Origin of the sequence: Aliivibrio kagoshimensis, from assembly GCF_050337105.1 — a bacterium.
Classification (GTDB): domain Bacteria; phylum Pseudomonadota; class Gammaproteobacteria; order Enterobacterales; family Vibrionaceae; genus Aliivibrio_A; species Aliivibrio_A kagoshimensis.
The window spans coordinates 1-57,671 of sequence record NZ_JAKJSQ010000019.1; the positions used below are offsets into that span (position 1 = coordinate 1).

Below are 57,671 nucleotides of genomic sequence, written 5' to 3' on the forward strand. Positions count from 1 at the left end.
TCTATAGAATGGAAATATACTCAAATATTGCGTATTTTATAGTGACTGGTAGCCCATCCTGGTTACAAGAACTCCGAGCTCTACTCGCTAAGTCCCTCAAGAATAGGTTGATAAGTCAATAGAGCCAGTGACGATGTTGTCACAAGGGTCCGTTTGGAAATGAACCGGCCTCCCGTGTTTGGAAAGGTGTTCCGTGATAAAACAATTCGAAGATAACTTTGATCGCAAATTTTACTACTTGCGACTGTCACTTACCGATGTCTGTAACTTTAAATGCACTTACTGCTTACCTGATGGTTATCATCGGGAAGAGAAGAAGCCGACATTCCTTAATATTCATGAAATCAAACGTATCGTTGGTGCGTTTGCTGCTTGTGGTACCTCAAAGATCCGCCTGACGGGTGGAGAACCAAGCCTACGACGAGATTTTGTTGAGATCATTAATGCGGTGGCTGAGCAAGATAACATCAAAAAAATTGCCACGACAACTAACGGTTATCGTATGCAAAAAGAGGTTGCTGCTTGGAAAGAGGCTGGACTGACTCATATTAATGTGAGTGTTGATAGCTTAAACCCAAAAATGTTTCATCAGATTACCGGTGAAAACAAATTTCATGAGGTGATGTCAGGTATTGATAGAGCTTTTGAAGTGGGTTATGAGCAGGTGAAAATCAATACTGTGCTTCTTAAAGATCTCAATTCACAAGAGTTGCCTCAATTTTTGAACTGGATTAAAACGCGTCCAATTCAACTTAGATTCATTGAGTTAATGCAAACGGGTGAAATGGACCACATGTTTGAAAAGCATCATAAGTCAGGTGTCAGCATTCGAAATCAACTGATTGCAAATGGATGGATCTTAAAGATTAAGAGCCAAAATGATGGCCCTGCACAAGTATTTGTTCATCCAGACTATTTGGGCGAAATTGGTTTGATCATGCCCTATGAGAAAGATTTTTGCCAAAGTTGCAATCGACTGCGAATTTCAGCCAAAGGCAAACTGCATATGTGTCTATTTGGTGATTACGGCACCGATCTACGTGACTTACTCCAACATGACAACCAGCAAGCTGAATTAATTTCAAGAATTTCAACTCAATTAGAAGGTAAAGCCAAAGGGCACTTTTTGCACGATGGTCATTCTGGCATGACCCCTCATTTGGCTTCTATTGGCGGTTAAGAATTAAGGTAAAGATGTAATGAATAATTTCACACACATCAACGCTTCAGGTGAAGCGAATATGGTTGATGTTTCTACCAAATCAGAAACAGTTCGAGAAGCTCGAGCTGAAGCATTTGTTCATATGGCACCAGAAACATTAGCGCTGATTGTGTCCGGGGATCATCACAAAGGAGATGTATTTGCTACTGCCAGGATTGCTGGTATTCAAGCAGCAAAGAGAACCTGGGAACTGATCCCACTGTGTCACCCATTACTACTGACAAAAGTCGAAGTGCAGTTAGAAGCGTTGCCTGAACTGAATAAGGTGAGAATTGAATCTTGTTGTAAGTTAACAGGTAAGACGGGCGTTGAGATGGAAGCATTAACCGCAGCGTCGGTGGCAGCACTAACGATTTATGACATGTGTAAAGCGGTTCAAAAAGATATGGTCATTGAACAGGTACGCCTGTTAGAAAAAACAGGTGGAAAGTCAGGTCACTTCAAGGTGGAAAAATGATAAAGGTTCTATTTTTTGCTCAAACTCGTGAGCTCGTCGGAACTGACAGTGTTGAGCTGACAGGGAACTATGAAAATGTTGAAGCCATTCGAAGTGAACTCATACTTAAGGGGGATAAATGGTCGCTTGCTTTAGAGGCTGGAAAGTTGCTAGTCGCGGTTAACCAGACGATCAGCTCTTTAGATTCCACAGTTAGCTCAGGTGATGAAGTTGCTTTCTTTCCCCCTGTAACCGGAGGTTAGATGATTTCAGTTCAAACAGAAGACTTTTCTCTTTCACATGAGTATGAACAATTAGCGCAAGGTTCAGAAGCGGGAGCTGTGGTCACGTTTATCGGTAAAGTGCGTGACTTCAACCAAGGAGACAGCGTTCAAGGGCTATCACTTGAGCACTACCCAGGAATGACAGAGAAAGCATTAGCCGACATTATTGAACAAGCGAGAAGTCGCTGGCCGCTGCTTAAGGTGCGAGTGATCCATCGAGTTGGGGATTTAGAATTAGGCGATCAGATTGTCTTCGTTGGTGTCTCAAGTGCACATAGGCAGGCTGCCTTTGAGTCATGCGAATTTATAATGGACTTTTTGAAAACAAAAGCTCCTTTTTGGAAGAAAGAACAAGTGAATGATAGTCGTCGTTGGGTAGATGCGAGAGAGGCAGATAACAAAGCGACTGAAAGGTGGCAGCAACAATCCTAGCTTCCTATGAGACATGTCACATATTAATAAAAAAGGTAGCCGAGGCTACCTTTTTTATTATCAATCGAAAAAATGAGATTTAAAGCATTGGATGTGAATAGATATGTTATAAAAAGGGGCGGGTGATGTTAAGAAGCGATGATTTACTCTATGGGATCGCTTCAAAATATGTCAGAGACTCAAATTAAGAGATTTGGACGGCAAGACAGCATAAAGCCAATTAACGTCTTCCCACCTTTCTAGGTAAGCACTTAAACAGTGGCTTTATGAATCTGGAAAGGCCGCAATATCTCACTAGGTTAGCTTGATGCCATGCAGCTTTCTTTTGGGTTTAAGCGTTACTCTACTCAAGAACTGCTTGATATAAATAGTACCGATCAAGAGATTGTTAATACACTGGCTGAACGAGTGAATATTCTTATTTATTAACGTTCATGGCCGGTGAAACTGATGCAAATAAATAGAGTATGGCCCATTGCTCTCATCTTAGTAAACCATGCAGATGACCTCTTTGCGACTATTCACCAGAGCCTTGAAGCACCTAACACTTTACTTGAAGGGCTGACTGCCTGTCTGGGCTCAACCATAATAACGAACCGCTTAAGAAGCTGCATCTATCTGAATGGTCACTTCTTCTTAATCTAAAAAAATGGAAAAAACAGGATAATACTCTGATGGGAGGGAGGGGGGAGAACCAATCCCATCACTTGTATTTGTTAACGATTTAACACCTTTTAGAAAAAGAGATAATAGGTGACTTATGGCATATTTATTAGATAGATAGTGATGCACTAATGAGCAAAAAGTGAGAGAGAATCAGTGTTAACTTTGTTGGTGTATATAAAGGAATAATAAAGATAATCGATATAGTGTGACTGAATATTCATTCACGAGCGTGTTAGCCAATCGTTGAATGCCCAAATCGTTACTATTTTGCGTAACATTTAAATTATGTGGCTATTGTGCGGGATAGCCTGATGTAGACAGGGTTTGTAACTGATAGTTTGTTACAAGCAGGTTAATTTAGTGTATAGTGCTGTCCAGTTGGTTTTGTGGTTTTAAAGCATCTGTTGCAGTATCATAATTCAGATGAATGTATGGATATTTGTGATAACATTAAAAATTATTACGCTTTATAACCGTAAATAGTGGAAAACACTGATAATGGCTGCTAGGGTTGGGTGCAACTCTTCAAAGGGTTCTAGTTGAATTATATCAATGAGCCCTGATAGCAAGTCGTTCTGCTATTGAAGACACATGGATGCAACAATAAAAAACAATGGAGTTTAAAGCATGCACAAAAATAAAATTACTCAAGCCCTACTTCTAGGTGCTGGGCTATCTTTTGCCGCGACATCATTTACAGCACTTTCTGCAAACGTACCTGCTGGTGTAAAACTGGCTGACAAGCAAGAGCTTGTCCGTGGTAACGGTACTGAAGTCGCTTCTCTTGACCCACATAAAACAGAAGGTGTTCCAGAGTCACACGTTATTCGTGACCTGCTAGAAGGCTTAGTAAACCAAGATGCAGACGGTAAAACTATCCCAGGCGTTGCTGAACGTTGGGAAACTGCTGACAATAAAACATTTACTTTCTACCTTCGTAAAGATGCAAAGTGGTCAAATGGCGATCCAGTCACGGCTCATGACTTTGTATACAGCTTCCAGCGCGCAGTTGATCCATTGACCGCCTCTCCGTACTCTTGGTACCTAGAGATGACAACAATGATCAATGCTTCAGATATCATCTCTGGCAAGAAAGATAAATCTACATTAGGTGTTAAAGCACTTGATGATTACACTTTTGAAGTGAAGTTAGAATCTGCAGTACCTTATTTCGTTATGATGACTGGACACACAACAGTGAAACCAGTACATAAAGCAACCGTAGAGAAGTTTGGTGATAAGTGGACTAAACCTGAAAACTTTGTAGGTAATGGTGCATTTGTTGTCAACAAGTGGGTAGTGAACGAGCGTCTTGAGCTTACTCGTAATGAAAACTACTGGGACAATGATAAAACCGTCCTAAACAAAGTAACATTCTTACCAATTGAAAACCAAGTAGCGGAAATGAACCGTTTCTTATCTGGTGAGTTAGATATCTCTTACGAAGTCCCTAATGAACACTTTAAGCGCTTGAAAAAAGAGCACGCTGATTCTTTAGCAATTAAAGGTAACTTATGTACGTACTACTACAACTTCAACACACATAAGCCACCATTTAATGATGTTCGTGTCCGTAAAGCGATCTCATACGCGATTGACCGTAACATCATCTCAAATGCGATTCTTGGTCAAGGCCAGAAACCCGCTTACTTCCTAACACCTGAAATCATTGCTGACTTCAGTCCTGAGCTTCCTGCTTACGGTAAAATGTCTCAAAAAGAGCGTAATGCCAAAGCGAAAGAGTTGCTAGCGGCTGCTGGTTACAACGAATCAAACCCACTTAAGTTCTCACTACTTTACAACACAAGTGAAAACCATAAGAAGATTGCGGTAGCCATTGGTTCAATGTGGAAGAAGACGCTAGGTGTTGAAGTCACCCTTGAAAACCAAGAGTGGAAAACGTACCTAGAAACTAAGAAGCAGGGTAACTTTGAAGCGGCTCGTGCTGGTTGGTGTGGAGATTATAACGAAGCATCTACGTTTACTTCTCTAATGGAAGGTAAAAACACGACGGGTGGTATCCACTATAAGAGTGCCGAATATGATGAGCTGACCCTGAAAGCGGTTCAAGCAACATCAGAAGCTGAGCGTCAAAAGTACTACTACGCTCAAGAAGCATTGCTAGCGAAAGACATGCCTCTTGCTCCTATCTATCAGTACGTTACAACGCGTCTAGTTAACCCACATGTTGGTGGCTACGCAGTAAACAATGCTGAAGATAAGCTCTACTCTAAAGATATGTACATCATTGCTAAATAAGTACACCATCTAATAATAATAAAAATACCTTAAGATACTGCATGCAGAAAACTGCATGTAGTATCTATTTCATTTCAATTGTCACAGACTGAGTGAGTTTATGCTTAAATTCATACTAAAAAGGATCCTAGAAGCAATCCCAACCATGTTGGTATTGATTACGGTCTCTTTCTTCTTAATGCGCTTTGCCCCTGGTAGCCCATTTTCAAGTGAACGTACGTTACCCCCACAGGTAATGGCGAACATTAATGCTAAATATGGGTTAGATAAACCTGTATTAGAGCAATACACCACTTATCTTACCAATGTCATTCAAGGTGACTTTGGACCTTCATTTAAATATAAAGACTTTACTGTTAACGAATTGGTTGGTGCAGCACTACCCGTTTCTGCAAAAGTAGGTGCGGTTGCATTCATCTTTGCGGTGGTATTCGGAGTCAGTGTCGGAACCATTGCGGCTCTGCGGCAAAACACCTGGATAGATTACGGAGTAATGTCCACTGCGATGTTAGGGATTGTTATGCCCTCCTTTGTATTAGCCCCGGTATTGATTTATATCTTCTCTATTAATCTTGGTTGGTTCCCCGCAGGTGGTTGGCACGACGGCGGTTGGAAGTTCATGACACTGCCTGTACTCGGTATGTCGATGCTTTACGTAGCAACGTTTGCTCGTATTACACGTGGTAGCATGATTGAAACCTTAAACAGTAACTTCATCCGTACTGCTCGCGCAAAAGGGTTAAGCTACTCATACATCGTTGTCAAACACGCACTAAAACCCGCTATGCTACCTGTTGTATCGTACATGGGACCAGCATTTGTCGGTATCATTACTGGCTCCGTAGTTATCGAAACTATTTTCGGACTGCCTGGCATTGGTAAGTTGTTTGTAAACGCCGCCTTTAACCGTGACTATTCGCTCGTAATGGGAATAACAATTCTGATTGGCTTCCTATTCATTATCTTCAATGCAATCGTTGATATTTTACTTGCTTATGTCGATCCAAAAATTCGCTATTAAAGGACGGATCCTATGTTAACTAAAAAAGAAAATTTAGACGCGATTGAAAAGTTCTCTGAGAACTTAGAGATTGAAGGCCGTAGCCTTTGGCAAGATGCAGCTATACGTTTTAAACGAAATAAAGCAGCAATGTTTAGCCTGTTTGTATTAATACTAATTACATTAGCGGTAATTATTGCGCCAATGTTGGCCGAATTTGCTTATGATGATACTGATTGGTATGCCCTGCATGAAGCACCGAGCGCCACGCATATATTTGGTACCGATAGCTTAGGTCGTGATCTCTATGTGAGAACCTTAATAGGTGGTCGAATCTCATTGATGGTTGGTGTAATGGGGGCCTTAGTTGCCGTTATTATCGGTACTGTATATGGTGCGACTTCAGGCTTTATTGGTGGAAAAACTGACCGTGCCATGATGCGTATCTTGGAAATTCTATATTCCATTCCATTCATGTTTTTGGTGATTGTATTAGTGACCTTTTTTGGTCGTAATATTTTCCTAATATTTGTCGCAATCGGTGCCATTGCTTGGCTGGATATGGCGCGAATTGTTCGTGGTCAAACATTAAGCCTACGTAGCAAAGAGTTCATTGAAGCTGCGCATGTATCTGGTGTGAGTAAGTGGAACATCATTAGACGTCATATCATTCCAAACGTACTAGGCATCGTGGCAGTATATTCAACACTACTCGTACCAAGCATGATTTTAACAGAGTCTTTCCTTAGCTTCTTAGGCTTAGGTGTACAGGAACCAATGACAAGTTGGGGTGCACTATTGCAAGAAGGTTCTCAAACGATGGAAGTGGCTATTTGGCAGTTAACATTCCCTGCAATCTTTATGGTTGTCACACTGTTCTGCTTTAACTACATCGGTGACGGTCTGCGTGATGCGCTTGACCCTAAAGACAGATAGAACTGTCTGCTATTAAATATATTAAGCAGGAAGCATTATGAGCTTATTAGATGTCAAAGATCTGCGCGTAGAATTCACCACACAAGATGGTAACGTGACAGCAGTAAACGATTTAAACTTCTCTCTACAACAAGGTGAAACTCTTGGAATTGTAGGGGAGTCAGGTTCGGGAAAATCCCAGACTGTATTTGCCCTGATGGGACTATTAGCAAAAAACGGTATTATCTCTGGTAGTGCAAAGTTTGAAGGCAATGAGATTCTAAACTTGCCTGAAAAAGAGCTTAATAAAGTTCGCGCTGAACAGATAGCGATGATATTTCAAGACCCAATGACATCACTTAATCCATACATGAAGGTGAGTGATCAGTTAATGGAAGTGTTGATGCTGCATAAAGGTATGGGCAAAGCAGAAGCATTTGAAGAGTCTGTTCGCATGCTTGAAGCGGTTAAAATTCCTGAAGCACGTGCACGTATTACGATGTATCCGCATGAATTTTCAGGCGGAATGCGTCAACGTGTCATGATTGCAATGGCGCTGTTATGTCGCCCGAAACTTTTGATTGCCGATGAACCAACCACGGCATTAGATGTAACGATTCAAGCTCAGATCATGGATCTGTTGAATGAGCTTAAAGATGAGTTCAATACCGCTATTATCATGATTACTCATGATTTAGGTGTGGTTGCTGGAAGCTGTGACAAAGTCCTTGTTATGTATGCTGGCCGTACCATGGAGTACGGTACCGTTAATGATATTTTCTATAAACCTAGTCACCCGTATGCAGAGGGGCTGTTGAAGGCGATTCCACGTCTTGATACAGAAGGTGAGGTATTGCCAACAATTCCTGGTAATCCACCTAATCTGCTTAACCTGCCTCCTGGTTGCCCTTATCAAGATCGCTGCCATCGTGTTACTGAGCGTTGCAGTAAAGAGTCTCCGATTTTGACACCATTTGGTGAAGGTCGTGCTCGTGCTTGTTTTTCTGAATGGGAGTCTTGGTAATGGAAGCTGAAAAGAAGTTAATTCTCGATATTACAGATTTAAAAGTGCACTTCAGCATTGCCTCTAAGTCTGCATGGCCTTGGTCTAAACCTGCTAACCTAAAAGCCGTTGATGGTGTTAACATCAAGCTTTATGAAGGTGAAACGTTAGGTGTTGTGGGCGAATCTGGTTGTGGTAAATCAACGCTTGCACGTGCCATCATCGGTTTAGTGCCAGCCACAGAGGGTAATGTTGTTTGGATGGGAGAAGACCTGACCAAACTTGAAGATGAAGCTCTGCGCCTTAAGCGTAAAGAGATCCAAATGATATTTCAGGATCCTCTTGCTTCATTGAACCCTCGAATGAGTGTCGGTGACATCATTGCAGAACCACTGCGTACTTTTTACCCAAATCTTTCTAAAGATGAAGTAAAAGAGCAGGTCAAAGAGATGATGGATAAAGTTGGGTTACTGCCTAACGTGATTAACCGTTATCCACATGAGTTTTCTGGCGGTCAGTGTCAGCGTATTGGAATTGCACGTGCGTTGATTCTTAAACCCAAAATGATTATTTGTGATGAACCGGTTTCAGCTCTTGATGTATCTATTCAAGCACAAGTTGTTAATTTGTTGAAAGAGTTGCAGAAAGAACTGGGTTTGAGCTTAGTGTTTATTGCACATGATTTATCAGTAGTTAAACACATTTCTGATCGAGTATTGGTCATGTATCTTGGTAATGCGGTTGAATTTGGAGAGTGTGCTCCTCTGTTTGCAGAGCCACAACATCCTTATACAAAAGCACTGATGTCTGCGGTACCGATCCCTGATCCGAAAATTGAACGTGCAAAAACCATTCAGATGCTTGAAGGTGATTTGCCATCACCGATTAACCCACCATCAGGTTGTGTGTTTAGAACGCGCTGCCCAGTGGCGACAGAAACATGTAGTCAAAACAGACCGCAATTAAAAGGTGATGAGATCCACTCAGTATCGTGTTTACTGGTACCTTAATCACTTAAAGTTCAGCCTGTGACAGGCTTATGCGCGGCAGTGAATATCATGCCGCGCTTTTTTTCACTTTAACCTTTTTTAATGAGTATTATTAATTAAATGGATGTTATAACCGATATGTAATTAAGTCGGGATGTATTAAGTTTTATGACAAGGAGAGCACAATGTCCACACTATCAGTCCAATGGAAGATAACTCTACTATCCGGTTGCTGTTTACTTCTGGTTGCTATTTCACTCATCAGTTTTTCGATTGTTTCGTCTTCCTCTAATCAAGCCGCTATTCAGCAACAAAGTACTGAATCAGTGGTTAACAAATCTCAACAACTCTTATTGAGCGAAGCGAACGCTCAAGCCTCCCAGGTACAGCAATACCTTGATGAAGCGATGTACCGTGCCGAGATGCTTGCAGAAAGCATTTCATTTCTTCAATTTAATGCGGAAGAGAACTACACCAATAGCTCCGAGTTAAGAACAACCGTTTCAGAGCTTCTAAAGCGCTCAGTGACAAACTTCGATAACATTCACGGTGCCTTTGCCGTTTTTGAACCGAATATGCTAGATGGAGAAGATGGTAACTATATTGATGCCGAATATGTGAGTGCGAATGAAACCGGACGATTTGCCCCTCATTGGTATAAAAGCCAAGAAAAGGGGGAGGCCACCATGTCGATTATTAGCGAAGCAGAGATTAACGACTCTGCAGCCGCAAGCAGTGGTCAAGCAAGAAATTACTGGTATAACTGTACTATTGGCAATAAACAGATGTGTGTGATGGATCCTTACCACATTGAACAAAATGGTCAGCAAAACTTGATCAGTACCATCACCGTACCATTAATCAAAGAGGGACAGGTTATTGGGGTGATGGGTATTGACCTGAAGGTGTCGAAGCTGCAAGAGTATGCCTTAGCAGCAGATCAAGCCTTATTTGGTGGTGCGGGCAGCGTGAGCATTATAAGCCACAGTGGTGTACTTGTTGGTTGGGATCAAGATAGATCATTGGTAGGCACACCGATTAGTACCGAGATAGGATTACCTTCAGAGCTTAATCAGTGGCTATCCCAAGGAGAGACTCAGTCATTATGGGATCGTGATGGTGCTTCATTGACTGTGTTTATGCCGATCAAACTCAGTCAGTCAAACTGGGGGGTAGTGATTACTATGCCAAGAGAGAGTGTGGTACATGACGCTCAGGCATTGACAGTATTGATCGAGAAACAAGCTTCAGAATCCATATTTATCCAAATTTCTACCGGAGGGGTCGTTACATTAATTGGTCTATTCATTATATGGGCTGCTTCTTTTAAGTTAGTGGCTCCGATTAAAGATGTGGTGAATCGTCTACAAGATATCGCCACAGGCGAAGGGGATCTCACTCAGCGTTTAGTCGTAAAATCTCAAGATGAAGTCGGCGAATTGGCAACCTGGTTTAATCGATTTTTAGAAAGGTTACAGGCCACTTTCTCAGAAGTCGTTGAGGCGACTAATGAGATGAGCAAAACGTCCATTGAGGCTCGTAAAATAGCGGCACACTCTAAAGAGGGCAGTGAGTCTCAATTTAAAGAGGTGGATATGGTTGCTACTGCTTCAGAAGAGATGACACAGACGGCAGGCTTAGTAGTTTCTAATGCGGATTCAGCAGTACAAGCGGCAACCCAAGCGGAAGAGTCAGCGGCAGAGGGACAAATAGTAGTTCAAGCCTCAGCAACCTCTATGCAGGAGTTAGTTGATCGTATGGCCATGGCGGTACCAGTAGCAACAGATCTTGAAAAAAATAGTAAGGACATTACTGAAATTCTTTCCGTGATAGAGGGGATTTCAGAGCAAACTAATTTACTGGCACTCAATGCAGCGATTGAGGCGGCGAGAGCAGGAGAACAGGGACGTGGTTTTGCGGTGGTTGCAGATGAAGTGAGGCAGCTAGCTAGGAGAACCAATGACTCTGTCGGTGAAGTAAAACAAGTGATAGATCAGTTGCAATCTGGTACTCGTAGCGTCGTGAATGCGATCTCAGAGGGAAACCATTTGGCGATTGGAACTGCGGAACAAGTTCAACAAGCGGTGACTAGCCTAAGTCATATTTCCGAACTAGTCGGTACGATTCAAGAGATGAACAGTAGTATTGTAAGAGCGGCTGAAGAGCAGCAATCAGTGTCAACGGAAGTGAACGGTAACGTCTCTAACATTCGTGACTTAAGTCAAAACATATTGGAACAATCAACGGCATCAGAACGGGTTGGACAGCGTGTCGCTGATCTATCTTCAAGACAACAAGAGCTAGTCGGTCAATTTAAGGTACAATAATCATCAAGTAACCAAACTGCAATGTGGTTTGGTTACTCTTTTCTACAAATCCACATACATTTTTTACTGCTTTATAAAGTCAGGTGTTAACTCTGACTTAATATCATAATTTGACACTATAACCTGTATAGATGTCACAAATGTAAATTATATRACTTATTATTGTCATTAGTTTGATTCATTATTCTGCTTATGTTGTTAATTGATAACTAGGTGAATAGTGTGAAGAAAATATCTGTACAATGGAAGGTAACCCTATTATCAGGTTGTTGTTTGTTATTAGTGGCAGCTTCGCTAATTGGGCAATCTATCTACTCCTCAATACAAAGTCAGAATGAAATTCAACTGCAAAGCACTGAATCAGTGGGAAGCAAATCTCTGCAACTGTTATTGAGTGAAGCTAATAATCAAGCATCGTTAGTCCAAAAATTTTTAGATGAAGCGGCAAGTTTGACTGCGATGATGAGAGAGAATATCTCCTATCTTCGCATTCACTCAAAGAGTCAGCAGGCAGACTCTGCATTTCTTCGAAGCTCAATAACAGGGATTTTAGAAAATACGGTTGAACAGTTTGATATCGTGTACGGTTCGTTTGCAATCTATGAAGATAATCAATTAGATGGTGTAGATGCACTGTTTATCGATGATGAAGGACTCAGTTCTAATGATAAGGGACGCTTTACTCCATATTGGTACCGAAACGCGAAAAACGCTCCTGAAGTCTACATCGTTCCAGACGATGAGATAAATGATACTTCGATAGTGGAAAATGGTGAGGCGCGAAACTACTGGTATTCATGTAGCGTGATAAAAAACGACATGTGCATCATGACCCCATATATACACACTGAAACACAAAGTTTATTAACCTCTCTAACATTACCACTGATTGATGGTAATGAAGTGATTGGTAGCATTGGGTTGGATTTAAAAATCGACAAATTGCAGTCGTATATTGAAAAAGCCGATAGCGAACTCTTTAATGGAGTCGGCCAAGTAAGTATTATCTCTGAAAGTGGTTTCTTAGTGGCTTGGGATGGCGATAAAACGAAGATTGCTCAAAAAATAACAGCGGACTTTGGTTTGCCGAGCGATCTACCTCAATGGACTCGTGATCGGAAAGATGTATCAGTCTGGAGTGATGATAAACAAGAGCTAACTGTATTCATGCCAGTGACACTGGGTAATATTACATGGGGTGTAGTGATCACGATGCCACGAGAAGCGGTAATGGCAGATTCGATTGCGCTTAATCAGATCATCGAGGAGCAGTCTTCATCTGCTATTCAGAGCCAAATGACTATTGGTGTTTTGGTGACAATATGTGGACTGCTCATCATGTGGTTTACGGCGATTAAATTAGTCGCACCAATTAAAGAGGTTGTGAGTCGCTTAAAAGATATTGCGACCGGTGAAGGAGATTTAACCCAGCGTTTAGAAGTGAAATCTGGTGACGAAATTGGTGAGCTGGCCACATGGTTTAATCGTTTTTTAGACAAGCTTCAGCAGACGATTAAAGAGGTTGTTACTGCGACGAATGAGATGAGTCAAACGTCAGTTCAGTCAAGCGCTATAGCGGCGGAATCTAAGCAGGGAAGTGAGTCACAATTTCGTGAAGTTGATATGGTAGCAACGGCCTCAGAAGAGATGACACAAACAGCAGGGCTAGTGGTTCAAAATGCTGATTCAGCTGTAACCGCTGCGAAGCAAGCAGAAGCGTCTTCTCGTTCAGGTCAAACCATTATTGAAAACTCGGCAATCTCTATGCAAGATCTGGTTGAGCGTATGGCCAGTGCAGTGCCAATTGCGACGGAGCTTGAAAGTAATAGTTCGAATATCACGGCCATCTTATCCGTCATAGAGGGGATCTCTGAGCAGACTAATTTACTGGCACTTAACGCTGCGATTGAAGCTGCGCGTGCTGGTGAGCAAGGCAGAGGTTTTGCGGTGGTTGCGGATGAGGTGAGGCAATTAGCAAGCCGAACGCATGACTCGGTTGGCGAGATTCGTGGGGTTATTGATAACCTACAAAGTGGTACTCGCAGTGTGGTTCATGCTATTTCAGAGGGTAACAGTTTAGCGGTAGAAACGGCTCAACAAGTTACGCTAGCAGTAGACAGTCTGAATGAGATCTCCGAATTGGTTACTGAAATTCAAAACATGAACAGTGAGATAGTAAGGGCAGCTGAAGAGCAGCAATCAGTGTCAACGGAAGTGAATGGCAATGTGTCGAATATTCGAAGTTTGAGTGAAAAACTATTGGAGCAATCAACCGCTTCGGAGAAAATTGGCCAGAATATCGCTAATTTATCTGAGAGGCAGCAGCAGTTGGTTGGGCAGTTTAAAGTAGAGTAAATGTAGTCGAACAAGAATGGAGACGGCGAGTAGTCATACTCGCCTTTTTTGTATTTATTCGTCGCAGTACCAATAACCCTTATTGACCAGTTGAGTAATGAGGGCGATGGCAGCAGGATTTTTTGCCTGCTCTCCTAAATTCTCTTTCGATAAAACTTCGTGGTTACATAACGCAAGAACGACATCAGTTTCATCTTCAGCAACGGTGAACACTTCTCCGTTTATAAAAACAGTTTGTTCTTCCCCTTGATTATAGAGGGCGCGTAATCCACCAATTCTAGCCAGCAGATCCCCAGACATGAGCAGGTTGTGAATATCGCTCGCTTCCCAATCCTCTTCAGGAATCGCAATATCCATGACATGGCGTGACTGACTTAACAAACACCCCATATAATCTTTTATGACGGTAGGGTTTTGTAGGGAACGGGTTAACATTTCCGTTAATTGTTGTAGATCTGAGGACAAGATTACGCCATGTTCTGTTTGAGTCTGTCGTGTTGGTTGGTGCATGTGGTGTTCACCAATCTCATTGGCAATGACGTAGTCAGCAAAGTTGCTTAGCAGTTCTTGCTCGGTAGGAGAGCGGAATCCAACGGAATAACTTAACGAAGGTTCAAGAGCATAGCCTTCGTGCGGGAAGCCCGGTGGGATATACAAAATATCACCAGGCTCTAAGATATCATCAATGATGGAGTCGAAGCCTTCAATTTGACGTAGAGCTGAGTGTCGACACGTTTCAGTATATTGTCCTTCATCTTTTGCCCCAACACGCCAGTGACGCTTACCGAGCCCTTGAGTGATGAATACATCATATTGATCGATATGTGGTCCAACACCACCGCCCTCTACCGCATAGCTGATCATTAGATCATCAAGTAGCCAGTTGGATAGTTTTCTAAAGGGAGTGATCAGTTGTGCAGATTCAGTATGCCAGTGGTTGGCAGCTTGGACGATCAGAGTCCAATTCTTTTCCGTTAGCGAATTGAATAACGTCTCATCAAATGGACCATGTTTGGCATCCCATTGATCATTTTCATTGGAAACAAAACGTGAGTCGATCTCCTCTTCCATGGATAAACCAGCAAGTTCATCAGCACTGATTGGGTCTTGAAAATTGTTAAATCCACCTTTGATTATGGTCGGTTTTTTTTGCCAAAATTCAGCTAGGAACTCTTCAAGTGAAAAGGATAATTGATACATGAGGTTTCTCGTTAGTCGAAAGATAATCAGTGATTAGGACGGGCGCTATTTTAATACCAAACGAATGAAATATCCATGTGGGAATCACAGAAGAGAGATGAAAAAAAACAGGCGATTACTCAGTAATCGCCTGTCATTAAATCTGATATGAGTTAAAAGCGTTTAAAGCTCGTCAGTTAACTTAACAGCTTCACCGATATAGTTGGCAGGAGTCATCTCCTTCATACGAGCTTTTTCATGCTCGGGAACCTCTAAGCTATCGATAAATTGACGCATACCTTCACCGTCGACACGTTTGCCGCGAGTTAGCTCTTTGAGTTTCTCGTAAGGCTTCTCAATACCGTAGCGGCGCATGATAGTTTGAACTGGCTCAGCAAGTACTTCCCAGTTTTTATCAAGCTCAGCTTCGAGTGCAGCTTGATTGACTTCAAGCTTACTGATGCCTTTCAGAGTTGACGTATAAGCGATGATTGCGTAACCACAACCCACGCCAAGATTACGAAGAACCGTTGAATCAGTAAGATCACGTTGCCAGCGAGAAACAGGAAGTTTAGTAGCTAAATGACCAAACATCGCATTGGCTAAGCCTAAGTTACCTTCGGAATTTTCAAAATCGATTGGGTTAACTTTATGCGGCATAGTGGAAGAACCAATTTCACCAGCAATGGTCTTTTGTTTAAAGTGACCTAAAGCAATATAACCCCAAACATCACGATCGAAGTCGATAAGAATGGTGTTGAAGCGTGCTAAGGCATCAAACATCTCAGCAATGTAGTCATGAGGTTCGATTTGCGTAGTGTATGGGTTCCAGTCAATACCTAAAGAGGTAACAAACTCTTCACTGTATTGGTGCCAATCAATCTCAGGATACGCAGAAAGGTGAGCATTGTAGTTACCTACTGCTCCGTTAATCTTGCCCAAAATCTCAACATTTTCGATCTGCTTATATTGACGTTCCATACGGTACGCCACATTTGCCATCTCTTTACCCATGGTAGACGGAGAAGCCGGCTGGCCGTGTGTGCGTGATAGCAATGGAATCGTGCGGTACTCTTGTGCAAGGTTTTTGATCGCATCAATCACATTGCGAATCTCAGGCAGCATAACCGTTTCACGAGCTTCTTTAAGCATCAATGCATGAGAGAGGTTATTAATGTCTTCTGAGGTACAAGCAAAGTGAATGAATTCATTAACAGCGTGCAGTTCAGCAACATCAGCTACTTTCTCTTTCAGGAAGTATTCAACCGCTTTAACATCATGATTGGTGGTACGTTCAATCTCTTTAATGCGCAGTGCATCTTTTTCACTGAACTCGGCGGCAATTTTATCTAGATATTGGTTCGCTTCAGCACTAAATGCAGGGACTTCTGCAATCGCAGAGGTCGCTGCAAGCTTCTGTAACCAACGTACTTCAACAACGGTACGGTACTTAAGGAGACCGTACTCACTGAAAATGCTGCGTAACGCAATCGTTTTACTTCCGTAGCGGCCGTCTACCGGCGAAACAGCAGTCAATGCTGACAGTTCCATTATCTCTCTCCTGATTTGAGTGTTAGTTTCGAGCTAGAATGATTTTTGCTTGTTCGACCATCTTTTTACGGCCGAAAATCAAGTGTCGTTTTTTACCACCAACCTGACGCCACAGTACAGAACAGCGAATGCCTGAAAGCAGCAGTGCTCGTACTTTATGTTGGCATAGGGTTTGTTGCAAAATTGAAGGGGTGCCTGTGACCTGTATTCTAGGTCCCATTGGGCTGACGATATCGAGGTAAATACTGGCGATGTTACTCAACATCTGTTCATCATTGATATCAAAATGATCGAGTTGGCGTTGAATGGTTTCAATGCGTTGACCTAGAGCGGTTAAGTTCTCATTTTTGGCAGACAGTTTATGTTCTAGAGACATAATGCTGATCAGATAGCGGGTCAATTCGCTGCCTGAAGGGGTATTTTCAAAATCACGAACGAGGCACTCAAGACCAATTCGTAATTGCTCTTCAGAGCCAAACACTCCTAGAGTATTGTTCGGGTTGGTTTCAATAATAGCATTAATGGAGGTATTAAAAGCTTGCTGATCACAGCTGCCCTCTGTCGCAACTTTTTGAACCAGAGAGACCGCTTGACATAATCCAGCAAAAGCTAAAGTGCGATCATAAATGCTATTGGCCAAAACAATACTCCTTAAATTCGTTCTTCAATAATACCGCCACCAAGACAGATATTCTCTTTATAGAAAACAGCAGACTGTCCAGGGGTCACGGCAATTTGAGGCTCATCAAAAATAACTTTAATGTTGTCGTCATCAATGGGGATTATGGTACACGGAAGATCGTCCTGACGATAGCGTGTTTTCACTGTACAGATCAGTGGTTCGGTGATTGCTTTTCTATCAACCCAATGCAGTTGAGAGGCAAGTAAACCATTTGATTTTAGTAACGGGTGATCTTTACCCTGAACGGCAATTAACACATTACGCTTCAGATCTTTTTCAGCAACAAACCAAGGGTCTTCATTGCCGCCACCGCCTTTTTGGCCACCAATGTGTAGCCCTTTACGTTGCCCTAGGGTGTGATACATCAAACCTTGGTGTTGGCCAATGACTTGGCCTTCAGGTGTTTCTATATTGCCCGGTTGAGCCGGTAGATATTTGGAGAGGAACTCAGTAAATTTGCGCTCACCAATGAAACAGATACCCGTAGAGTCTTTTTTCTTTGCCGTAATCAGACCTTGCTCTTCAGCAATGCGTCTTACTTCAGGTTTTTCAATTTGGCCAACAGGGAATAGGCTGCGAGCTATTTGCTCATGACTTAGGGTATAGAGGAAGTAGCTTTGATCTTTATTGCTATCCTTACCACGTAACATCTGAGGTAATTCAGAGCGAGAAGTAGGGAAGGTGCGATCGACATAGTGTCCCATCGCAATAAAATCGGCGTCCAAGACTTCATCAGCAAATTCTAGAAATGCTTTGAACTTTATCTCTTTATTACAAAGGATATCAGGGTTAGGTGTACGACCCGCTTTATATTCTTCCAGAAAATACTCAAAAACATTGTCCCAGTATTCTGAAGCAAAGTTGATGGTGTGTAGAGTGATCCCTAATTTGTCACACACGGATTGGGCATCAGCAAGATCTTCAGCGGCAGTGCAGTACTCTTCATTATCATCTTCTTCCCAGTTCTTCATGAATAGGCCTTCCACTTGGTAGCCCTGTTGTTGAAGAAGGTAAGCAGATACGGAAGAATCAACCCCGCCGGACATACCGACGATCACTTTTTTTTGACTGTTGTCTGACATTATAAAAACACCACTTTAATCTCTACACTAGTTCTGGGCGCTGATTCTATCAGAAACAATTTGCAGGGGACAGATCCGAGATTAAAATCACATTAACCTTTGCGAGTGGCTGTTAATGTGTTGACACCTGTTTCCATTTTCCATGCTCTACATCCTCAATACTCCAATCTCCCATTTTATAACGGATCAGACGTAGGGTAGGGAAGCCAATACAAGCCGTCATTCTGCGCACTTGGCGGTTACGACCTTCGATAATGGTGATTGATAGCCAAGTTGTAGGAATATTTGCTCTAAAACGAACAGGTGGAACACGTTCCCATACATCAGGTGGTGACATGATGGAGATATCTGCGGGCAGAGTCATACCGTCTTTTAGCTCAACTCCGATACGCAATTTTTCCAAATCTGATTCGCTAGGTTCACCTTCAACTTGTACCCAATAGGTTTTTGGCGATTTGGATGACGGCTGGGTGAGCCTAGCTTGCAGAACACCGTCGTTGGTGAGAATTAATAATCCTTCACTATCACGATCCAATCTTCCGGCAGGGTAAACATCTTTTACATCGATAAAGTCCGCTAAAGTTTGACGATGTTGATCGTCAGTAAATTGGCTCAGCGTGTCAAAAGGTTTATTAAAAATAAGGACTTTGCGATCTTTCAGCGCAGGCCGAACTTTTTGGCTTTTTTGCTCTTTTTGAACTTTACTTTTTTTCCAGTACGGAGTGCGCTTGAATGTCATGTTAACTGCCTTGCAAAAATGTGAACCGTTTGTGAGTCGCTGTTTAAAACACTGTGGAAATTAGGTATTATGCTCGCTTAAACAGAGATATTTTATCAAACGGTTATGTTCAAATATTTTGATTGTCAATTTATAGTAAATTGAAATGCTTTGAATATATTATACGTTTTTGTTGTAGGTATTGTTTATTTTAAATAGGGAAATTTCATGTCGACTGAACCATCAAAAATTATTTATACGATTACGGATGAAGCGCCTGCGTTAGCAACGCACTCTCTGCTTCCAATTATCCAAGCGTATACCGCCTCTTCTGCCATCAATGTTGAAACCCGAGACATCTCACTTGCGGGTCGTATCATTGCTAATTTCCCAAGCTATTTGACAGAAGAACAGCGTATCGGTGATGCGCTGGCTGAACTGGGCAAACTTGCTGTTGAGACGGAAGCCAATATTATTAAACTGCCAAACGTGAGTGCATCTCTGCCTCAAATGGAAGCGGTAATTAAAGAGCTACAGTCAAAAGGTTACAAGCTGCCAAACTACCCGGCAGATGCAAAAACGGATAAAGAGAAAGCCGTTAAAGCAACTTACGATAAGATTAAAGGAAGTGCTGTAAATCCCGTTTTACGTGAAGGCAACTCTGACCGTCGTGCTCCTGCTGCTGTGAAACAATATGTACGCAGTAATCCGCACTCGATGGGCGTATGGTCTTCAGAATCTAAGTCGCATGTAGCAAGTATGGAAGGTGGCGATTTTTACGAAAGTGAAAAGTCAGTAACCCTTGATAAAGCGACGGATGTCAATATTGAGTTTGTTGCTGCTGATGGCGCAGTGACGGTTCTTAAAGAGAAACTGTCACTTCTTGATAAAGAGATTATTGATGCTTCAGTGTTAAGCAAAGCGTCTTTAGTAGACTTTTTCACTAAAGAAACGGCAAAAGCGAAATCTGAAGATGTGCTTCTATCCCTTCATCTTAAAGCCACAATGATGAAAGTGTCTGACCCAATTATCTTTGGTCACGCAGTAAAAGTTTTTTATAAAGAGGTCTTCTCAAAGCACGCAGCAACTTTTGCTGAATTAGGTGTTGATGCCAACAACGGCATTGGGGATGTATACGCTAAAATTCAGGGGCTTCCTGCAGATAAGAAAGCAGAAATCGAAGCGGATTTAGCAGCGGTATATCTTACTCAGCCTGAACTGGCGATGGTTGATTCAGATAAAGGTATTACTAACCTTCATGTACCAAGTGACGTTATTGTTGATGCTTCTATGCCAGCAGCACTTCGTTCGTCTGGGCAGATGTGGGGACCTGATGGAAAATTGAAAGATACTAAGGCAATGATCCCTGATCGTAGCTATGCGGGTGTTTATCAGGCTGTTATTGATTTCTGTAAGAAAAATGGCGCGTTTGATCCAACAACAATGGGCAGTGTGCCTAACGTTGGTCTAATGGCTCAAAAGGCTGAAGAGTATGGCTCACACGATAAAACGTTCGAGATTGCTTCAAATGGTACTGTTCGTGTAGTAACAACATCGGGTGATGCATTGATCGAGCACTCAGTGGAAGCGGGTGATATTTGGCGTATGTGTCAGGTGAAAGATGCGCCTATTCAAGACTGGGTGAAACTGGCGGTTAACCGTGCTCGTGCTACTCAATCACCAGCAATCTTCTGGTTAGACGAAAATCGTAGCCATGATAGTGCATTGATCAAAAAGGTAAATGCTTATCTACCTACTCACGATACCGCGGGTTTAGACATTCAAATCCTTTCTCCAGTTGAAGCAACGAACTTCTCTTTGGATCGTATTGCTAAAGGCGAAGATACCATTTCGGTAACAGGTAATGTTTTACGTGATTACCTAACGGATCTTTTCCCAATTTTAGAGTTGGGCACCAGTGCAAAAATGCTTTCGATTGTTCCTCTAATGAATGGCGGTGGTCTGTTTGAAACTGGTGCGGGTGGTTCTGCACCTAAGCACGTTCAACAGTTTGAAAAAGAGAACCATCTACGCTGGGATTCATTAGGTGAGTTCCTTGCGCTAGCTGCTTCTTTAGAGCATTTAAGTGGTTTAACGGCTAACAACAAAGCGCAAGTACTTGCAGACGCTCTTGATAAAGCAACGGGTTCGTTATTAGAGAATAACAAATCACCACTTCGTAAAGTGGGTCAGCTGGATAACCGTGGTAGCCATTTCTATATTGCTCTTTACTGGGCTCAAGAACTTGCAGCACAGAGTGAAGACCAACAACTGAAGCAGCAATTTACTCCAATTGCGCAAACACTGGCTGATAATGAGCAGAAAATTGTTGAAGAGTTAAGTGTCGTGCAAGGTCAAGCAGCAGATATTGGTGGGTATTACTTCCCAGAAGTAGGCTTAGCATCAAATGCAATGCGTCCAAGCTCTACTCTGAATAGTATTATCTCTAAGATCTAATATTTTACTTTAGATGATACGAATAAAAAAGAGAGCAACTATTGCTCTCTTTTTTTGTATGTTAACCATGAAGAATACTCTATTTTGCAGCATCGACTTCCAAAGGTTTGATTTCGCTGGCATGAGATCCTTTAGGACCTTCGTGGATTTCATACGTTACAGGTTGTCCAGCTTTTAAAGTACGGTAGCCTTCCATCTGTATAGTTGAATAGTGAGCAAAAATATCTCCGTCTTCACCTTCTGGACAAATAAAGCCGAAACCCTTTGCGTTATTGAACCATTTTACTGTACCAGTTGCCATGCTATACATCCCTCTGCATATTAAATTTTTGTATCTAAATATTTACCCACAGCAATAATTTCCCTAACTCATTGATGTGAGAAATACGTTTGACTTATACACTCTAGTAAAACTGCACACTCAGTCAAGGCTTGAGAGTCATAAATTTTAACAATCACGCAAAGTATCACAAATGCGATTAACAATATTGATAGTAAGCGGTAGATGATAGTTTTAGTAAAATCAAGCTAAAGACGTTTATAACTGTGTTTTTTCAGCCTTGATTACGGATAAATGCCGCTCATTTTTTTATCAGAATTGACAAAACTCATATGAAAAAAATAAATGTGAAAAAATCGACTCGAATTGATAAATATGAAACTAAGCTAAAGAGTATGCAGATGATTTTTTTATATTTATACAGACTGTTCAAAAGAGGCGGAAAAGTGTATAAATAGATTAGGTACTTGTCTTCTAATTAACGATATAAAGTTGTCACGACCATGAGTAAAAGCTACGACTGGGGTTCTTTCGATACTGATTTATTAGAACGAGAGGAAACTGCTGTTAAACCACCGCCGATGTATAAAGTCATTCTTAATAATGACGATTACACCCCGATGGATTTTGTCATTGAAATATTAGATAAATTTTTCTCCATGGACTTAGAAAAAGCGACAGAGTTAATGCTAACAGTACATTATGAAGGTAAAGCAGTTTGCGGAACTTTCACTGCTGAAGTTTCTGAGACTAAGGTAGCTCAAGTCAATGCGTATGCACGAGAGCATGAACATCCACTGTTATGTACAATGGAACAAGCTTAGGTTTGTTCCTCTACGCTCTATTTTTGTGGATTAAGGGGAGAGCCTATGTTGAATAAAGAACTTGAAATAAGTCTAAATGGGGCCTTTGCAAGAGCGAGAGATAAACGTCATGAGTTCATGACTGTTGAACATCTACTTCTCGCGCTTTTAGAGAACAGTGCAGCTAATGAAGCACTGCTTGCATGCAGAGCGGACACTGAGATATTGGCTAAAGAGCTCGATGCCTTTATAGACCAAACCACGCCACTTCTTCCTATAGAAGATGAAAATCGCGAAACCCAACCAACACTAAGCTTTCAACGAGTACTCCAACGAGCTGTTTTCCACGTACAATCCTCTGGGCGAAATGAAGTATCCGGTGCTAATGTACTTGTCGCCATTTTTAGTGAGCAGGAATCTCATGCTGCTTATTTATTGAAAAAAAATGATATTAGCCGCTTAGACATTGTTAACTATATTTCACATGGTTCTACAAAAGAGGAGTCTGACGAGAGCATCTCTGACTCTGATGTTGGCGAAGAGATAAAAGTTGAAGTCTCTTCTGAAGATAAACTCGAAAATTTTGCAACCAATTTAAATCACCTGGCGCGCAATGGTGAAATTGATCCACTTATTGGTCGAGAGCAAGAGGTTGAACGTACGATTCAGGTGTTGTGCCGCCGTCGTAAAAATAATCCTTTATTGGTTGGTGAAGCCGGTGTTGGTAAAACGGCTATTGCGGAAGGACTCGCTTGGAGGATAGTAGAGGAGCAAGTTCCTGACGTAATAAAGAACTGTGTTATCTACTCTTTAGATATCGGTTCATTACTTGCTGGAACAAAGTATCGTGGCGACTTTGAAAAAAGATTTAAAGCGATCCTTAAGCAGCTAGAAAAAGAGGACAACGCGGTTCTCTTTATTGATGAAATTCATACCATCATTGGTGCTGGAGCGGCTTCGGGCGGGCAAGTTGATGCAGCGAATTTAATTAAACCATTGCTTAGTAGTGGCAAGTTACGCTGCATCGGTTCGACTACGTACCAAGAGCACAGCACCATATTTGAAAAAGAGCGTGCGTTGGCTCGCCGATTCCAAAAAATTGATGTGGTTGAGCCATCTATTGATGACACGACTAAGATATTGATTGGTTTAAAAAGTAAATATGAAGCCCACCATCAGATTCGATATACCAATAAAGCCCTGCGTGCTGCGGTAGAACTCTCTGCGAAATACATTAATGAACGTCATTTACCCGATAAAGCTATCGATGTCATTGATGAAGCTGGAGCTCGTTGTCGATTAACGCCAATTAGCCGCCGTAAAAAAACCATTAGCGTGGCAGATATTGAAGCGATGGTTGCAAAAATGGCTCGCATTCCTGAAAAATCAGTCTCCTCATCCGATCGTGATGTGCTGAAAAAGCTGGATGATAAGTTGAAGATGTTGGTGTTTGGTCAAGATCCTGCGATCAGTGTGTTGTGCGAAGCTATAAAGCTAAGCCGTGCAGGTCTTGGTGAAGATAATAAACCCGTAGGCTCTTTCTTATTCGCTGGGCCGACCGGAGTAGGTAAAACCGAAGTGACGGTTCAACTTGCCAAAGCCTTAGGGGTTGAGCTACTGCGTTTTGATATGTCTGAGTATGGTGAAAAACATACCGTCAGCCGCTTAATTGGTGCACCTCCTGGTTATGTCGGGTATGAGCAGGGTGGTCTATTAACGGATGCGGTTATTAAAAATCCACACTCAGTGGTCCTTTTGGATGAGTTAGAAAAAGCGCATCCTGATGTCTTTAATCTGTTATTACAAGTCATGGATAATGGTACATTAACGGACAACAATGGACGAAAAGCGGACTTCAGAAATGTTATTTTTGTTATGACCACCAATGCAGGTGTTGCTGAAACGATCAGAAAATCTATTGGTCTTATTCAGCAGGATCATAGCCACGATGCGATGAATGAAATTAAACAAGCTTTCTCGCCTGAATTTAGAAACCGTCTTGATAATATCATCTGGTTTAATCATCTTGATAAAGAAGTGATTACTCAAGTCGTTGATAAATTCATTGTGGCGCTTCAAGCTCAGTTAGATGCGCGTGGCGTTTCCATGGAAGTGTCAGCTAAAGCAAAAGAGTGGTTGGCGGATAAAGGTTACGATAGGGCAATGGGTGCAAGACCTATGGCTCGAGTCATTCAAGATTGCTTGAAAAAACCAATGGCTAATGAGCTGCTTTTTGGTGAATTAGTTAACGGTGGTACGGTGAAAGTTGGGCTGAAAAAAGGCGAGTTAACCTTTGATTTCAGTAACCAAGTTGAAGCTGTGCATTAAATTGGTATTGATGACCAGATAATAAAAAACCCAGCATAGGCTGGGTTTTTTTTATTCTGAATTAGTTCAGAAGATTAACGAGCACGGAAGACGATACGGCCTTTTGATAGGTCGTAAGGAGTCATCTCCACCGTTACCTTATCACCAGTAAGGATACGGATGTAGTTCTTACGCATCTTACCTGAGATGTGAGCTGTAACTACGTGTCCATTTTCTAGTTCAACACGGAACATAGTGTTTGGTAGAGTATCCAGTACTGTACCTTGTAGTTCAATTACGTCTTCTTTTGCCATGAATCCTCTTTGAAAGCGCTTAGGCTTATATTTTGACTGGCAGATAATGCCTTCAAAATTAACATATGTAAAGTTTGTGCTGCATTTTAACCAAGCCACTCACCATTTACTAGCTTTTGATTGGGTTTATAGCGAACTTTATAGCTCATTGCTGCACATTCATCAATTTGAAAGCCAAGATATAACCACTTGATGTCTAATTGTTGAGCGATTTTGATTTGCAACAGTATGGCCGCGGTACCCATTGATAGTGGATGACTGGTATCGAAAAAGGTATATAACGCACTCATGGCATTATCAACCACATCGGTTATCGCGACAGCAATCAATTTATCATCTTCATAAATGTGTAAATACCTAGGAGCAAGCCATTGATTATCAATAAAGGTTAAAAACTGCGCTTTATTAGCTGGGAACATACTCCCTGATTGATGCCTCGCTGCTATATAGTGTTCGTAAAGCTCAAACCAATGACTGTCTAGCTCCTTTTTTAATACGAAATCGAAGTGCTGAATCTGCTTACTGACCCTTTTTTGGCTTTTAGATGGAGAGAAGTGAAGGCAGTCGACACGTAATGATTGGCACGCACTACACTGTTCGCACTTTGGAGTATAAATTGTCTCTCCACTTCGTCGAAATCCCGAGGCAAGCAAGATTTCATAACCCGCTTTTGAATGCCAAGGAAGATCCATCACCACCGCTAATCGCTCTTGTTGATGAGCAAGATAGTTACATTGATGGGGCTGCGTGAGACCCACTTGTAAGGTTTGAGAGTCATTCATGAGTATTTTTCCTTGATGGGGAAGGGATGACTTGTCTGGAGTAACAGTCAATACTCACCTTTTTATCCTTTAGTGAAGATAGCGTGGCCATAAATGAATCTCTTGTTTGTTCAGTGGCACCAAGCGTACTGAGGTGAGGATTCGTCATTTGGCAATCGATAAGCTCTCCACCCTGATTAGAGAAGTGATGACAAAAATACCATAGGGCAATTTTAGACGCGTTACTCTTGAGTGAGAACATAGATTCGCCACAAAAAAGAGTGCCTATTTGAATACCATATAAGCCTCCAATTAGCTCTTGCTCTTCCCACACTTCGACAGAGTGACAAATACGTTGATTGGCGAGTGTTTGATATGCATCGATCATCTCAGGGGTAATCCAAGTGCCGTCACTGCCTCGTGATGCGGCACATAACTCAATAACTGAATGCGTTGTATGGTTGATTGTGACTATGTAACGTGCTTTTTTTTGAAATTTAATTAAACTTTTAGCAGGAGAGAATGTCTTTGGATCAATGACCGCTCGTGGAGTTGGACTCCACCACATGATAGGGTCATTATCGCTATACCATGGAAATATCCCATGTTGATAAGCACTGAGTAGTCGTTCAGGTTGTAAGTCTCCACCAAAAGCAAGCAGCCCATTAGGTTCCGACATCGCTTGAGAGGGCGAGGGAAACTCAATAGACGATGGTTTAAGCTCTGGCAAATAGTAGGTCATGGCTGGCCTTAATAATAAGGGTTATAAAAGATGAAAAATTGGTTAGTTATATTATTACTTTTCCCTCTGCTTGTCTCAGCAGGTTACGAGCGAAATGTGGCAAAGCCTGTCAATAAGGTCGTTTTTGGCCATGTCGATGCCGTTAGGTATATCTCTCAGCAAGAGGTCACTGAATCAAAAGCAAATGGCTGGCACACCCTTTTAGGTGCGGTTATTGGTGGTTTAGTGGGTAATCAATTTGGCGGAGGACACGGTAAAGAGGTTGCGACAGTCGCTGGGACGGTTATTGGTGCGGGAATCGCGAGAAATCAGCAGCAAGGTAAAGTAAACATACGAGAGTTTAAATTGGTTGAGTTACTGATTAAAACTGACGATGGGCAGTTAATTAATGTAATACAAGATGTGGATTCTTCCATGAGCTTCAAAAAAGCGGACGCCGTGAGAATCCTCTATTTTGATGATGGTGTTAGGGTGGATAAAAACTATTAAATAAGTCGATATCATTGCTGGAATATCGTCACAGTTTTAGGGTACTCTGGAATAACGATAATTAGATATTAGAATGATAGCGACAGATCATTAATGATAGGAAGAGTACAACAATCATGGAAAGCTTGACGTTAAAACCCATCTCAAAAGTTCAAGGTGTAGTGAACCTACCGGGATCAAAAAGTGTATCAAATCGAGCTTTGCTATTAGCGGCACTCGCAAAAGGAACAACTCGCCTTACCAATCTATTAGACAGCGATGATATTCGTCACATGCTAACGGCTCTAAAGCAACTTGGCGTGGATTTTACCCTCTCAGATGATAAAACCATTTGTGAAGTGATTGGTTTAGGTAAAGCGTTTGATTGTTCACATGCACAAACACTATTTTTAGGGAATGCGGGAACAGCGATGCGCCCGTTAGCCGCTGCACTCTGCTTAGGAACCGGTGAGTTCGAACTTACGGGCGAGCCAAGAATGAAAGAGCGTCCAATCGGCCATTTAGTGGATGCGCTTCGAACTGCTGGCGCAGATATCTCCTATTTAGAAAATGATAACTACCCACCTCTAAAAATTAAAGGGACGGGCCTAAATGGCGGAGTTGTAGAGATTGATGGTTCGATTTCTAGTCAATTTTTAACTGCGTTTTTAATGTCAGCACCACTGGCTCAACATGAAACAAAAATCGTGATTAAAGGTGATTTGGTTTCAAAACCCTATATTGATATTACTTTACATATCATGGCTCAGTTCGGTGTGACTGTTACTAACCATAACTATCAAGAGTTTGTCATTCAGCCTAATCAGCAATATACCTCACCAGGTGAACTATTAGTTGAAGGTGATGCCTCTTCTGCGTCTTACTTTCTTGCTGCTGCAGCAATTAAGGGAGGGGAAATAAAAGTGACTGGCATCGGTAAGAAGAGCATTCAAGGCGATGTTCAGTTTGCAGATGCACTTGAAAAAATGGGGGCTGACATTGAGTGGGGGGATGATTACATTATCTCACGCGTGGGTAACCTCACCGCTATTGATATGGACTTTAATCATATTCCAGACGCTGCGATGACCATAGCAACAACAGCACTGTTTGCGACGGGCACGACAGCGATACGTAATGTATACAACTGGCGCGTAAAAGAGACAGACCGTCTTTTTGCTATGGCAACCGAGCTAAGGAAAGTGGGTGCCATCGTTGAAGAGGGTGATGACTTCATTACCATTACTCCGCCTAAACAACTGCAGCATGCTGCGATTGATACTTATGATGACCACCGAATTGCCATGTGCTTTTCTCTGGTGGCGCTCAGTGATACTCCGGTGACCATTAATGATCCTAAGTGCACATCAAAAACCTTCCCTGACTACTTTGATAAGTTAGTGGGATTAAGTCAGTAAATTGCCCTCTATAAATGTACAGCCACTGGTGTAGTGGCTGTTAATAGAGGTTTTTATTGTTATCTAGATAAGTCAGAAATAGGCGAGTATCGAGTTCAAGCTGATGGTAGTTTGGTTCCATATGGCAGCAAAGCTGATAAAATGCTTTGTTATGCTCTTTCTCTTTTAAATGGGCTAATTCATGCACAACGATCATTTTTAGTAACGGCTCTGGTGCTGTCTTAAAAATGGTTCCTACCCGTAATTCATTCTTAGATTTTAGTTTATTACCTTGCACCCTACTGACATAAGTATGCAAACCAAGTGCTTGGTGTACTTTTCCTATCTTGCCATCAAAGGCGACTTTACTGAGTGGTGAGGATTTTTTTAAGTACTGATTCTTTAGGTCCATTACGTAGCTATATAGGGCTTTTTCAGTCGTTATTGAGTGTGGCTGTGGGTATTTATTAAGCAACCAAGCACCTAGCTGATCACGGTCAACAAGTGATTGAGCCTGTTCAAGCACCTTATCTGGGTAGCCTTGTAAGTATGTAAGTGAAGTCATTAAGTCTATCTTTCTCTGAGCAAAGTGGCGTAGGAGATAAATTGTCCTATAATTTAATCAATAAGCTTCGTTGTATTTCAGCTGGTTAAATAATTTTGAAACAATTTATCAGTATCAGAATTCATTTTATTGCGTATAATATGCAGCCGCAAGAACAGAGTGAATTATTCATTGCTCTGTCTTAAGAGCCGAAAACGGTTTGCAATTAAAATGAATTGGAGAGAGTCAATGTCTAGCGATACACCTGTAGTGACTGTTGATGGCCCTAGCGGTGCCGGTAAAGGTACATTATGTATGCTGCTAGCGGAGAGGCTCAATTATCATCTGTTAGATTCTGGTGCGATTTATAGAGTATTGGCGTTGGCTGCTCTTCACCATGGTGTTGATACAGAGTCAGAAGCCGAAGCCGTTCTTGTTGCTTTAGCGGCAAACTTAGATGTGCAGTTTAAAGCGGAAGGTGAGCTGGTAAAGGTTATTCTAGAAGGTGAAGATGTTTCTGCTGACCTTCGTAAAGAAGAAACGGGTAACCTAGCATCAAAAATTGCTGCGTTACCAAGAGTAAGAGAGGCATTATTGCGTAGGCAGAGAGCCTTTAAAGTGGCTCCAGGTTTGATAGCCGATGGACGTGATATGGGAACGGTTGTTTTTCCAAACGCGGAAGTGAAAATATTTCTTGATGCCAGTGCCGAAGAGCGCGCTCAGCGAAGGATGAAGCAGTTGCAAGGGAAAGGCTTAGATGTTAAATTTGACCGCCTTTTATGCGAAATTCAGGAACGTGATGATCGCGACCGTAATAGAACGGTTGCTCCATTACGTCCGGCAGAGGATGCTTTGGTGCTTGATTCAACGTCGATGACGATTGAAGAAGTGACTGATAAAGCCTTCTCTTATATAGAATCAAAGCTTGCCATTACCCCTGCTCTTTAGGGCTTGGGTTAGAATAGGTAAGTAGCGAGTGTTAGTTGCAAGGATGATAACTAACTTTTTTTTCAACCCCATGCGGTAGGATACCCATGGACGTTTATTTATTAGAAGATTAATAATGACTGAATCTTTTGCTCAACTCTTTGCAGAGTCACTGAACGAAATCGAAACACGCCCTGGTGCAATTGTTAAAGGTACTGTAGTAGCTATTGAGAACGGTTTCGTTCTTGTAGACGCTGGCCTTAAATCTGAATCAGCTATTCCTGCCGAGCAGTTCAAGAGCGCTACTGGCGAACTTGAAGTTGAAGTTGGTTCTGAAGTAGATGTTGCTCTAGACGCTATCGAAGATGGTTTCGGTGAAACTCAACTTTCTCGTGAAAAAGCTAAGCGCCATGAAGCGTGGATCCAACTTGAGAAAGCATACGAAGACGCTGAGACGGTTATGGGTGTTATCAACGGTAAGGTTAAGGGCGGCTTCACAGTTGAACTTAACGGAATCCGTGCATTCCTACCGGGTTCTCTAGTAGACGTACGTCCAGTACGTGACACTCTTCACCTTGAAGGTAAAGAACTAGAGTTCAAAGTAATCAAATTAGACCAGAAGCGTAACAACGTTGTTGTTTCTCGTCGTGCTGTTATCGAATCTGAAAACAGTGTTGAACGTGATGAGCTACTTGCTTCTCTACAAGAAGGCATGGAAGTTAAAGGTATCGTTAAGAACCTTACTGACTACGGTGCGTTCGTTGACCTTGGCGGCGTAGACGGTCTTCTTCACATCACAGATATGGCTTGGAAGCGTGTTAAGCACCCATCTGAGATCGTAAATGTTGGTGATGAGATCAATGTTAAAGTTCTTAAGTTCGATCGTGAGCGCACTCGTGTTTCACTAGGTCTTAAGCAACTTGGCGAAGATCCATGGGTTGCTATCGCTAAGCGTTACCCAGAAGGTCACAAACTTTCTGGCCGTGTTACTAACCTTACTGACTACGGTTGCTTCGTTGAAATCGAAGAAGGCGTTGAAGGTCTTGTACACGTATCTGAAATGGACTGGACTAACAAGAACATCCACCCTTCTAAAGTTGTCAATGTTGGCGATGAAGTTGAGGTTATGGTTCTTGATATCGACGAAGAACGTCGTCGTATCTCTCTAGGCCTTAAGCAGTGTAAAGCTAACCCTTGGCAGACCTTCTCTGAAGCTCAAGCTAAAGGCGACCAAGTTACTGGTAAGATCAAATCTATCACTGACTTCGGTATCTTCATCGGTCTTGACGGCGGCATCGACGGTCTAGTTCACCTATCTGACATTTCATGGGATGCTTCTGGCGAAGACGCAGTTCGTGACTTTAAGAAAGGCGACGAGATCTCTGCAGTTGTTCTAGCTGTTGACGCTGAGCGTGAGCGTATTTCTCTAGGTGTTAAACAAATGGAAGAAGACCCATTCAACAACTACCTAGCAGACATTAAGAAAGGCACTCTAGTTACTGGTACTGTTTCTGCTGTTGACGCTAAAGGCGCAACAATTGAACTTGCTGCTAACGTAGAAGGTTACATCCGTTCTTCTGAAATCTCACGTGACCGTGTTGAAGATGCATCTCTAATCGTTAACGTTGGCGATAGCATTGAAGCTAAGTTCACAGGTGTTGACCGTAAGAACCGCGTAATCAACCTTTCTGTTAAAGCGAAAGACGAAGCTGACGAGAAAGAAGCAATGGCTACTCTGAACAAGCAAGACGATAGTGCATTCGGTAGCGCTATGGCTGATGCTTTCAAAGCAGCTAAAAACTAAAAATGTTGGAGAGAGCCTTGCGCTCTCTTCTCTTTCGATAAGCAATAGCAAATAAGACGAGGGAGTTTATGACAAAGTCTGAATTAATTGAAAGGCTATGTAGTCAACAGACCCATCTTTCAGCTAAAGAGCTAGAAGATGCAGTCAAGGAAATCCTTGAGCAAATGGCAACGACTCTAGAAGGCGGTGATCGCATCGAGATTCGTGGTTTTGGCAGTTTCTCTCTGCACTATCGAGAGCCACGTTTAGGTCGTAACCCGAAAACGGGTGACAAAGTAGAGCTGGACGGTAAATACGTTCCTCACTTTAAGCCGGGCAAAGAGTTGCGCGAGCGTGTGAACATAAATAGTTAAGGCCACTGGCTGATATAAACGGCATACTTTTAGTATGCCGTTTTTTTTTGTATGAATGCATGGTTTGAAATCAAAAATTGCTGCATAATCGGTAGATTAGAAATGAAGACTAGAGGATAGCAAGTGAAAATTATTACTGTATTACTTTTAGTAGCCTTCTTCCTTATCGCAGTAGCGTTTGGGGCTCAGAATCAGATCTCAGTACAATTTAACTATTTAATAGCTCAAGGTGAGTTTCAATTATCCACACTATTGTCGATTTTCTTCGGCGTGGGGTTTGGAGTGGGTTGGTTAATTTGTGGTGGTTTGTATTTTAAAGCGAGATTCAGTTTAAGACGTTTGAAAAAACAGATGACAAAGCAGACACGTGAACTCGATAAACTTCGTATTACGCCAGAAAATACGCAAAACCAAAAGGGATAAGAGTTAATGCTTGAGCTGTTGTTTCTCTTATTACCTATTGCCGCCGCATACGGTTGGTATATGGGTAATAGAAATGCTCGTCATCAACGTCAAAAACAGACCAATCACCTGTCACGTCAATATGTGGCGGGTTTGAACATGCTACTTTCTGATCAATCGGATAAAGCCGTAGATCATTTTATCGAACTGTTACAAGTAGACAGTGAGACCATCGATACCCACCTCATTTTAGGTAATCTATTTCGCAGCCGTGGTGAAGTTGACCGCGCTATTCGAATTCATCAAAACCTCATTGCACGATCTAGTCTGACTATCGAGCAGAGAAATATCGCGCTTCAACAACTAGCCAAAGACTATATGGTTGCTGGGTTCTTTGATCGGGCAGAAAAAATCTTTGAGCAGCTCATTGATGAACCCGAACATAAAGATGCTGCATTGGCTCAATTAGTGACGCTTTATCAACAGACTCGAGAATGGGATAAAGCCATTTTTTATGCTACCAAACTGGCAAAAACTGGCAAAAAAACCATCAAAAAAGACATCGCACATTACTGGTGTGAACTTGCATTAATAGAGCTATCAGACAGCAATAATGATAAAGCCAAGCAGAACATTAAACGCGCGTTATCCACCGATCCTGACTGTGTTCGAGCAAGCATTATGCTGGCTAAGCTCTATATCGATCAGAATAAAGATAAAGCCGCAATCAAGCAGCTAGAGCTCATCTTTGATCAAGATATTGATTTCATCAGTGAAGCCTTACCGTTATTGCTAGAGTGTTATGAAAGAGAGAAAGATGAAGCCGGGTTATTAAATTTCCTTAAAGCGTGCATTGATAAAAAATCGGGTGCAACTGCTGAACTGATGATGTCTGATTTAATTTCACGACATGAAAACTTGGAAGTTGCCCAGGGCTTCATGACCAAGCAATTAGTAAAAAACCCGACGATGAAAGGGTTTTATCGATTAATGAATTATCACCTATTAGAGGCTGAAGAGGGCCGAGCGAAAAAAAGCTTAACCATGCTGAGAAGTCTAGTAGGCGAACAGTTAAAAATGAAACCACATTACCAGTGTCGAAAGTGTGGTTTTTCAACCCAAGCCCTCTATTGGCATTGCCCCTCTTGTCGAGGGTGGGGTTCCGTCAAACCGATTAAAGGGTTAGATGGCGAGTAACTCAATCGACACAGTATTAAAAATAATAGAAATTGGAGACCGAATGTTAGACCCTAAAGTTATCGTTGCACTCGATTATAACAACCAATCAGATGCCTTTGATTTTGTCGATAAAATTGACCCGTCTAGTTGTCGATTAAAAGTTGGCAAAGAGATGTTCACTCTATTTGGCCCAGATTTTGTTCGAGAGCTACACAAACGGGGTTTTTCAGTTTTCCTCGATCTTAAATTTCATGATATTCCAAATACTTGCTCAAAAGCTGTCGCTGCAGCTGCAGAGCTAGGGGTATGGATGGTGAATGTGCACGCCAGTGGTGGTGAGCGCATGATGACAGCCTCGCGTGAGATTCTTGAGCCATATGGTAAAGATCGTCCGCTGCTTATTGGTGTTACCGTATTAACCAGCATGGAACAGCAGGATCTAGCTGGAATTGGTATCAATGTGGCTCCACAAGAGCACGTTTTACGTTTAGCGAAATTAACCAAGCAGTGTGGTTTAGACGGGGTTGTCTGTTCTGCACATGAGTCTGCTCTGCTGAAAAGTGAAGTAGGTAGTGAGTTTAAATTGGTAACTCCGGGTATTCGCCCAGCGGGTAGTGCCGTTGGCGATCAAAAGCGAATCATGACGCCCTATGAAGCCGTTACAGCAGGTTCTGACTATTTAGTGATTGGTCGTCCTATTACTCAAGCGGCATCGCCAGCAAACGTATTAGCAGCGATTAATGCCACTTTAGTCTAAATATTGGTTCGTTAACTATAATAATGAATACAAAATGCCGAGCAGTTGCTCGGCATTTTTTATCGTATTTAACCTAGATGTTATAGAACACGCATACCAGGTTGAGCGCCTTCATGAGGCTCTAAGATCCAAATCTCTTTTCCACCTGGGCCTGCTGCTAAAATCATGCCTTCAGACATGCCAAACTTCATTTTACGAGGTTTTAAGTTAGCCACCATCACCGTGTGTTTTCCGATGAGATCTTCTGGTTTATAAGCGGATTTAATCCCAGAGAATACCTGACGGGTTTCGCCACCAATATCAAGTTGGAATTTAAGTAACTTATTCGCTTTAGGTACCTCTTCGCAAGAGATAATTTTAGCAATACGCATATCCACTTTAGCAAAGTCATCAAACTCAATTTCAGCTTCGATAGGTTCCTCTTCCAGTGGACCTTTAGCTGGCTGCGCGGCTTCTTTTGCTGCTTGTTCTGCAGCGGCATCTGCTTTCGATGCCTCAACCATTGCGGCAACTTTCACCGGGTCAATACGAGCAAACAGAGCTTTAAACTTAGTCACTTCATGATCAACCAATGGCTGTTCAATACATTCCCATGTTAACGTCTCGTTGAGGAAGCCCTCGGTACGTTCAGCCAATTGAGGCATAACAGGTTTTAAATAGGCAATAAGAACACGGAACAAGTTGATTCCAACAGAACAGATATCTTGTAGCTCTTGCTCTTTTCCTTCTTCTTTAGCAACAACCCAAGGTGCCTTCTCATCAACATATTGATTTGCCTTGTCAGCCAGTGCCGTTATTTCACGTATAGCACGACTAAACTCGCGTGACTCGTAAGCATCAGCAATACGATCAGCGGCGCCAACAAATTCTGCATAGAGCTCAGGTTCAGAGAAGTTACTGGATAACTTGCCATCAAATCGTTTTGCAATGAAGCCTGCATTACGTGAAGCAAGGTTCACAATCTTATTGACTACATCACTGTTAACACGTTGGGTAAAGTCTTCAAGGTTAAGATCAAGATCATCAATACGACTATTGAGCTTAGCGGCGTAGTAGTAACGCAGACATTCAGGATCCAAGTGCTGAAGATAGGTAGCGGCTTTAACAAACGTCCCTTTAGATTTTGACATCTTAGCGCCATTTACAGTGACATAGCCGTGTACAAACACATTGTTTGGTTTACGGAAACCAGCACCTTCTAGCATTGCAGGCCAAAATAGGCTGTGGAAATAGACAATGTCTTTACCAATGAAGTGGTAAAGCTCTGTTGAACTATCTTTACGCCAGAACTCATCAAAGCTTAGGTCATCACGTTTGTCACATAGGTTTTTGAAAGAGCCCATGTATCCAATTGGGGCATCGAGCCAAACATAGAAGAACTTGCCCGTTTCACCTGGAATTTCAAATCCGAAGTAGGGAGCATCACGAGAGATATCCCACTGTTGCAGACCAGATTCAAACCACTCTTGCATCTTGTTTGAGGTCTCTTTTTGCAGAGCGCCTGATTTGGTCCACTCTTTAAGCATGCCTTCAAACTGAGGCAGGTCAAAGAAGAAGTGCTCAGAATCCTTCATTACAGGCGTAGCACCTGATACCGCTGATTTGGGATTGATTAAATCTGTTGGACTATAGGTTTCACCACAATTATCGCAGTTATCGCCATACTGCTCTTCTGATTTACATTTTGGACACGTGCCCTTGACAAAACGGTCAGGAAGGAACATCTCTTTTTCAGGGTCAAATAACTGAGAGATGGTGCGCGTTTGAATATAACCGTTCGCTTTCAGCGTTAAATAGATATGAGAAGCCAACTCACGGTTTTCATCACTGTGAGTGCTGTGATAATTATCAAAGCTGATATCAAATCCACTAAAATCTGCTTGGTGCTCTTTACTCACGTCAGCAATCATCTGCTCAGGTTCGATACCCATCTGTTGAGCTTTTAGCATGATTGGTGTGCCGTGCGCATCATCAGCACAGATAAAGTGCACTTCATTGCCACGTAAACGTTGGTAACGGACCCAAATATCAGCCTGAACATGTTCAAGCATATGACCTAAGTGAATCGAACCATTTGCGTATGGAAGAGCACAAGTAACCAGCATTTTTCTTGGATCTGTAGCCATATTTCTAATTTCGCTTCTTTGTTGATGGGTGAAAAATATCGTTAAATAGTACCTGATAGAAGCGGTAATGCCTAGCTGCGAAGGCGTTACAATATGATAAGATAATCAAATATTTCCAATATCGAGGTTAATTCATGCAATTTCAATCTGTCAGTGATATTTCATCGTGGTTAAATCACTTTGAGCACCCGTGCTTATGTGACAACTGGGCGGAAACCAAAGGGATAGTATCGGTGAAAGCCAATGCACAAATTGAGATTAAAATTCCCTTTTCGGCCGCTTCAATGATCAGTGAATTAGAAGCATGGATCTCGGAACAGCAGCAGGGGGGAGTTGCGACTCAAGCCACTTTTACTATCAGCTCTCACGTAGCTACCTTAGACATTGCTGACAAAGCGGCGTTAAAAGGGGTTAAAAATATCGTAGCGGTAAGCTCTGCCAAAGGCGGTGTTGGTAAATCAACAACAGCGGTTAATTTAGCACTCGCTTTAAAAGAGCAGGGCGCTAAGGTAGGACTTTTAGATGCCGACGTGTACGGACCCTCTGTTCCACTGATGCTTGGGAAAGTGGATGCAAAGCCTGTCTCTTCAGATGGGAAGTTAATGGACCCAGTTGAAGCTTATGGGCTCTATACTAACTCGATAGGTTATTTGGTTGGGAAAAATGATGCCACTATTTGGCGCGGACCTATGGCGTCAAAAGCGTTAGCTCAAGTGATGAATGAGACATGTTGGCCTGAGTTGGACTACCTTATTATTGATATGCCCCCTGGAACCGGTGACATTCAATTGACGTTGGCTCAACAGATCCCTGTTACGGGCGTGGTGGTGGTAACCACACCGCAAGACCTAGCATTAGCTGATGCGATTAAAGGGGTGAACATGTTCCAGAAAGTCGATGTTCCTGTGTTGGGGATTGTGGAAAATATGAGTTATCACATCTGCTCTAATTGCCAGCATGAAGAAGCCATATTTGGTACTGGCGGTGCAGAGAAAATGGCCAAAGAGTTTGCCATTCCGCTACTTGCTCAGCTCCCATTAGACGTATCCATTCGACAGGATATTGATAAAGGCAAACCCAGTGTGGCAGAGGACCCGAAAAGCGATATCAGTTTGCGCTATCAAGCATTAGCCGCGCAGGTATCAAGTCGACTGTTTTGGCAAGGTAAGGTGGTTGCCGAACAAATAATGTTCAAACAGCTGTAAATTATAATTTTTGTAGAGTTTTACTGGCTTAGAAGGGGAATTTACTGGAATCAAACCGGTGAAATCCCTATAATCAGCAGGTTTACTCTCTTTATAGCTTTGGTGGAATCTAGATGTCTGAAAATACTCATAAATGCGTTATTGTTGCTATTGCTGGTGCTTCGGCATCAGGTAAAAGTTTGATCGCTTCTACTATTTATAAAGAATTAAAAGCAAAAGTCGGCGATCAACAAATCGGGGTGATTACTGAAGATTGTTACTATAAAGATCAAACGCATCTCACCATGGAAGAGAGAGTAAAGACTAACTACGATCACCCGAGCGCACTCGACCATGATTTGTTATGCCAACATTTAGAGCAACTAATAGCAGGTAATGCTGTCGAAGTACCTACGTACAGTTACACTGAACATACACGTAATGCTGATGTTGAAGTCATGACTGCGAAAAAAGTGATTATTCTAGAAGGTATTTTGCTTCTGACTGATCCTCGTTTACGTAAGCTGATTCATGCGAGTGTCTTTATGGATACTCCTTTAGATATCTGTTTACTACGCCGAGTTAAGCGTGATGTACAAGAGCGCGGTCGCTCTATGGAGTCGGTATTAAAACAGTACCAGGCAACGGTTCGTCCAATGTTTATGCAGTTTATTGAACCCTCTAAACAGCATGCAGATATTATCGTCCCTCGAGGCGGTAAAAATAGAATTGCTATTGATGTTTTAAAGGCCCATATCGCTAGGCTGTTAAAACAGTAATTTCTCCAAAGGCTAGCGAATATGCTAGCCTTTTTTATATCAGACTTTTTTGAGATTTTGTCAGTTAAGGACCAACATTGATGAAGAAACTTGCCGTTATCCTATTCGCCATAATCACTATTGTCGCCGTCGCATTAATTGCACTTGTGACATTAGTCAATCCGAATCAATTTAAGCCTTTGATTGTCGAACAAGTGAAAAAGAGTAGCTCTCGAGATTTAATCATTGAAGGTGACATAGAGTGGCGACTATTCCCAAGTATAGGTTTTACGATTGGTAAGATTGAGCTCAATAACCCCACCGGATTTACTCATAAGAATTTAGTGCAGTTTGATAATGCAGAGCTTGATATCAGTGTAATGCCACTATTTAGTCAGACCCTAGAGATTGGTAACATTACGTTGGATGGGGCAAGTTTATTTATTGAAACCTTAAAAGATGGACGCTCAAATCTTGATGGGCTGAGTGGAGATCCTGCGTCAGAAAGTCAGATGGAGACGGCTGCTGAGCCAACCCCGACAGCACCTGAAATTGAATCAAACGTTACCACAGAGCAAGAGTCAGATAAAAAAAGCTGGAAGATAGTCGTTGCGGGTATCGATATTATTAATGCCAGTGCCACGATTGATGATCGCCAACTAGATTCATTTACCCAATTGTCAGAACTAAACCTCCACCTAGATGCTTTTGTACCAGGAGAATGGAGTCGGTTACAGTTTGATGTAAAAGGTAAAAAGGATAAGCAACAGTTTACTACTTCTGTGGATACTTCACTCTTTCTTGAAACAACTTTAGACAGTGGAAAAGTGAAAGATCTATCGCTCAATGGAACGTTTAATGATCAAGTAAATCAGATAAAGATGTTTGATTTGACACTGGATCATTTTGCACTTGGAGAGTGGTCAAACATTGGTTTTTCAGTAAAAGGTGAAGCTCCAGACATGGCTTTTACCGCTGATGGTTCTACTGCCTTAAATGTGTCACCAGATTATAATGTGATTAAAACAAAGGCACTGGACATTAAAGCGAATTTAATTGGGGCAGCACTGCCTAAAGGGAAGATGGCCATCGGAATGAATGCTGATACTGTGTTTACCGCAGATAAGCAGTTTATTGATGTCTCTAACGTAATGCTTAAATTTGATCAGTTGGTGTTTGATGGGGCATTAACGACGAAACTTTCTGACATTCCTCAAGTACGCGTCGTGTTACACAGTCCTAATGTTGATCTTGACCAACTGCTTGGTGACACGAAAAAACAAGCACCGGAATCAGGTAAGTCAACGGAGTCTACTGAGCCATCATCGAAAAAAGAGCCTGCTAAAGAGACAATTGCGGAACAAGAACCCGATTTATCCGTTTTAAAAACGTTGGATATCGCCGGTAAAATCAGCATCGATACATTTAAGGCCAACAACCTTAAAATGAGCGATCTCTTTACTGACTTTTCTGTCATCAAAGGGCTGGCGGAGCTTAAACGATTCCGTTCGAATCTTTACAATGGCTCCATTGATGCTAAAGCGACACTCAATGCTAAAGGCAAACTGGCCAGTTATACCGTCGACAGTAAAATTAAGGGGGTGAAAATATCTCCTCTGCTCGATGACTTAATGGGGGACAGCGTTGTAGAAGGAACAGCCAACACCACTGCTTATCTAGTAGGTAAAGGTTTAGCCCCAACAACATTGAAGAAAAACATCAAAGGTACTGTTGATATTGTGTTTGCTGATGGTGCAGTTAAAGGGCTAAATGTCGCGCAAATATTACGGGTTAATTACGCCAAAATAACGGGTAAAGGGTCATCTGAAAAAACCGAACCTAAACAGACTGATTTCAGCTCGTTAACGGCCACAATAAAATTGGCTAACGGTATTGCCTCTACCAATAATCTAGCGATGCAATCTCCGATGTTAAGAATTAAAGGAGCGGGCGATGCGAATTATATTGAAGAGACCGCGAATGTATTGATTCAGACCTCTGTCGTCGGGAGTTTGAAAGGCCAAGGTGGTAAAGATATTAACGATCTGAAAGATTTAACGATACCTGTCAGAGTCTTTGGGCCATGGGCTTCCCCTGAATATAAAGTTGAGCTATCTGATGTTCTTGAACAGCAGTCAGTTGAAAAGGCGAAGAAGATAGCGGAAGAGAAAACCAAAAAAGAGCTTCAACGCGGCCTAGATAAGATTCTAGGAGATAAAGCAGATGATGATAAAGTGAATGAAGCGGCAAATAAGTTACTTAATAAACTTTTTCATTAAACCGTCGACTAATCAGTGTAGAGCCTAGTCCGTACTAGGCTTTTTTATGGTAAAAGGAAAACTATGGATTCGGTAACACAATTGTTATTAGGCGCGGCTGTTGCTGGCGCTGTAGCAGGAAAAAGAACAACGCCTAAAGTATTAGCAGCGGGAGCGATATTAGGCACCGTGCCTGATTTAGATGTCTTTATCAGTTATGGCGACCCACTACAGGATATGATTCAGCATCGTGGCTTTAGTCACTCACTGTTTGTGCTCTTCCCTTTCTCACTACTGCTGGCGTTTGCATGGCAACAGTGGAAAAAGAGTGATTGGTCATTTTTACAGTTATGGGCTGTGATTGCTGCTGCGCTGATGACTCATCCGTTACTCGACTCATTTACCAGTTATGGTACTCAGCTCTTTTGGCCTCTTGATGTTGCTAGTGTCGCTATCAGTTCAATATTTATCATTGATCCTCTTTATACCCTTCCGCTATTGATACTGGTAATTGCTAGCTTGATGTGGAGAGATAAAGCGGCTTACTTATGCCGAGTAAGCCTCGTCATTTCATCCGCTTATTTGATGTGGACGGTGGCTGCACAACAGATTGTAACCGATCGAGTGTTGGCTGAAATTCAAGGAACTTCAAGAGAGGGAGCCGCGATTTTGGTTACTCCCACACCGCTTAATTCTGTTTTATGGCGTACGGTCGTTATTACAGAGAGTAGCTATTGGGAGGGGTTAACCTCTCTATTAGATAGCAGTAGTGAAATAGAGATGATTGAACATCCTAAAGGGCGTTGGGACCAAGGGATCAATGATTCGGACTATAAACAGCTAGAAGCATTTACTCGTGGTTTTGTCAGTATCTCTCGGCAGCAGGATCAATTAAAGGTGACTGATTTGCGATTGGGTATGGCTGGTTATCACCCTTTTTCGTTCTATTTAGCCCAACAAGTTGAAAGCCGATGGCAGTCAATAACACCGATTAAAGTTGATACGGCTGCGATTAGAATCAAAGATGTACCTGCCGCTTGGTTAAGGCTTTTGGGTAATAAAGAGTTCGACGCTAACTTATGTCATAAAAGTGAGTGTGGTTGATTTCAGTTGAGGTGTTGATTTTAAACATGAGATGCGACTCAACGCTGAGTCGCTCTATTGTCGACGTTTACCAGTCAACGCCTTTACGAGCCTTAATACCGGCATCAAAAGCGTGCTTCACGCTTCTTATCTCAGAGACGGTATCTGCCATGTCGGTAAGTGCACGATGTGCGCCACGCCCGGTAATGATGACGGATTGATGTGTTGGTCGATTGTTGAGTGCTTCAACCACTTCATCAAGTGAAATATAGTCATAACTGATCATATAGGTCAGCTCATCAAGTAATATTACATCAATACTTTCATCCGCTAACATTGATTTGCACTCTTGCCATACCTTTTGAGCAGCAAGAGTATCAGAACTTTTATCTTGTGTTTCCCAAGTAAATCCTGTTTCCATTACATGAAATACCACACCATTACGCTCTAATAGGTTTCTTTCACCGCAGTCCCATGTTCCTTTAATGTACTGTGCAACCGCGCAGGTTTGCCCATGGCCTGTTGCACGAGCTACCACACCAAAACCAGCGGTAGACTTCCCTTTACCATTCCCGGTGATGATCAGTAACAGACCTTTTTCATGTTGAGCAGCAGCAATGCGTTCGTCAACTTTCTCTTTGACCTTTTGTTGTCGTGTTGCGTGACGGCTCTCTTTATCTTCCATGGGAGTGTTTCCTTGAATAACAGTGATGGCTCAATAGTGGTGTAGAAGCTTCAGATTCGCAAGTAAAACAGTGATAATAGTGAGGGGAAATAAGACTATTTCGCCTGGCTCGCTTATCCTGATCTCATAATTGAGGATTGATAATTGAATAGTGAATTAAAACAATAGATCCTATGAAGATCGCCGTTAAGAAAAGAAGAAATAATGAATAAAATTTTAGTGGTTTGTATGGCAAATATCTGTCGTTCACCAACAGGAGAAGCGGTCTTAAGGGCAAAAGCGAAAGAGAATAATGTATCAGTAAAGGTAGATTCTGCTGGAACAGTTGGTCATCGTCTAGGTCACCGTCCTGATCCTAGGTCGGTCGCGGCAGGTGAAAAGAGAGGTTACAGTTTCAAAGGGATTAAATCTCGAAAGATTACACAAAAAGATTTCCATAATTATGATCTTATCTTGGCATCAGACAAGGCAAATTTAGCGGATCTTTATGATGTCTGTCCCTTAGAACACCAACATAAATTAAAATTGTTTCTGAGCTTCTTAGATTCAGACAGGCAAGAGATCCCTGACCCCTATTATGGTGGTCCAAAAGGGTTTGAGTTGGTTATCGATTTAATTGAAGAGGGCAGTCAGGCAGTATTGAAGCAGTTTATCTAACAGAAGATCTGTCACTGTTGAGTTAAAAAAATGGCCAGTTAATACTGGCCATTTTTGTATTATGCTAAGGTATCAGTAACCACTTTGTAGGTTGGATCTTCTTTTACATTGATCTCAACTAAACTGCCAGCCTTATGTAAAAGCGCTCGACAATCTTGGCTTAAGTGACGAAGGTGCAGTGTTTTGCCTACATTAGAGTATCGTTCAGCAATGGTTTCTATTGCTTCTATCGCAGAGTGATCAGTGACACGTGATTTTGCAAAATCCACGATAACATCATCCGGGTCGTTTTTGCTGTCAAATAGTTCTAAGAAGTTAGCTGCTGAACCGAAGAAGATAGGTCCATTAATCTCATACACTTTTGAGCCTTCGTCATTGATAGAGCTGCTTGCGTAGATGTGTTTTGCATGTTCCCAAGCAAACATCAGTGCAGAAACAATAACGCCAACTCCAACCGCGATGGCTAAGTCAGTTAATACCGTAACGATGGTAACTAAAACAATGACAAAGAAATCCTGCTTAGGTACACGGCGTGCCAGTTTAAAGGTTGCCCACTCAAAAGTACCAATAACGACCATAAACATCACACCAACTAAAGCGGCGAGTGGAATCATTTCAATTAGGCTTGAAGCAAAAAGAATGAAGCAGAGTAGAGCAATGGCTGCGGTAAAACCTGAGAGACGTCCACGACCACCAGAGTTTACGTTGATCATTGATTGACCAATCATCGCACAGCCACCCATGGCACCAAACATAGAACACGTAATGTTGGCAGCACCTTGACCAATACACTCGCGGTTACTCTGTCCGCGAGTCCCTGTCATTTCATCAATAACAGTTAAGGTAAGTAGAGACTCAATTAAGCCAATGGCAGCAAGGATAAGTGCGTATGGCAAAATAATGTGTAATGTTTCAAGGGTAAATGGAACAATTGGCATTGCAAAGGTGGGTAAGCTACCTGCGAGTGTTGCAGCTTCATCGCCACTCATTGTTTTCAGAAAGTCGACAACAGTACGCGTATCTAAACCGAGTAACTGAACCAACAGGGTTACACCGACAATCGCAACCAATGAAGAGGGTACCGCTGTGGTCACTTTTGGAAGAAAGTGGATAACGAACATAGTCAGAGCGACTAAGCCTAACATTATCATCATAGGCTGACTGCTAAGCCAGGTTATGTCACCGGCAGCATTCGGAGCTTTGAATTGGCCTAATTGGGCTAAGAAGATAACAATAGCCAGGCCGTTTACAAAACCAATCATCACAGGATGAGGTACCATGCGTATGAATTTACCCAGTTTAAATAGCCCAGCACTGATTTGGAAAATACCGGCGAGTAGAATGGCCGCAAATAGATACTGTACGCCGTGAACCGAGACCAAGCTAACCATTACAACTGCCATCGCACCAGTAGCACCAGATATCATGCCCGGACGACCGCCAAACAGTGAGGTGATTAAACCTACGATAAAAGCAGCGTATAAGCCAACCATTGGATCGACACCAGCCACAAAAGCAAAAGCCACGGCTTCAGGAACCAGGGCAAGTGCTACGGTTAAACCGGAAAGGACATCATTCTTAACGGAGTGATGTGAAAATTGCGGAAATTCAAACATTAAATAATTATCTTCTAAGTGATCCCAAACGGGTGAATGGTTAAAGTATAGACTCTATAAAGCGGCGAATCCTACAGAAAACTGTTGATAACTTCAACCATATATTCAGTGAGATTATAGGGTGATTAAAGATTAATAAAAAAGCCATGCTGTGTGCATGGCTTTAGATTATTAACTCACTTTCATACTGTTAGCATAATCAAACTAGTAGGCTTTTGGTTTAGCCATTCCAGTTGTTGCTTGATTCGTTGCCGTTTGGCTTCCTGCTTGACGAGCTTCTAAACGCTCTTCACGGAAATCAGCAGCGACAATATTAATTGCTAGTGTGTCTTGTGGCCCTGGCGCTTTAGTCATTGGTGATGTGACATGAGATTGAACTCTTGGTTCAGGCTTAACCTCATCAGCAACTGGGGCAACGTCAACTGTTTCAGCTGTTTTGGCTGGTGCGTCAGTGATCACTTCCGTTGATTCAACAGTAACCTCTGGTAGCACTGTCTCTTCAACAATCGTTTCGGCGACAGGCTCTACAACAGCTTCAACGACAGGGACTTCAACTACAACTTCGGCGATAACAGGAGTTTCAGTGATTGCCTCTGAAGGTACAATAATGATTTTACCCATCGACATTTCAGGAGAAGTAACACCACCAAGTTGGGCTGGCACTTCAACCTGAGCAACATCTTCTACAACCGTTGTTGTATCTTGCTCTGGAGCTTCCGCTTGAATGACTTTAGGGGGAACAAAGTTAGGCCAAACTTTACCCATTGCCATCTCAGGAGACGCGACACCAGAACTCAGTTTAGCTGGGTTCACAGGCTGCTTTTCATGACGACGACGTTGACCACTAGAGCGCAAGTGACGCGGAGAACGACGATTTCGACGACCCTCTTTACGTTCTTTCTTAGGCTCTTGAGTTTCGGTTACTGCGACTGGCGCGACCACCTCTTCAACTGAACTCTCTTCACCTGTACGGATTTTCTTATTCAGTTTACGACGTTGGCGACGCTGTTTTAGTTGAACGGTCTTCTCTTTTTGAGCAGAGGTAGAGTCACTTTTTTCTTGCGCTTCTGCTGCAAGTTTCTGACCTTGTTCCGCTAACTCACGTTTCGCTTTAGGCTGAGTTCTGTTTTTGTCGTTACGATTGTTTCGCTCATTGCGACGTTTGTCGTTACGCTTTTCAGTTTGCTCTGTATTGTTGTCAGCTCTGCCATCTTTATCGTCAGAGTTGCCTTGACTGTTTTTACGTTGAGAGCTGTTACGATCGCGATTATTACGGTTATCACGATCACGGCCATTACGGCTGTTACGATCACGATTGTTGCGATTGTTGCGCGAACGAGTCTGCTGAGGTTTTTCCTCTTTCTTCTCTTCAACGATCTCTTTTTCAGGAGCGTCATCACCCAAGAAGTTAGTCACAGCTTTAAAGAAGCGGCTAATCAGTCCTGGTTGAGCTGGTGTTTGTGATGCAGCAGGCTTAGCAACGGGGTCCGGAGTAACAACCGGTGCTGATTCGATAGGAGCGGTAAAGCCTTGTAAAACTGGCTCTTCACGTTTTCTCACTACGGTTTCAACTGCTGCTGGTTCTTTAGCTTCTGCTTCTTTTATCGCATCAATTCGTTTCGGTAACATGTACGAAAGAATGTTGTGCTCTTCACCATCACGTAAACGAACCACTTCAAAGTGAGGCGTTTCCATTTCAGAATTTGGAACGATAATGACGCGTACGTTGTGATATTTTTCAATATGCTGAACAGAGCGACGCTTTTCGTTGAGCAGATATGAAGCAATAGGCACAGGAACAACGGCAAGGACTTGTGAACTGTTGTCTTTTAATGACTCTTCTTCAATTAAACGTAGAACAGATAGAGCCAGTGATTCATTATCGCGAACCACGCCCGTACCCGTACAACGAGGACAAATGTGATGGCTTGCTTCAGCCAGAGAAGGGCTCAAGCGTTGACGAGACATCTCAAGTAAACCAAAGCGAGAGATACGACCAATTTGCACACGTGCACGGTCAACACGTACTGCATCACGCAGACGGTTCTCCACTTCACGTTGGTTGCGAATTGGTGTCATATCAATGAAATCGATAACAACCAATCCACCTAGGTCACGCAGTCGAAGTTGACGAGCAATTTCATCGGCAGCTTCTAGGTTGGTATTCAATGCGGTCTCTTCAATATCACTGCCTTTTGTTGCACGAGCAGAGTTGATATCGATAGACGTTAGTGCTTCTGTTGGGTCAATAACAATCGAACCACCTGACGGAAGACGAACTTCGCGTTCAAATGCAGATTCAATTTGACTCTCAATTTGGAAGTGGCTGAATAGTGGAATATCACTTTCATACTGCTTAACACGTGACAGAAAATCTGGACGAATAAGCTGGATGTGCTGTTTAGCGCGTTCGAAAATAGTCGGGCTATCAATCAGTATTTCACCAATATCACGACGTAGATAATCACGAATTGCGCGAACAATTACATTGCTCTCTTGGTGAATAAGGAAAGGAGCGACATTAGATTCAGAAGCGGTTTTAACGGCTTTCCAATGATTAAGTAGAACGTTTAGATCCCACTCAAGCTCTTCAGCAGATTTACCAACACCAGCAGTACGAACAATTAAACCCATACCTTGAGGGAGCTCAAGAGTGCTTAATGCTGCTTTTAATTCTGTTCTTTCATCCCCTTCGATTCGACGTGAAATACCACCAGCACGAGGGTTGTTTGGCATCAGAACTAGGTAGCTACCTGCAAGTGAAATAAAAGTAGTTAACGCAGCACCTTTGTTACCACGTTCCTCTTTTTCAACTTGGATGATAACTTCCTGACCTTCTTTTAATACGTTACGTATATTAGGTCGGCCTTGGTAGGTGTATCCTGATGGAAAGTACTCTTTTGCAATCTCTTTTAAAGGAAGGAAACCATGACGTTCAGCGCCATAATCGACAAACGCAGCTTCTAAGCTTGGTTCGATACGGGTGATACGGCCTTTATATATATTTGCTTTCTTAGATTCGTGTCCAGGGCTTTCGATATCTAGGTCGAATAAGCGCTGGCCATCAACTAATGCGACGCGCAACTCTTCTTTTTGAGTTGCGTTGATCAACATTCTTTTCATTTTTCAATCTCATTTACAATTGTGTTGTTACTTGCCTAACCAACATAACTTCAATCAACGGCGTCAGATCCCAAGGCTGATACTAGTGCAGCCTCACGGCTGGAAATCAGGGATGCTCGAGGACGCATACAGATAAACAGTGTCCATTTTGACACAGTAGAACCGCCATTTTACGGTTGTCTAAAATACATCGAATAAAGGTGTGCGGTTGACAAGCAAAAAATGCTCACTGTCTTTGATGTCTTACGCCTAATGCGGCATCTAAGTCTGTGAGCTGTGTGTTTATTGTTTGTTTTTGGTGTTTGCTTGTTCAGCTTGCACAAAAAATAAGCACTTGGCCTATTTTCAGCAGCAACTATAACAGGGAGGCCATACAGCAGCAATCCTGCTGTAGTCGAAAGTTAGAAATAAATGTCAATAATGAGTATTTGAGGACGGATCTGAGAAAGTCATGGTAGAATATGCCGCATGAATGAAGATAAGCCTAAAGTGCAATTTGTCGACATTGACGATGATTTTGCCGGGCAACGGATTGATAACTTTCTCCTTGCCAGATTAAAAAACGTACCTAAAAGTATGATTTATCGAATCATCCGTAAAGGTGAAGTTCGTGTAAACAAAGGGCGAATTAAGCCTGAGTATAAATTACAAGATGGGGATACGGTTCGAGTTCCACCAGTAAAAATCCCTGAATCGAATGAACAGGTCTTGCCCAATACCAAGCTGAATCGAGTCGCTGAGCTTGAGCAGTGCATTATTTATGAGGATGACCTCATATTAGTGCTCAACAAGCCTTCCGGGACGGCGGTACATGGCGGGAGTGGACTTAAATTTGGTGCTATTGAAGCATTGAGAGCCTTACGTCCAGACGCGCGATTTTTGGAGTTAGTACACCGTATCGATAGGGATACCTCAGGAATATTACTGATTGCCAAAAAGCGGTCTGCATTAAGACGTTTACAAGAGCAGTTTCGCAATAAAACGGTGCAAAAGTACTATCTTGCTTTAGTGATGGGTGAGTGGAAGTCAACCTGTAAAAAGGTGGATGCACCTCTTCTTAAAAATGAAGTGAACAGTATTGTAAGAGTAAATCCGAATGGTAAAGAGTCTGAAACTCGCTTTAAGGTGCTCGAGCGTTTTCAACAGGCGACGTTAGTTCAAGCGAGCCCAATTACAGGCCGAACCCATCAGATTCGAGTGCACGCGCAATATACTGGACACCCAATTGCTTGGGATGATCGTTATGGCGATCGTCGTTTTGATGCCTATACCTCGAAAGTAGGGCTAGATAGACTCTTTTTGCACGCAGCCAATATCCGCTTTACTCATCCTGGCACCGATCAGCTAATGAGTATCGATGCACCGATGGAAAATAAGTTGGAAGTGGCTTTGAAAAAATTGAGACAGATGTCTGAGTAGGAGTGAAGTAGTCATGCTGAGTAAGTATAAATTGGTTATTTTTGATTGGGATGGCACGTTAATGGATTCGGTAAATCGAATCGTATCGTGCTTATCAACGTCTGCAGACTTATGCGGTTTACCAAAACATGGCTTTGATGATCTTAAGCAGGTGATAGGCTTGAGCTTAGAAAAATGTTTTGAACACCTATATAGCGAACAATCGAGCGATCTTTTTCAGCAGTGGGCCGAGCACTACAAAGCACAGTTTATTACCCACGATATGACCCCAAGCACGCTCTATAACGGTGTGATGCCAGTTTTATCATGGTTACAGCAGCAAAATAAACAGATAGCGGTAGCGACAGGTAAGAGTCGTAATGGACTAGACCGTGTATTACAAGAGTCTGAAATGAGCCACTGGTTTACTACGACCCGTTGTGCTGATGAAACACGATCTAAACCGGATCCCTTAATGTTGAATGAGATTTTATCCGAACTTAACATTGAGGCCCATGAAGCCGTAATGGTTGGTGATACCAGTCACGATATGAAACTGGCCAATAATGCTGGTGTGGACGTTATCGGTATCACCTGGGGGGTACACAGCGCTGAAATACTAAGCCAGTATCGGCCCGTTGCAGTTATTGATTCGATTGTTGAGCTACAACACTTACCGCTCTAACGCTAGATTAACTGAGGGTTGTAATACCCTCAGTGTCTAAAAGATCGATCAAAGAGATAAGTGGAAGGCCAATCAAAGCGTTAGGGTCTTTACCCTCTAAACGTTCAAACAGCGCAATACCGAGTCCTTCACACATGAAGCTTCCAGCGCAGTTGAATGGCTGCTCTTTATCGACATAATAACGGATCTGTTGTTCAGTTAAGGTTCTAAAGTGGACAATAAAGGGTTCACAAACTGTTTGGCAGTGATCAGTATGGGTGTTGTATAAAGAGAGTCCTGTATAGAAGGTGACGGCTCTTCCACTAGCGGCAGTAAGCTGTTTGATTGCATTTTCGCGAGTGTGTGGTTTGCCAATAATTTGATTATTCACAACACACACTTGATCAGAACCAATAACCAGAGCATGTTCACGGTTTATTTTACAAGAACGAGCTTTAGTTTCAGAAAGTCGTTTCACTAGATTCTCTGCAGTCTCTTCAGGGTAGGGGGTTTCATCGCAATTTGGAGCAATAGACTCAAATGGCAGATGTAACTTCTGAAAAATTGATTGCCTAAACGTTGAAGTAGAAGCGAGAATGATCCTAGGTTTCATAGGGGGTCCAGAAATAGAGTAAATATCATTTTTTATTTATAACATGAAAATAAGATGAAAAAGCACAAGATTTTGTTCCTTTTTCTTTGACTAAAACTCCATACAAAGATAATATGCGCGCCCTATGCAAAAGGTAAAATTACCACGAACGGTCGATCCAGCTCGTACTGCTCAAAAAAGACTTGACCTAGATGGTTACATCCAAGCCAGTCTTTTTAAGCGTTTAGCCGATGCGACCGAAGGTGTAAAAAGTGACTCTGATGTCACAATGTCGTTCAAGGTTGATGAACAACGACTTAACGTTATCTCTGGTAAAGCTAACGTACAGGTATCGTTGGAATGTCAACGCTGTAATGAAAACTTCGATCATCACTGTGATGTTTCGTTTCTCTGCACGCCTTTCTATAGCGATGAAAAGGCAGAGCTTGTACCTGAAGAGTATGAGTTAGTAGAGTTAAATGAATTTGGTGAGTTGGATCTAATCGATCTTATCGAAGATGAATTCTTACTGGCGTTGCCTCAAATACCGATGCACGATATGAAAGACTGTCAGGTTAAATCGAACAATTTGGTATTTGGTGAAATTCCTGAAGAGGAAGAGAAACCGAATCCCTTTGATGTTTTAAAAAATTTAAAGCAAGATAATTAGGAGTAAAATCCATGGCTGTACAAAAAAGCAAAAAATCACGCTCACACCGTGGTATGCGTCGTTCACACGATGCGTTGACTACTGAAGCGCTTTCTGTAGATTCAACAAGTGGCGAAACTCACCTTCGTCACAACATCACAGCTGACGGTTTCTACCGTGGCCGCAAGGTTATCAACAAATAAGGTTTGCCCTTGTTGATTCCTTCCATTGCAGTTGATGCGATGGGTGGGGACTTTGGTCCTTGCGTAACAGTGCCTGCCATCGTGCAGGCATTGTCACTATTCCCAGAGCTAGAAATAACCGTCATCGGTAATCACACTGAGATTACTGAGCAGCTATCACATGTTAACCACCTTGATACCTCCCGATTGACCATTGTACATAGCGACAGTGTCATTGAAAACTCAACACGTCCATCCCAAGCATTAAGGCACAGTAAAGGTACCTCGATGAGGCTCGCTTTAGATTTAGTTGCCCAAGGGGATGCTGACGCATGCGTAAGTGGTGGTAATACGGGTGCTTTAATGGCGCTCTCTCGGTTAACGTTAAAGCAGTTACCGGGTGTTGAAAGACCGGCATTGGTCTCTGCGCTGCCAACTAAATCAGGCAAGAAGACTTGGTTATTGGACCTAGGGGCAAATGCATCGTGTGACGCCGACTCCCTATTTCAATTTGCAGTGATGGGGGCAGAACTTGCAGAACAAGAGCTAGGACGTAAAGCGAAAGTCGCTCTTCTCAATATTGGAGAAGAGGAGATCAAAGGCAACGACCTCGTAAAGCGCTGTTCTGAAATGTTGTCTACCTGCTCTGAAATTCATTACATCGGTTATGTCGAAGGCGATCAACTCTATAAAGATCGAGCAGATGTGATTGTCTGTGAAGGTTTTGTCGGTAACGTCAGTTTGAAAAGTAGTGAAGGGGTTGCTCACCTTTTTCAAGAGCAGCTTAAAAAACAACTATCAAATTCCCCATTTAAACAGCTGGTTGCTAAATGGCTGTTTAAAGATTTAATTAATAATTTCAAAAAGCTGAACCCCGACCAGTACAATGGTGCAAGTCTGATAGGATTGCGTGGCATTGTAATAAAGAGTCACGGAAGTGCTGATGTAACTGCATATGTTAATGCAATTGGAGAGGCAGTTCATGAAGTTAAGCGACAGATTCCAACTCGAATCAGTGATCGTTTAGAAAAAATACTACTCGAGAGACTCGAATAGTCTTGCTAAATGCAGACCAAATGCTTTTGGTGACGTTTAAATAGGAAAAAATAATGAGTAAGTTTGCAATTGTATTTCCAGGCCAAGGCTCTCAAGCCATTGGTATGCTTGCAGAATTAGCACAGCAGTTTGAAAGTGTAAATCACACTTTTTCCGAAGCTTCTGATGCGTTGGGTTATGATCTATGGTCACTGATTCAAGATGGCCCAGTAGAAGATTTAAATCAAACCTTTCGTACTCAACCAGCCCTTTTAGCCGCATCGGTTGCTATCTGGCGTGTCTGGAATGAGCAAGGTTTAGCACAGCCTACTATGATTGCAGGACATAGCTTGGGCGAGTACTCAGCCTTAGTATGTGCAGGTGTTATCGATTTTAAAGAGGCGCTAAAGTTGGTTGAGTTACGTGGACAATTAATGCAGCAAGCGGTACCAGCTGGTGTTGGTGCTATGTATGCCATTATTGGTCTCGACAATGAGGCAATTACCAAAGCGTGTGAACAGGCTGCTCAAGGGGAAGTCGTTTCTCCTGTGAATTTTAATTCACCAGGACAGGTTGTTATCGCTGGGAATAAAGACGCTGTAGAGCGTGCCGGCATTCTATGTAAAGAAGCAGGGGCTAAACGAGCACTTCCATTACCAGTCTCTGTCCCTTCTCATTGTGCATTAATGCAACCTGCGGCAGATATGTTAGCGGAAAAATTAACTGAGTTAACGTTCAATACGCCTAACATTGCAGTGATTAACAATGTTGATGTGATTGCGGAAACGGATCCAGAGTTAATTAAACAAGCATTAGTTCGTCAACTGTATAGCCCAGTACGCTGGACTGAAATCGTCGAAAAAATGGCAGCGGATGGCGTTGAGCAACTATTTGAAATGGGACCAGGTAAAGTATTAACGGGTCTTACAAAACGTATCGAACGCTCTCTAAGTGCAGCAGCGGTCAATGACCCTGCTGGTTTAGCAGCGGCGAAGTAATTTTTAAAAGGGGAAATGTAATGAGCCTTGAAGGTCAAGTTGCACTCGTAACAGGTGCGAGCCGTGGTATCGGCCGTGCGATTGCTGAGCTACTCGTTGAACGTGGTGCTACTGTTATCGGTACCGCAACATCTGAAAGTGGCGCACAAGCGATCAGCACTTACCTTGGTGACAATGGTAAAGGGTTGGCATTAAATGTCACATCAGCAGATTCTGTTGCAGAGGTGCTTAAAAACATCAAAGCAGAGTTTGGTGAGTTAGATATTTTAATTAATAATGCGGGTATTACTCGTGACAACTTGCTGATGCGTATGAAAGATGATGAATGGCAAGACATTATGGATACCAACCTAACGTCTATCTTTCGCCTATCTAAAGCGGTCATGCGTGGCATGATGAAAAAGCGCTGTGGACGTATTGTTAATGTTGGCTCTGTCGTCGGTACGATGGGGAATGCAGGTCAAGCAAACTACGCTGCAGCAAAGGCCGGTGTTATCGGTTTTACTAAATCTTTAGCCCGTGAAGTTGCTTCTCGTGGTGTGACGGTCAATACTGTTTCTCCTGGATTTATTGAAACAGATATGACGAAAGCCTTGAATGATGAGCAACGAGCTGCGACACTATCATCAGTACCAGCTGGTCGTCTTGGCGATCCAAAAGAAATTGCAGCAGCCGTTGCATTTTTAGCGTCACCAGAAGCCGCATACATTACAGGTGAAACCCTGCATGTAAACGGTGGAATGTACATGGTTTAAGCTGGAAAGTTAATTGACCTGTGATTTAGGTCAAGTTAGGGCTATTTGTTGGCGGATTACATTCAATTTCGTGGTTCGACCAGCTCACAGGCACTTGCAACTTTCTAATTTTTGAATAAAATACAGCAAATATCGCATATTCAGCGACTCTGTAAAGGAAAAGAAAAAATGAGCGACATCATCGAACGCGTAAAAAAAATCATTGTTGAGCAACTTGGCGTAGACGAAGCTGAAGTTAAAAACGAAGCTTCATTTGTTGACGACCTAGGTGCTGATTCTCTAGACACAGTTGAGCTAGTAATGGCTCTTGAAGAAGAGTTCGACACTGAGATTCCAGACGAAGAAGCTGAGAAAATCACAACTGTTCAAGCTGCTATTGACTACGTTACTAGCGCACAGTAAGAAACAATCCCAGGCGGTCTCCTTGACCGCCTGAGTTTTTTATATCGTAACAAACCCCTTTCTATTAAAACAATTTCCGGAGAATTTATCGTGTCCAAGCGTCGTGTAGTAATCACAGGCATGGGTATGCTCTCACCGGTAGGAAATACCGTTGAAGCATCGTGGAAAGCACTCCTAGCCGGTCAAAGCGGTATCAGCACCATTGAACATTTTGATACCACCAACTTCAGTACTAAATTTGCAGGTCTAGTAAAAGATTTTAACTGCGAAGAGTACATGACTAAAAAAGATGCTCGTAAGATGGATCTTTTCATCCAGTACGGTGTCGCTGCGGGAACGCAAGCATTTAAAGATTCTGGTATTGAAGTTAATGAAGAGAATGCTCACCGTATCGGTGTGGCTATCGGATCGGGTATTGGTGGTATTGGCTTAATTGAAACTGCTCACCAAGCAATGATAGATAAAGGCCCTCGTAAAATTAGCCCCTTTTTCGTCCCTTCGACCATAGTGAATATGATCGCAGGTCACATGTCTATTATGCATGGTTTACGTGGTCCAAATATCGCTATCTCCACAGCGTGTACAACAGGCCTTCATAACATTGGTCACGCGGCACGTATGATCGCCTATGGTGACGCAGATGCAATGTTAGCGGGTGGTGCTGAAAAAGCATCGACTCCTCTAGGGATGGGCGGATTTGCAGCAGCGAAAGCGCTCTCTTCACGTAACGATGACCCACAGGCCGCTTCTCGCCCATGGGACAAAGATCGTGACGGTTTTGTACTGGGTGACGGTGCGGGCATGATGGTTGTGGAAGAGTATGAACACGCTAAAGCTCGTGGCGCCAAAATTTATTGTGAATTAGTTGGTTTTGGCATGAGTGGCGACGCTTATCACATGACATCACCTAGTGCCGATGGTTCTGGTGGTGCGTTAGCCATGGAAGCCGCGATTCGTGATGCTGGCATCAATACTGATAAAATTGGTTATGTTAATGCACACGGTACATCAACTCCTGCGGGTGATGTTGCTGAAACCCTTGGTATTAAACGTGCTTTAGGTGAATCAGCGAATAGTGTTATGGTCTCTTCAACAAAATCGATGACAGGACACCTTTTGGGTGCTGCCGGTTCTGTAGAAGCGATTATTACGGCAATGAGTCTGGTTGACCAAGCGGTTCCACCGACAATTAATCTTGATAACCCTGATGAAGGTTGTGATTTGGATTATGTGCCTGGTGAAGCTCGTCAAGTTGCTCTTGAGTATGCAGTATGTAACTCATTTGGTTTTGGTGGTACTAACGGCGCACTTATCTTTAAAAAGATGTAATTAAATAGCAGCAAAATAAATTATAATCAGCGGTTTGGTGTATTACATCAAACCGCTTTTTTATTTAGGGGAGACGAATGTATCTCATTAATGGTGTTAAGCAGCAATCGACTCAACTATCCGATCGTTCCTTTCAATATGGTGATGGCTGTTTCACTACGATGTTGGTGAAAGAGGGCCAGGTACAGTTTTGGCCACTGCATCTCAACAGATTACAGAGCACGACCGAAAGGCTATCAATTGAGCAGCCTGATTGGCATCAAGTTGAGGGTTGGGTTAAGCAGTTAATAAGTGATAAGCCATTAATGGGGATCAAGATACTCATTAGTAGAGGGACTGGGGGAAGAGGGTATTCCAGCGAAGGGTGTCATGATACTCAAGTTGTGATATCGGCGTTTGACTATCCTGAACACTATCTACGATGGCAAAGTGAAGGCGTTGAGCTCGGTGTCTGTAAAACTCTGCTTGGGCTTAATCCGCTTTTAGCTGGCCTAAAACACAATAATCGATTGGAACAGGTTCTGATTAAACAAGAGGTTTCATCATTAGGTGTCGTCGATTGTGTTGTGTTAGACATCGCAAACAACGTCATCGAAACATCCGCTTCCAATATATTCTGGGTAAAAGACCAAATTCTTTACACCCCTTTGTTAAATCAAGCGGGCGTAGCAGGTATACTACGAGCCAAAATCACCCACTTTGCTTCCGAGCTCGATATTAAAATGAAGAGAGTAGAAGCCGCGATTGATGAACTCTATCACGCAGATGAAGTGTTTATGACGAATGCATTAATGGGGGTTGTCCCGGTAGTGAAAATTGCCAACCACAGCTATCAATCTTCTAGCATTACCGCTCTATTTCAGGAGAAATTATCTCAGTGTTAAAGAAAGTCACTATTTTACTTGTTGTTCTATTATCCATCCTTTTTGCTACTCTTTTTTGGAGCTATCAACAAGTATTAGCTTTTATTGAACAGCCAGTACGTTTAGAACAATCACAACTGCTTGAAGTGAAGTCAGGGACGACGGCTCGTCGCCTTCTTAATCAACTCTCAGAGCAAGAATTGATTTCAAATATTAAGTGGGCACGTTTTGTGAACCGAGTTGCTCCGGATCTGATGGATATTAAAACAGGTACGTACTGGGTTGAAAAAGAGGTAACGGTCAGAGAGCTTCTCGAATTAGTGGGGGCGGGGCAGGAGCATCAGTTTTCAATCACTTTTGTCGAAGGGAGTCGCTTCTCAGAATGGTTAACGCTTTTAAAAACCAAAGAGGGCTTAGAGCATACCATTGGTGACCAATCTGAAGCTGAAATAGCCACAGAGCTAGGTATTGAAAGAGAGAAACTGGAAGGGCTTTTTCTCCCTGAGACCTATGCGTATACGGCTGGCACTACAGATTTAGCCATATTGAAACGAGCGCACAAAGCCCTAAATGACGTTTTAGAGAGTGCCTGGTCTGAAAAAATGGAATCACTGCCGTTAGCAAACCAGTATGAAGCATTAACGTTAGCATCGATCATTGAAAAAGAGACGGCAATACATGGTGAGCGACGTCGAATATCCTCTGTGTTTGTGAATCGT

At 42.4% G+C, this 57,671-nt stretch carries 54 protein-coding genes and 1 riboswitch (1 of these 55 running past the window's edge); of the genes, 39 read left to right on the top strand and 15 right to left on the bottom strand.

Annotation, left to right across the window (positions count from 1 at the left end):
* Nucleotides 1-60 precede the first annotated feature (60 nt).
* Nucleotides 61-205: riboswitch (molybdenum cofactor riboswitch) on the top strand.
* The 12 genes from moaA to L4C32_RS08520 all read left to right on the top strand — a co-directional run bounded on the left by moaA (nucleotide 194) and on the right by L4C32_RS08520 (nucleotide 13,888).
* Nucleotides 194-1,180, top strand: coding sequence for a GTP 3',8-cyclase MoaA (gene moaA / locus L4C32_RS08465; protein ID WP_428196436.1), 987 nt, complete (start codon nucleotides 194-196; stop codon nucleotides 1,178-1,180). Its footprint overlaps the riboswitch before it by 12 nt.
* A gap of 19 nt (nucleotides 1,181-1,199) precedes the next feature.
* Nucleotides 1,200-1,679 carry a cyclic pyranopterin monophosphate synthase MoaC gene (gene moaC / locus L4C32_RS08470; protein ID WP_428196437.1) on the top strand — a complete coding sequence of 160 codons (480 nt, stop codon included), beginning with the start codon at nucleotides 1,200-1,202 and terminating at the stop codon, nucleotides 1,677-1,679.
* Nucleotides 1,676-1,921, top strand: coding sequence for a molybdopterin synthase sulfur carrier subunit (gene moaD, locus L4C32_RS08475; protein WP_428196438.1), 246 nt, complete (start codon nucleotides 1,676-1,678; stop codon nucleotides 1,919-1,921). The genes moaC and moaD overlap by 4 nt, the downstream gene beginning before the upstream one ends.
* The gene (gene moaE / locus L4C32_RS08480) at nucleotides 1,922-2,374 is read left to right on the top strand and encodes a molybdopterin synthase catalytic subunit MoaE (RefSeq protein ID WP_428196439.1); all 453 of its coding nucleotides are present in this window, start codon (nucleotides 1,922-1,924) and stop codon (nucleotides 2,372-2,374) included.
* A 450-nt stretch (nucleotides 2,375-2,824) separates the two neighbouring features.
* Nucleotides 2,825-3,019 (top strand): hypothetical protein, encoded by a 195-nt coding sequence (locus L4C32_RS08485; protein WP_428196440.1) that lies wholly within the window; start codon nucleotides 2,825-2,827, stop codon nucleotides 3,017-3,019.
* 648 nt (nucleotides 3,020-3,667) lie between these two features.
* Nucleotides 3,668-5,299 carry an ABC transporter substrate-binding protein gene (locus tag L4C32_RS08490; RefSeq protein ID WP_428196441.1) on the top strand — a complete coding sequence of 544 codons (1,632 nt, stop codon included), beginning with the start codon at nucleotides 3,668-3,670 and terminating at the stop codon, nucleotides 5,297-5,299.
* 100 nt (nucleotides 5,300-5,399) lie between these two features.
* On the top strand, nucleotides 5,400-6,320 hold the full coding sequence (oppB, locus tag L4C32_RS08495) for an oligopeptide ABC transporter permease OppB (RefSeq protein WP_428196442.1): 921 nt from the start codon (nucleotides 5,400-5,402) through the stop codon (nucleotides 6,318-6,320).
* A 12-nt stretch (nucleotides 6,321-6,332) separates the two neighbouring features.
* Nucleotides 6,333-7,235: an oligopeptide ABC transporter permease OppC gene (oppC, locus tag L4C32_RS08500; protein WP_428196443.1), complete on the top strand. Its 903-nt coding sequence runs from the start codon at nucleotides 6,333-6,335 to the stop codon at nucleotides 7,233-7,235.
* A 37-nt stretch (nucleotides 7,236-7,272) separates the two neighbouring features.
* A complete protein-coding gene (locus tag L4C32_RS08505) occupies nucleotides 7,273-8,238 on the top strand; it encodes an ABC transporter ATP-binding protein (RefSeq protein WP_428196444.1) in 966 nt (321 codons plus the stop codon).
* The gene (gene oppF, locus L4C32_RS08510) at nucleotides 8,238-9,227 is read left to right on the top strand and encodes a murein tripeptide/oligopeptide ABC transporter ATP binding protein OppF (RefSeq protein ID WP_428196445.1); all 990 of its coding nucleotides are present in this window, start codon (nucleotides 8,238-8,240) and stop codon (nucleotides 9,225-9,227) included. The genes L4C32_RS08505 and oppF overlap by 1 nt, the downstream gene beginning before the upstream one ends.
* Before the next feature lie 164 nt (nucleotides 9,228-9,391).
* A complete protein-coding gene (locus L4C32_RS08515) occupies nucleotides 9,392-11,533 on the top strand; it encodes a methyl-accepting chemotaxis protein (protein ID WP_428196446.1) in 2,142 nt (713 codons plus the stop codon).
* Nucleotides 11,534-11,755: 222 nt separating this feature from the next.
* Nucleotides 11,756-13,888: a methyl-accepting chemotaxis protein gene (locus tag L4C32_RS08520; protein WP_428196447.1), complete on the top strand. Its 2,133-nt coding sequence runs from the start codon at nucleotides 11,756-11,758 to the stop codon at nucleotides 13,886-13,888.
* Between the two features lie 54 nt (nucleotides 13,889-13,942).
* On the opposite strand, the gene L4C32_RS08525 is transcribed toward L4C32_RS08520, so the two are convergent.
* From L4C32_RS08525 to L4C32_RS08545, 5 genes are all read right to left on the bottom strand, one after another.
* Nucleotides 13,943-15,088, bottom strand: a complete 1,146-nt coding sequence (locus L4C32_RS08525) for a ribosomal protein uL16 3-hydroxylase (protein ID WP_428196448.1) — start codon at nucleotides 15,086-15,088, stop codon at nucleotides 13,943-13,945.
* 162 nt (nucleotides 15,089-15,250) lie between these two features.
* Nucleotides 15,251-16,618 (bottom strand): adenylosuccinate lyase, encoded by a 1,368-nt coding sequence (gene purB / locus L4C32_RS08530; protein ID WP_428196449.1) that lies wholly within the window; start codon nucleotides 16,616-16,618, stop codon nucleotides 15,251-15,253.
* Between the two features lie 22 nt (nucleotides 16,619-16,640).
* The gene (gene hflD, locus L4C32_RS08535; protein WP_428196450.1) at nucleotides 16,641-17,258 is read right to left on the bottom strand and encodes a high frequency lysogenization protein HflD; all 618 of its coding nucleotides are present in this window, start codon (nucleotides 17,256-17,258) and stop codon (nucleotides 16,641-16,643) included.
* Between the two features lie 11 nt (nucleotides 17,259-17,269).
* Nucleotides 17,270-18,382, bottom strand: a complete 1,113-nt coding sequence (gene mnmA, locus L4C32_RS08540; RefSeq protein WP_428196451.1) for a tRNA 2-thiouridine(34) synthase MnmA — start codon at nucleotides 18,380-18,382, stop codon at nucleotides 17,270-17,272.
* A 112-nt stretch (nucleotides 18,383-18,494) separates the two neighbouring features.
* Complete coding sequence (locus tag L4C32_RS08545; protein WP_428196452.1) at nucleotides 18,495-19,121, bottom strand: pseudouridine synthase; 627 nt, start codon at nucleotides 19,119-19,121, stop codon at nucleotides 18,495-18,497.
* A 207-nt stretch (nucleotides 19,122-19,328) separates the two neighbouring features.
* On the opposite strand from L4C32_RS08545, the gene L4C32_RS08550 reads away from it, so the two are divergent.
* Nucleotides 19,329-21,557 carry an NADP-dependent isocitrate dehydrogenase gene (locus tag L4C32_RS08550; protein ID WP_428196453.1) on the top strand — a complete coding sequence of 743 codons (2,229 nt, stop codon included), beginning with the start codon at nucleotides 19,329-19,331 and terminating at the stop codon, nucleotides 21,555-21,557.
* Nucleotides 21,558-21,636: 79 nt separating this feature from the next.
* Here L4C32_RS08550 and cspD read toward each other — a convergent pair whose 3' ends face one another.
* A complete protein-coding gene (gene cspD, locus L4C32_RS08555) occupies nucleotides 21,637-21,858 on the bottom strand; it encodes a cold shock domain-containing protein CspD (protein ID WP_428196454.1) in 222 nt (73 codons plus the stop codon).
* A 482-nt stretch (nucleotides 21,859-22,340) separates the two neighbouring features.
* On the opposite strand from cspD, the gene clpS reads away from it, so the two are divergent.
* A complete protein-coding gene (clpS, locus tag L4C32_RS08560; protein ID WP_428196455.1) occupies nucleotides 22,341-22,661 on the top strand; it encodes an ATP-dependent Clp protease adapter ClpS in 321 nt (106 codons plus the stop codon).
* A 45-nt stretch (nucleotides 22,662-22,706) separates the two neighbouring features.
* A complete protein-coding gene (clpA, locus tag L4C32_RS08565; protein WP_428196456.1) occupies nucleotides 22,707-24,968 on the top strand; it encodes an ATP-dependent Clp protease ATP-binding subunit ClpA in 2,262 nt (753 codons plus the stop codon).
* Nucleotides 24,969-25,042: 74 nt separating this feature from the next.
* Here the strand turns inward: clpA and infA are convergent, their stop codons facing one another.
* The 3 genes from infA to aat all read right to left on the bottom strand — a co-directional run bounded on the left by infA (nucleotide 25,043) and on the right by aat (nucleotide 26,764).
* On the bottom strand, nucleotides 25,043-25,261 hold the full coding sequence (infA, locus tag L4C32_RS08570) for a translation initiation factor IF-1 (protein ID WP_005600159.1): 219 nt from the start codon (nucleotides 25,259-25,261) through the stop codon (nucleotides 25,043-25,045).
* 86 nt (nucleotides 25,262-25,347) lie between these two features.
* Nucleotides 25,348-26,043 (bottom strand): arginyltransferase, encoded by a 696-nt coding sequence (locus L4C32_RS08575; RefSeq protein ID WP_428196457.1) that lies wholly within the window; start codon nucleotides 26,041-26,043, stop codon nucleotides 25,348-25,350.
* Nucleotides 26,036-26,764, bottom strand: coding sequence for a leucyl/phenylalanyl-tRNA--protein transferase (gene aat / locus L4C32_RS08580; RefSeq protein WP_428196458.1), 729 nt, complete (start codon nucleotides 26,762-26,764; stop codon nucleotides 26,036-26,038). The genes L4C32_RS08575 and aat overlap by 8 nt, the downstream gene beginning before the upstream one ends.
* A 30-nt stretch (nucleotides 26,765-26,794) precedes the next feature.
* Between aat and L4C32_RS08585 the strand changes: the two genes are divergently transcribed.
* Entirely contained in the window at nucleotides 26,795-27,253 is a 459-nt protein-coding gene (locus L4C32_RS08585; protein ID WP_428196459.1) for an outer membrane lipoprotein, read from the top strand.
* Nucleotides 27,254-27,369: 116 nt separating this feature from the next.
* A complete protein-coding gene (aroA, locus tag L4C32_RS08590) occupies nucleotides 27,370-28,650 on the top strand; it encodes a 3-phosphoshikimate 1-carboxyvinyltransferase (RefSeq protein WP_428196460.1) in 1,281 nt (426 codons plus the stop codon).
* A 40-nt stretch (nucleotides 28,651-28,690) separates the two neighbouring features.
* Here the strand turns inward: aroA and L4C32_RS08595 are convergent, their stop codons facing one another.
* Nucleotides 28,691-29,194, bottom strand: a complete 504-nt coding sequence (locus L4C32_RS08595; protein WP_428196461.1) for a M48 metallopeptidase family protein — start codon at nucleotides 29,192-29,194, stop codon at nucleotides 28,691-28,693.
* 228 nt (nucleotides 29,195-29,422) lie between these two features.
* On the opposite strand from L4C32_RS08595, the gene cmk reads away from it, so the two are divergent.
* From cmk to pyrF, 6 genes are all read left to right on the top strand, one after another.
* Nucleotides 29,423-30,121 (top strand): (d)CMP kinase, encoded by a 699-nt coding sequence (gene cmk / locus L4C32_RS08600; RefSeq protein ID WP_428196462.1) that lies wholly within the window; start codon nucleotides 29,423-29,425, stop codon nucleotides 30,119-30,121.
* 115 nt (nucleotides 30,122-30,236) lie between these two features.
* Nucleotides 30,237-31,904, top strand: coding sequence for a 30S ribosomal protein S1 (gene rpsA, locus L4C32_RS08605; protein ID WP_428196463.1), 1,668 nt, complete (start codon nucleotides 30,237-30,239; stop codon nucleotides 31,902-31,904).
* A gap of 68 nt (nucleotides 31,905-31,972) precedes the next feature.
* On the top strand, nucleotides 31,973-32,257 hold the full coding sequence (ihfB, locus tag L4C32_RS08610; protein WP_428196464.1) for an integration host factor subunit beta: 285 nt from the start codon (nucleotides 31,973-31,975) through the stop codon (nucleotides 32,255-32,257).
* A gap of 123 nt (nucleotides 32,258-32,380) precedes the next feature.
* Nucleotides 32,381-32,680, top strand: a complete 300-nt coding sequence (locus L4C32_RS08615) for a LapA family protein (protein ID WP_428196465.1) — start codon at nucleotides 32,381-32,383, stop codon at nucleotides 32,678-32,680.
* Nucleotides 32,681-32,686: 6 nt separating this feature from the next.
* Entirely contained in the window at nucleotides 32,687-33,856 is a 1,170-nt protein-coding gene (gene lapB, locus L4C32_RS08620) for a lipopolysaccharide assembly protein LapB (protein ID WP_428196466.1), read from the top strand.
* Nucleotides 33,857-33,899: 43 nt separating this feature from the next.
* Nucleotides 33,900-34,595 (top strand): orotidine-5'-phosphate decarboxylase, encoded by a 696-nt coding sequence (gene pyrF, locus L4C32_RS08625; protein ID WP_428196467.1) that lies wholly within the window; start codon nucleotides 33,900-33,902, stop codon nucleotides 34,593-34,595.
* An 80-nt stretch (nucleotides 34,596-34,675) separates the two neighbouring features.
* Here the strand turns inward: pyrF and metG are convergent, their stop codons facing one another.
* A complete protein-coding gene (gene metG / locus L4C32_RS08630; protein ID WP_428196468.1) occupies nucleotides 34,676-36,721 on the bottom strand; it encodes a methionine--tRNA ligase in 2,046 nt (681 codons plus the stop codon).
* Between the two features lie 134 nt (nucleotides 36,722-36,855).
* Between metG and apbC the strand changes: the two genes are divergently transcribed.
* From apbC to L4C32_RS08650, 4 genes are all read left to right on the top strand, one after another.
* A complete protein-coding gene (gene apbC, locus L4C32_RS08635) occupies nucleotides 36,856-37,926 on the top strand; it encodes an iron-sulfur cluster carrier protein ApbC (protein WP_428196469.1) in 1,071 nt (356 codons plus the stop codon).
* A 113-nt stretch (nucleotides 37,927-38,039) separates the two neighbouring features.
* Nucleotides 38,040-38,684, top strand: a complete 645-nt coding sequence (gene udk, locus L4C32_RS08640) for a uridine kinase (protein ID WP_428196470.1) — start codon at nucleotides 38,040-38,042, stop codon at nucleotides 38,682-38,684.
* 80 nt (nucleotides 38,685-38,764) lie between these two features.
* Nucleotides 38,765-40,942 carry an AsmA family protein gene (locus L4C32_RS08645; protein WP_428196471.1) on the top strand — a complete coding sequence of 726 codons (2,178 nt, stop codon included), beginning with the start codon at nucleotides 38,765-38,767 and terminating at the stop codon, nucleotides 40,940-40,942.
* Between the two features lie 63 nt (nucleotides 40,943-41,005).
* Nucleotides 41,006-42,025, top strand: a complete 1,020-nt coding sequence (locus tag L4C32_RS08650; protein ID WP_428196472.1) for a metal-dependent hydrolase — start codon at nucleotides 41,006-41,008, stop codon at nucleotides 42,023-42,025.
* Between the two features lie 67 nt (nucleotides 42,026-42,092).
* Here the strand turns inward: L4C32_RS08650 and cobO are convergent, their stop codons facing one another.
* Complete coding sequence (cobO, locus tag L4C32_RS08655; RefSeq protein ID WP_428196473.1) at nucleotides 42,093-42,689, bottom strand: cob(I)yrinic acid a,c-diamide adenosyltransferase; 597 nt, start codon at nucleotides 42,687-42,689, stop codon at nucleotides 42,093-42,095.
* 204 nt (nucleotides 42,690-42,893) lie between these two features.
* On the opposite strand from cobO, the gene L4C32_RS08660 reads away from it, so the two are divergent.
* Nucleotides 42,894-43,346, top strand: a complete 453-nt coding sequence (locus tag L4C32_RS08660; RefSeq protein ID WP_428196474.1) for a low molecular weight protein-tyrosine-phosphatase — start codon at nucleotides 42,894-42,896, stop codon at nucleotides 43,344-43,346.
* Nucleotides 43,347-43,405: 59 nt separating this feature from the next.
* On the opposite strand, the gene L4C32_RS08665 is transcribed toward L4C32_RS08660, so the two are convergent.
* Entirely contained in the window at nucleotides 43,406-44,962 is a 1,557-nt protein-coding gene (locus tag L4C32_RS08665; protein WP_428196475.1) for a SulP family inorganic anion transporter, read from the bottom strand.
* A gap of 204 nt (nucleotides 44,963-45,166) precedes the next feature.
* Nucleotides 45,167-48,085: a ribonuclease E gene (gene rne / locus L4C32_RS08670; RefSeq protein WP_428196476.1), complete on the bottom strand. Its 2,919-nt coding sequence runs from the start codon at nucleotides 48,083-48,085 to the stop codon at nucleotides 45,167-45,169.
* 468 nt (nucleotides 48,086-48,553) lie between these two features.
* Here rne and rluC point away from each other — a divergent pair, with 468 nt between their 5' ends.
* Nucleotides 48,554-49,504, top strand: a complete 951-nt coding sequence (gene rluC / locus L4C32_RS08675; protein ID WP_428196477.1) for a 23S rRNA pseudouridine(955/2504/2580) synthase RluC — start codon at nucleotides 48,554-48,556, stop codon at nucleotides 49,502-49,504.
* Nucleotides 49,505-49,517: 13 nt separating this feature from the next.
* Nucleotides 49,518-50,168: an HAD family hydrolase gene (locus L4C32_RS08680; RefSeq protein WP_428196478.1), complete on the top strand. Its 651-nt coding sequence runs from the start codon at nucleotides 49,518-49,520 to the stop codon at nucleotides 50,166-50,168.
* Nucleotides 50,169-50,175: 7 nt separating this feature from the next.
* On the opposite strand, the gene L4C32_RS08685 is transcribed toward L4C32_RS08680, so the two are convergent.
* Nucleotides 50,176-50,760, bottom strand: coding sequence for a Maf family protein (locus L4C32_RS08685; protein ID WP_428196479.1), 585 nt, complete (start codon nucleotides 50,758-50,760; stop codon nucleotides 50,176-50,178).
* 124 nt (nucleotides 50,761-50,884) lie between these two features.
* Here L4C32_RS08685 and yceD point away from each other — a divergent pair, with 124 nt between their 5' ends.
* The 9 genes from yceD to mltG all read left to right on the top strand — a co-directional run.
* Nucleotides 50,885-51,409, top strand: a complete 525-nt coding sequence (yceD, locus tag L4C32_RS08690) for a 23S rRNA accumulation protein YceD (protein WP_428196480.1) — start codon at nucleotides 50,885-50,887, stop codon at nucleotides 51,407-51,409.
* 11 nt (nucleotides 51,410-51,420) lie between these two features.
* Nucleotides 51,421-51,591, top strand: coding sequence for a 50S ribosomal protein L32 (gene rpmF / locus L4C32_RS08695; RefSeq protein ID WP_428196481.1), 171 nt, complete (start codon nucleotides 51,421-51,423; stop codon nucleotides 51,589-51,591).
* Between the two features lie 9 nt (nucleotides 51,592-51,600).
* Nucleotides 51,601-52,626: a phosphate acyltransferase PlsX gene (plsX, locus tag L4C32_RS08700; RefSeq protein WP_428196482.1), complete on the top strand. Its 1,026-nt coding sequence runs from the start codon at nucleotides 51,601-51,603 to the stop codon at nucleotides 52,624-52,626.
* Nucleotides 52,627-52,679: 53 nt separating this feature from the next.
* Nucleotides 52,680-53,603 carry an ACP S-malonyltransferase gene (fabD, locus tag L4C32_RS08705; RefSeq protein WP_428196483.1) on the top strand — a complete coding sequence of 308 codons (924 nt, stop codon included), beginning with the start codon at nucleotides 52,680-52,682 and terminating at the stop codon, nucleotides 53,601-53,603.
* 20 nt (nucleotides 53,604-53,623) lie between these two features.
* Complete coding sequence (gene fabG / locus L4C32_RS08710; protein WP_428196484.1) at nucleotides 53,624-54,358, top strand: 3-oxoacyl-ACP reductase FabG; 735 nt, start codon at nucleotides 53,624-53,626, stop codon at nucleotides 54,356-54,358.
* A gap of 168 nt (nucleotides 54,359-54,526) precedes the next feature.
* A complete protein-coding gene (gene acpP / locus L4C32_RS08715; RefSeq protein WP_428196485.1) occupies nucleotides 54,527-54,760 on the top strand; it encodes an acyl carrier protein in 234 nt (77 codons plus the stop codon).
* Between the two features lie 90 nt (nucleotides 54,761-54,850).
* Nucleotides 54,851-56,089, top strand: a complete 1,239-nt coding sequence (gene fabF, locus L4C32_RS08720; RefSeq protein ID WP_428196486.1) for a beta-ketoacyl-ACP synthase II — start codon at nucleotides 54,851-54,853, stop codon at nucleotides 56,087-56,089.
* Nucleotides 56,090-56,166: 77 nt separating this feature from the next.
* On the top strand, nucleotides 56,167-56,973 hold the full coding sequence (gene pabC / locus L4C32_RS08725) for an aminodeoxychorismate lyase (protein WP_428196487.1): 807 nt from the start codon (nucleotides 56,167-56,169) through the stop codon (nucleotides 56,971-56,973).
* Nucleotides 56,967-57,671 carry the 5' portion of an endolytic transglycosylase MltG gene (mltG, locus tag L4C32_RS08730; RefSeq protein ID WP_428196488.1) on the top strand. Its footprint extends 309 nt past the window's final position, so the window shows 705 of its 1,014 coding nt (coding positions 1-705); it begins with the start codon at nucleotides 56,967-56,969; its stop codon lies beyond the right edge, outside the window. Before pabC ends, mltG begins: the two co-directional genes overlap by 7 nt.

Bases quoted from the DNA above. Each gene is read 5' to 3' on its own strand.
- moaC (WP_428196437.1), top strand. From the start codon at position 1,200: ATGAATAATTTCACACACATCAACGCTTCAGGTGAAGCGAATATGGTT.
- rpsA (WP_428196463.1), top strand. From the start codon at position 30,237: ATGACTGAATCTTTTGCTCAACTCTTTGCAGAGTCACTGAACGAAATC.
- rne (WP_428196476.1), bottom strand. From the start codon at position 48,085: ATGAAAAGAATGTTGATCAACGCAACTCAAAAAGAAGAGTTGCGCGTC.
- L4C32_RS08490 (WP_428196441.1), top strand. From the start codon at position 3,668: ATGCACAAAAATAAAATTACTCAAGCCCTACTTCTAGGTGCTGGGCTA.
- rpmF (WP_428196481.1), top strand. From the start codon at position 51,421: ATGGCTGTACAAAAAAGCAAAAAATCACGCTCACACCGTGGTATGCGT.
- udk (WP_428196470.1), top strand. From the start codon at position 38,040: ATGTCTGAAAATACTCATAAATGCGTTATTGTTGCTATTGCTGGTGCT.
- acpP (WP_428196485.1), top strand. From the start codon at position 54,527: ATGAGCGACATCATCGAACGCGTAAAAAAAATCATTGTTGAGCAACTT.
- cspD (WP_428196454.1), bottom strand. From the start codon at position 21,858: ATGGCAACTGGTACAGTAAAATGGTTCAATAACGCAAAGGGTTTCGGC.
- L4C32_RS08680 (WP_428196478.1), top strand. From the start codon at position 49,518: ATGCTGAGTAAGTATAAATTGGTTATTTTTGATTGGGATGGCACGTTA.
- oppF (WP_428196445.1), top strand. From the start codon at position 8,238: ATGGAAGCTGAAAAGAAGTTAATTCTCGATATTACAGATTTAAAAGTG.
- L4C32_RS08575 (WP_428196457.1), bottom strand. From the start codon at position 26,043: ATGAATGACTCTCAAACCTTACAAGTGGGTCTCACGCAGCCCCATCAA.
- cmk (WP_428196462.1), top strand. From the start codon at position 29,423: ATGTCTAGCGATACACCTGTAGTGACTGTTGATGGCCCTAGCGGTGCC.
- clpS (WP_428196455.1), top strand. From the start codon at position 22,341: ATGAGTAAAAGCTACGACTGGGGTTCTTTCGATACTGATTTATTAGAA.
- pabC (WP_428196487.1), top strand. From the start codon at position 56,167: ATGTATCTCATTAATGGTGTTAAGCAGCAATCGACTCAACTATCCGAT.
- moaE (WP_428196439.1), top strand. From the start codon at position 1,922: ATGATTTCAGTTCAAACAGAAGACTTTTCTCTTTCACATGAGTATGAA.
- L4C32_RS08645 (WP_428196471.1), top strand. From the start codon at position 38,765: ATGAAGAAACTTGCCGTTATCCTATTCGCCATAATCACTATTGTCGCC.
- purB (WP_428196449.1), bottom strand. From the start codon at position 16,618: ATGGAACTGTCAGCATTGACTGCTGTTTCGCCGGTAGACGGCCGCTAC.
- L4C32_RS08545 (WP_428196452.1), bottom strand. From the start codon at position 19,121: ATGACATTCAAGCGCACTCCGTACTGGAAAAAAAGTAAAGTTCAAAAA.
- L4C32_RS08485 (WP_428196440.1), top strand. From the start codon at position 2,825: ATGCAAATAAATAGAGTATGGCCCATTGCTCTCATCTTAGTAAACCAT.
- oppC (WP_428196443.1), top strand. From the start codon at position 6,333: ATGTTAACTAAAAAAGAAAATTTAGACGCGATTGAAAAGTTCTCTGAG.
- metG (WP_428196468.1), bottom strand. From the start codon at position 36,721: ATGGCTACAGATCCAAGAAAAATGCTGGTTACTTGTGCTCTTCCATAC.
- clpA (WP_428196456.1), top strand. From the start codon at position 22,707: ATGTTGAATAAAGAACTTGAAATAAGTCTAAATGGGGCCTTTGCAAGA.
- moaD (WP_428196438.1), top strand. From the start codon at position 1,676: ATGATAAAGGTTCTATTTTTTGCTCAAACTCGTGAGCTCGTCGGAACT.
- aroA (WP_428196460.1), top strand. From the start codon at position 27,370: ATGGAAAGCTTGACGTTAAAACCCATCTCAAAAGTTCAAGGTGTAGTG.
- L4C32_RS08685 (WP_428196479.1), bottom strand. From the start codon at position 50,760: ATGAAACCTAGGATCATTCTCGCTTCTACTTCAACGTTTAGGCAATCA.
- L4C32_RS08505 (WP_428196444.1), top strand. From the start codon at position 7,273: ATGAGCTTATTAGATGTCAAAGATCTGCGCGTAGAATTCACCACACAA.
- ihfB (WP_428196464.1), top strand. From the start codon at position 31,973: ATGACAAAGTCTGAATTAATTGAAAGGCTATGTAGTCAACAGACCCAT.
- pyrF (WP_428196467.1), top strand. From the start codon at position 33,900: ATGTTAGACCCTAAAGTTATCGTTGCACTCGATTATAACAACCAATCA.
- fabD (WP_428196483.1), top strand. From the start codon at position 52,680: ATGAGTAAGTTTGCAATTGTATTTCCAGGCCAAGGCTCTCAAGCCATT.
- infA (WP_005600159.1), bottom strand. From the start codon at position 25,261: ATGGCAAAAGAAGACGTAATTGAACTACAAGGTACAGTACTGGATACT.
- L4C32_RS08595 (WP_428196461.1), bottom strand. From the start codon at position 29,194: ATGACTTCACTTACATACTTACAAGGCTACCCAGATAAGGTGCTTGAA.
- oppB (WP_428196442.1), top strand. From the start codon at position 5,400: ATGCTTAAATTCATACTAAAAAGGATCCTAGAAGCAATCCCAACCATG.
- lapB (WP_428196466.1), top strand. From the start codon at position 32,687: ATGCTTGAGCTGTTGTTTCTCTTATTACCTATTGCCGCCGCATACGGT.
- L4C32_RS08550 (WP_428196453.1), top strand. From the start codon at position 19,329: ATGTCGACTGAACCATCAAAAATTATTTATACGATTACGGATGAAGCG.
- mnmA (WP_428196451.1), bottom strand. From the start codon at position 18,382: ATGTCAGACAACAGTCAAAAAAAAGTGATCGTCGGTATGTCCGGCGGG.
- cobO (WP_428196473.1), bottom strand. From the start codon at position 42,689: ATGGAAGATAAAGAGAGCCGTCACGCAACACGACAACAAAAGGTCAAA.
- L4C32_RS08585 (WP_428196459.1), top strand. From the start codon at position 26,795: ATGAAAAATTGGTTAGTTATATTATTACTTTTCCCTCTGCTTGTCTCA.
- apbC (WP_428196469.1), top strand. From the start codon at position 36,856: ATGCAATTTCAATCTGTCAGTGATATTTCATCGTGGTTAAATCACTTT.
- yceD (WP_428196480.1), top strand. From the start codon at position 50,885: ATGCAAAAGGTAAAATTACCACGAACGGTCGATCCAGCTCGTACTGCT.
- fabG (WP_428196484.1), top strand. From the start codon at position 53,624: ATGAGCCTTGAAGGTCAAGTTGCACTCGTAACAGGTGCGAGCCGTGGT.
- aat (WP_428196458.1), bottom strand. From the start codon at position 26,764: ATGACCTACTATTTGCCAGAGCTTAAACCATCGTCTATTGAGTTTCCC.
- rluC (WP_428196477.1), top strand. From the start codon at position 48,554: ATGAATGAAGATAAGCCTAAAGTGCAATTTGTCGACATTGACGATGAT.
- L4C32_RS08660 (WP_428196474.1), top strand. From the start codon at position 42,894: ATGAATAAAATTTTAGTGGTTTGTATGGCAAATATCTGTCGTTCACCA.
- L4C32_RS08525 (WP_428196448.1), bottom strand. From the start codon at position 15,088: ATGTATCAATTATCCTTTTCACTTGAAGAGTTCCTAGCTGAATTTTGG.
- L4C32_RS08650 (WP_428196472.1), top strand. From the start codon at position 41,006: ATGGATTCGGTAACACAATTGTTATTAGGCGCGGCTGTTGCTGGCGCT.
- L4C32_RS08515 (WP_428196446.1), top strand. From the start codon at position 9,392: ATGTCCACACTATCAGTCCAATGGAAGATAACTCTACTATCCGGTTGC.
- L4C32_RS08665 (WP_428196475.1), bottom strand. From the start codon at position 44,962: ATGTTTGAATTTCCGCAATTTTCACATCACTCCGTTAAGAATGATGTC.